55 protein-coding genes and 1 pseudogene (1 of these 56 only partly in view) are annotated in these 54,558 nt (G+C 72.2%); 34 read left to right on the plus strand and 22 right to left on the minus strand.

All coding sequences use genetic code 11. The annotated features are described in order from the left end of the window. The coding region (locus ACZ4WH_RS34260) for an oligopeptide/dipeptide ABC transporter ATP-binding protein (RefSeq protein WP_468188178.1) at positions 1-238 on the plus strand (238 nt) is incomplete at its 5' end. A 110-nt stretch (positions 239-348) separates the two neighbouring features. Here the strand turns inward: ACZ4WH_RS34260 and ACZ4WH_RS34265 are convergent. Further along, complete coding sequence (locus tag ACZ4WH_RS34265) at positions 349-2,481, minus strand: S9 family peptidase (RefSeq protein WP_468188180.1); 2,133 nt, start codon at positions 2,479-2,481, stop codon at positions 349-351. A 172-nt stretch (positions 2,482-2,653) separates the two neighbouring features. Here ACZ4WH_RS34265 and ACZ4WH_RS34270 point away from each other — a divergent pair, with 172 nt between their 5' ends. The 8 genes from ACZ4WH_RS34270 (at position 2,654) to ACZ4WH_RS34305 (ending at position 10,560) form a co-directional block, all read left to right on the plus strand. Beyond that, a complete protein-coding gene (locus ACZ4WH_RS34270; RefSeq protein WP_030649813.1) occupies positions 2,654-2,848 on the plus strand; it encodes a hypothetical protein in 195 nt (64 codons plus the stop codon). A gap of 48 nt (positions 2,849-2,896) precedes the next feature. Continuing rightward, entirely contained in the window at positions 2,897-3,757 is an 861-nt protein-coding gene (gene mshB, locus ACZ4WH_RS34275) for an N-acetyl-1-D-myo-inositol-2-amino-2-deoxy-alpha-D-glucopyranoside deacetylase (protein ID WP_468188182.1), read from the plus strand. Continuing rightward, positions 3,754-4,170, plus strand: coding sequence for a DUF6113 family protein (locus tag ACZ4WH_RS34280; RefSeq protein WP_468188184.1), 417 nt, complete (start codon positions 3,754-3,756; stop codon positions 4,168-4,170). The genes mshB and ACZ4WH_RS34280 overlap by 4 nt, the downstream gene beginning before the upstream one ends. Positions 4,171-4,363: 193 nt before the next feature. Further along, positions 4,364-6,943, plus strand: coding sequence for a hypothetical protein (locus ACZ4WH_RS34285; RefSeq protein WP_468188186.1), 2,580 nt, complete (start codon positions 4,364-4,366; stop codon positions 6,941-6,943). Positions 6,944-7,083: 140 nt separating this feature from the next. Continuing rightward, entirely contained in the window at positions 7,084-8,013 is a 930-nt protein-coding gene (locus tag ACZ4WH_RS34290) for an ABC transporter ATP-binding protein (RefSeq protein ID WP_468188188.1), read from the plus strand. Further along, positions 8,010-8,750, plus strand: coding sequence for an ABC transporter permease (locus ACZ4WH_RS34295; RefSeq protein ID WP_468188190.1), 741 nt, complete (start codon positions 8,010-8,012; stop codon positions 8,748-8,750). The genes ACZ4WH_RS34290 and ACZ4WH_RS34295 overlap by 4 nt, the downstream gene beginning before the upstream one ends. Positions 8,751-8,755: 5 nt before the next feature. Further along, the gene (locus ACZ4WH_RS34300; protein ID WP_468188192.1) at positions 8,756-9,949 is read left to right on the plus strand and encodes a sensor histidine kinase; all 1,194 of its coding nucleotides are present in this window, start codon (positions 8,756-8,758) and stop codon (positions 9,947-9,949) included. After that, positions 9,946-10,560 (plus strand): response regulator, encoded by a 615-nt coding sequence (locus ACZ4WH_RS34305; protein WP_468188194.1) that lies wholly within the window; start codon positions 9,946-9,948, stop codon positions 10,558-10,560. The genes ACZ4WH_RS34300 and ACZ4WH_RS34305 overlap by 4 nt, the downstream gene beginning before the upstream one ends. A 30-nt stretch (positions 10,561-10,590) precedes the next feature. On the opposite strand, the gene ACZ4WH_RS34310 is transcribed toward ACZ4WH_RS34305, so the two are convergent. Both ACZ4WH_RS34310 and ACZ4WH_RS34315 read right to left on the minus strand, forming a co-directional pair. Then, positions 10,591-11,457 (minus strand): transglutaminase family protein, encoded by an 867-nt coding sequence (locus ACZ4WH_RS34310; protein WP_468188196.1) that lies wholly within the window; start codon positions 11,455-11,457, stop codon positions 10,591-10,593. 1,220 nt (positions 11,458-12,677) lie between these two features. After that, a pseudogene (locus ACZ4WH_RS34315) lies at positions 12,678-13,673 on the minus strand (GNAT family N-acetyltransferase); the annotation flags it as partial. Between the two features lie 140 nt (positions 13,674-13,813). Here ACZ4WH_RS34315 and fdxA point away from each other — a divergent pair. Together fdxA and ACZ4WH_RS34325 are read left to right on the plus strand one after the other, a co-directional pair. Continuing rightward, complete coding sequence (gene fdxA, locus ACZ4WH_RS34320) at positions 13,814-14,134, plus strand: ferredoxin (RefSeq protein WP_014674796.1); 321 nt, start codon at positions 13,814-13,816, stop codon at positions 14,132-14,134. 126 nt (positions 14,135-14,260) lie between these two features. Beyond that, positions 14,261-15,358, plus strand: a complete 1,098-nt coding sequence (locus tag ACZ4WH_RS34325) for a bifunctional succinyldiaminopimelate transaminase/glutamate-prephenate aminotransferase (RefSeq protein ID WP_468188198.1) — start codon at positions 14,261-14,263, stop codon at positions 15,356-15,358. Between the two features lie 108 nt (positions 15,359-15,466). On the opposite strand, the gene ACZ4WH_RS34330 is transcribed toward ACZ4WH_RS34325, so the two are convergent. Then, positions 15,467-15,904: an ATP-binding protein gene (locus ACZ4WH_RS34330; protein ID WP_468188200.1), complete on the minus strand. Its 438-nt coding sequence runs from the start codon at positions 15,902-15,904 to the stop codon at positions 15,467-15,469. 286 nt (positions 15,905-16,190) lie between these two features. Further along, complete coding sequence (locus tag ACZ4WH_RS34335) at positions 16,191-17,213, minus strand: VldE C-terminal domain-containing protein (protein WP_468188202.1); 1,023 nt, start codon at positions 17,211-17,213, stop codon at positions 16,191-16,193. A 104-nt stretch (positions 17,214-17,317) separates the two neighbouring features. Here ACZ4WH_RS34335 and dapE point away from each other — a divergent pair, with 104 nt between their 5' ends. Both dapE and ACZ4WH_RS34345 read left to right on the plus strand, forming a co-directional pair. Continuing rightward, positions 17,318-18,397 carry a succinyl-diaminopimelate desuccinylase gene (gene dapE / locus ACZ4WH_RS34340; protein WP_468188204.1) on the plus strand — a complete coding sequence of 360 codons (1,080 nt, stop codon included), beginning with the start codon at positions 17,318-17,320 and terminating at the stop codon, positions 18,395-18,397. A 107-nt stretch (positions 18,398-18,504) separates the two neighbouring features. Then, positions 18,505-19,263, plus strand: a complete 759-nt coding sequence (locus tag ACZ4WH_RS34345; protein ID WP_468188206.1) for an LOG family protein — start codon at positions 18,505-18,507, stop codon at positions 19,261-19,263. Between the two features lie 54 nt (positions 19,264-19,317). Here ACZ4WH_RS34345 and folP read toward each other — a convergent pair whose 3' ends face one another. Beyond that, on the minus strand, positions 19,318-20,178 hold the full coding sequence (gene folP, locus ACZ4WH_RS34350; RefSeq protein ID WP_468188208.1) for a dihydropteroate synthase: 861 nt from the start codon (positions 20,176-20,178) through the stop codon (positions 19,318-19,320). 138 nt (positions 20,179-20,316) lie between these two features. Here folP and ACZ4WH_RS34355 point away from each other — a divergent pair, with 138 nt between their 5' ends. Next, complete coding sequence (locus ACZ4WH_RS34355; protein WP_468188210.1) at positions 20,317-20,682, plus strand: DivIVA domain-containing protein; 366 nt, start codon at positions 20,317-20,319, stop codon at positions 20,680-20,682. Continuing rightward, entirely contained in the window at positions 20,679-21,266 is a 588-nt protein-coding gene (locus ACZ4WH_RS34360; protein ID WP_468188211.1) for a DNA-3-methyladenine glycosylase I, read from the plus strand. The genes ACZ4WH_RS34355 and ACZ4WH_RS34360 overlap by 4 nt, the downstream gene beginning before the upstream one ends. Before the next feature lie 82 nt (positions 21,267-21,348). Here ACZ4WH_RS34360 and chcB read toward each other — a convergent pair whose 3' ends face one another. Then, positions 21,349-22,152: a 2-cyclohexenylcarbonyl CoA isomerase gene (gene chcB / locus ACZ4WH_RS34365; protein WP_468188213.1), complete on the minus strand. Its 804-nt coding sequence runs from the start codon at positions 22,150-22,152 to the stop codon at positions 21,349-21,351. A gap of 49 nt (positions 22,153-22,201) precedes the next feature. Here chcB and ACZ4WH_RS34370 point away from each other — a divergent pair, with 49 nt between their 5' ends. After that, on the plus strand, positions 22,202-22,381 hold the full coding sequence (locus tag ACZ4WH_RS34370; RefSeq protein WP_468188215.1) for a hypothetical protein: 180 nt from the start codon (positions 22,202-22,204) through the stop codon (positions 22,379-22,381). Between the two features lie 143 nt (positions 22,382-22,524). Continuing rightward, the gene (locus tag ACZ4WH_RS34375) at positions 22,525-22,692 is read left to right on the plus strand and encodes a DUF3117 domain-containing protein (protein WP_018544333.1); all 168 of its coding nucleotides are present in this window, start codon (positions 22,525-22,527) and stop codon (positions 22,690-22,692) included. 84 nt (positions 22,693-22,776) lie between these two features. On the opposite strand, the gene ACZ4WH_RS34380 is transcribed toward ACZ4WH_RS34375, so the two are convergent. Next, positions 22,777-23,475, minus strand: coding sequence for an O-methyltransferase (locus ACZ4WH_RS34380; protein ID WP_078611812.1), 699 nt, complete (start codon positions 23,473-23,475; stop codon positions 22,777-22,779). A 234-nt stretch (positions 23,476-23,709) separates the two neighbouring features. Between ACZ4WH_RS34380 and sigE the strand changes: the two genes are divergently transcribed. The 5 genes from sigE to ACZ4WH_RS34405 all read left to right on the plus strand — a co-directional run bounded on the left by sigE (position 23,710) and on the right by ACZ4WH_RS34405 (position 28,991). Further along, a complete protein-coding gene (gene sigE, locus ACZ4WH_RS34385) occupies positions 23,710-24,423 on the plus strand; it encodes an RNA polymerase sigma factor SigE (RefSeq protein WP_468188217.1) in 714 nt (237 codons plus the stop codon). Then, complete coding sequence (locus ACZ4WH_RS34390; protein ID WP_468188219.1) at positions 24,420-25,502, plus strand: zf-HC2 domain-containing protein; 1,083 nt, start codon at positions 24,420-24,422, stop codon at positions 25,500-25,502. Before sigE ends, ACZ4WH_RS34390 begins: the two co-directional genes overlap by 4 nt. Positions 25,503-25,634: 132 nt before the next feature. After that, positions 25,635-27,530, plus strand: coding sequence for a S1C family serine protease (locus tag ACZ4WH_RS34395; RefSeq protein ID WP_468188221.1), 1,896 nt, complete (start codon positions 25,635-25,637; stop codon positions 27,528-27,530). A gap of 84 nt (positions 27,531-27,614) precedes the next feature. After that, the gene (locus tag ACZ4WH_RS34400; RefSeq protein WP_468188223.1) at positions 27,615-28,076 is read left to right on the plus strand and encodes a sec-independent translocase; all 462 of its coding nucleotides are present in this window, start codon (positions 27,615-27,617) and stop codon (positions 28,074-28,076) included. A 249-nt stretch (positions 28,077-28,325) separates the two neighbouring features. Beyond that, positions 28,326-28,991, plus strand: a complete 666-nt coding sequence (locus ACZ4WH_RS34405) for a hypothetical protein (RefSeq protein WP_468188225.1) — start codon at positions 28,326-28,328, stop codon at positions 28,989-28,991. Between the two features lie 49 nt (positions 28,992-29,040). Here the strand turns inward: ACZ4WH_RS34405 and ACZ4WH_RS34410 are convergent, their stop codons facing one another. Next, on the minus strand, positions 29,041-31,710 hold the full coding sequence (locus ACZ4WH_RS34410) for a DUF6185 family protein (protein WP_468188227.1): 2,670 nt from the start codon (positions 31,708-31,710) through the stop codon (positions 29,041-29,043). A gap of 121 nt (positions 31,711-31,831) precedes the next feature. Here ACZ4WH_RS34410 and ACZ4WH_RS34415 point away from each other — a divergent pair, with 121 nt between their 5' ends. After that, positions 31,832-32,233 carry a hypothetical protein gene (locus ACZ4WH_RS34415; protein WP_468188229.1) on the plus strand — a complete coding sequence of 134 codons (402 nt, stop codon included), beginning with the start codon at positions 31,832-31,834 and terminating at the stop codon, positions 32,231-32,233. A gap of 62 nt (positions 32,234-32,295) precedes the next feature. Here ACZ4WH_RS34415 and ACZ4WH_RS34420 read toward each other — a convergent pair whose 3' ends face one another. Genes ACZ4WH_RS34420 through ACZ4WH_RS34430 form a run of 3 tightly spaced genes read right to left on the minus strand, consistent with a single transcriptional unit; the run spans position 32,296 to position 35,375 of the window. Continuing rightward, the gene (locus ACZ4WH_RS34420) at positions 32,296-33,429 is read right to left on the minus strand and encodes an Mrp/NBP35 family ATP-binding protein (RefSeq protein WP_468188231.1); all 1,134 of its coding nucleotides are present in this window, start codon (positions 33,427-33,429) and stop codon (positions 32,296-32,298) included. A 43-nt stretch (positions 33,430-33,472) separates the two neighbouring features. Beyond that, entirely contained in the window at positions 33,473-34,084 is a 612-nt protein-coding gene (locus tag ACZ4WH_RS34425; protein WP_468188233.1) for a DUF1003 domain-containing protein, read from the minus strand. Further along, on the minus strand, positions 34,074-35,375 hold the full coding sequence (locus ACZ4WH_RS34430) for a magnesium transporter MgtE N-terminal domain-containing protein (protein WP_468188235.1): 1,302 nt from the start codon (positions 35,373-35,375) through the stop codon (positions 34,074-34,076). Before ACZ4WH_RS34430 ends, ACZ4WH_RS34425 begins: the two co-directional genes overlap by 11 nt. 238 nt (positions 35,376-35,613) lie before the next feature. Between ACZ4WH_RS34430 and ACZ4WH_RS34435 the strand changes: the two genes are divergently transcribed. Next, a complete protein-coding gene (locus ACZ4WH_RS34435; RefSeq protein WP_468188270.1) occupies positions 35,614-36,348 on the plus strand; it encodes a hypothetical protein in 735 nt (244 codons plus the stop codon). A 162-nt stretch (positions 36,349-36,510) separates the two neighbouring features. Here ACZ4WH_RS34435 and ACZ4WH_RS34440 read toward each other — a convergent pair whose 3' ends face one another. Next, positions 36,511-37,041 carry a hypothetical protein gene (locus tag ACZ4WH_RS34440; RefSeq protein ID WP_468188237.1) on the minus strand — a complete coding sequence of 177 codons (531 nt, stop codon included), beginning with the start codon at positions 37,039-37,041 and terminating at the stop codon, positions 36,511-36,513. A 33-nt stretch (positions 37,042-37,074) separates the two neighbouring features. Next, entirely contained in the window at positions 37,075-38,199 is a 1,125-nt protein-coding gene (locus tag ACZ4WH_RS34445; protein WP_468188239.1) for a magnesium and cobalt transport protein CorA, read from the minus strand. A gap of 458 nt (positions 38,200-38,657) precedes the next feature. On the opposite strand from ACZ4WH_RS34445, the gene ACZ4WH_RS34450 reads away from it, so the two are divergent. Further along, positions 38,658-39,242, plus strand: coding sequence for a suppressor of fused domain protein (locus ACZ4WH_RS34450; protein ID WP_468188241.1), 585 nt, complete (start codon positions 38,658-38,660; stop codon positions 39,240-39,242). Between the two features lie 51 nt (positions 39,243-39,293). Here ACZ4WH_RS34450 and ACZ4WH_RS34455 read toward each other — a convergent pair whose 3' ends face one another. Further along, positions 39,294-40,517, minus strand: coding sequence for an MFS transporter (locus ACZ4WH_RS34455; protein ID WP_468188243.1), 1,224 nt, complete (start codon positions 40,515-40,517; stop codon positions 39,294-39,296). A 169-nt stretch (positions 40,518-40,686) separates the two neighbouring features. Between ACZ4WH_RS34455 and ACZ4WH_RS34460 the strand changes: the two genes are divergently transcribed. From ACZ4WH_RS34460 to ACZ4WH_RS34470, 3 genes are all read left to right on the plus strand, one after another. Continuing rightward, complete coding sequence (locus ACZ4WH_RS34460; RefSeq protein WP_468188245.1) at positions 40,687-41,328, plus strand: DUF6758 family protein; 642 nt, start codon at positions 40,687-40,689, stop codon at positions 41,326-41,328. 186 nt (positions 41,329-41,514) lie between these two features. After that, positions 41,515-42,372 (plus strand): PHP domain-containing protein, encoded by an 858-nt coding sequence (locus ACZ4WH_RS34465; protein WP_468188247.1) that lies wholly within the window; start codon positions 41,515-41,517, stop codon positions 42,370-42,372. A 97-nt stretch (positions 42,373-42,469) separates the two neighbouring features. Further along, a complete protein-coding gene (locus tag ACZ4WH_RS34470; protein ID WP_468188248.1) occupies positions 42,470-43,075 on the plus strand; it encodes a MarC family protein in 606 nt (201 codons plus the stop codon). A 56-nt stretch (positions 43,076-43,131) separates the two neighbouring features. Here ACZ4WH_RS34470 and ACZ4WH_RS34475 read toward each other — a convergent pair whose 3' ends face one another. After that, complete coding sequence (locus ACZ4WH_RS34475) at positions 43,132-43,284, minus strand: hypothetical protein (RefSeq protein ID WP_167345759.1); 153 nt, start codon at positions 43,282-43,284, stop codon at positions 43,132-43,134. Positions 43,285-43,503: 219 nt separating this feature from the next. On the opposite strand from ACZ4WH_RS34475, the gene ACZ4WH_RS34480 reads away from it, so the two are divergent. Beyond that, positions 43,504-44,409 (plus strand): NYN domain-containing protein, encoded by a 906-nt coding sequence (locus ACZ4WH_RS34480; protein ID WP_468188272.1) that lies wholly within the window; start codon positions 43,504-43,506, stop codon positions 44,407-44,409. On the opposite strand, the gene ACZ4WH_RS34485 is transcribed toward ACZ4WH_RS34480, so the two are convergent. Next, complete coding sequence (locus ACZ4WH_RS34485) at positions 44,406-45,308, minus strand: alpha/beta fold hydrolase (RefSeq protein ID WP_468188250.1); 903 nt, start codon at positions 45,306-45,308, stop codon at positions 44,406-44,408. The two genes, ACZ4WH_RS34480 and ACZ4WH_RS34485, sit on opposite strands and share 4 nt — an antisense overlap. Before the next feature lie 171 nt (positions 45,309-45,479). After that, positions 45,480-48,173 carry a DEAD/DEAH box helicase gene (locus ACZ4WH_RS34490; protein ID WP_468188274.1) on the minus strand — a complete coding sequence of 898 codons (2,694 nt, stop codon included), beginning with the start codon at positions 48,171-48,173 and terminating at the stop codon, positions 45,480-45,482. A 504-nt stretch (positions 48,174-48,677) separates the two neighbouring features. On the opposite strand from ACZ4WH_RS34490, the gene ACZ4WH_RS34495 reads away from it, so the two are divergent. Next, complete coding sequence (locus tag ACZ4WH_RS34495; protein ID WP_468188252.1) at positions 48,678-49,424, plus strand: ferritin-like fold-containing protein; 747 nt, start codon at positions 48,678-48,680, stop codon at positions 49,422-49,424. Between the two features lie 90 nt (positions 49,425-49,514). Here ACZ4WH_RS34495 and ACZ4WH_RS34500 read toward each other — a convergent pair whose 3' ends face one another. From ACZ4WH_RS34500 to ACZ4WH_RS34515, 4 genes are all read right to left on the minus strand, one after another. Continuing rightward, positions 49,515-49,784 carry a hypothetical protein gene (locus ACZ4WH_RS34500; protein ID WP_468188254.1) on the minus strand — a complete coding sequence of 90 codons (270 nt, stop codon included), beginning with the start codon at positions 49,782-49,784 and terminating at the stop codon, positions 49,515-49,517. A gap of 168 nt (positions 49,785-49,952) precedes the next feature. Next, a complete protein-coding gene (locus tag ACZ4WH_RS34505; RefSeq protein ID WP_030649699.1) occupies positions 49,953-50,180 on the minus strand; it encodes a DUF3107 domain-containing protein in 228 nt (75 codons plus the stop codon). A 134-nt stretch (positions 50,181-50,314) separates the two neighbouring features. Beyond that, positions 50,315-50,956 carry a TetR/AcrR family transcriptional regulator gene (locus tag ACZ4WH_RS34510; protein WP_468188256.1) on the minus strand — a complete coding sequence of 214 codons (642 nt, stop codon included), beginning with the start codon at positions 50,954-50,956 and terminating at the stop codon, positions 50,315-50,317. A gap of 245 nt (positions 50,957-51,201) precedes the next feature. Then, positions 51,202-51,435 (minus strand): hypothetical protein, encoded by a 234-nt coding sequence (locus ACZ4WH_RS34515; protein WP_468188258.1) that lies wholly within the window; start codon positions 51,433-51,435, stop codon positions 51,202-51,204. Between the two features lie 197 nt (positions 51,436-51,632). Between ACZ4WH_RS34515 and ACZ4WH_RS34520 the strand changes: the two genes are divergently transcribed. The 4 genes from ACZ4WH_RS34520 to ACZ4WH_RS34535 all read left to right on the plus strand — a co-directional run. After that, complete coding sequence (locus ACZ4WH_RS34520; RefSeq protein WP_468188260.1) at positions 51,633-52,631, plus strand: alpha/beta fold hydrolase; 999 nt, start codon at positions 51,633-51,635, stop codon at positions 52,629-52,631. A gap of 164 nt (positions 52,632-52,795) precedes the next feature. Further along, positions 52,796-54,034, plus strand: coding sequence for a DUF3152 domain-containing protein (locus ACZ4WH_RS34525; protein WP_468188276.1), 1,239 nt, complete (start codon positions 52,796-52,798; stop codon positions 54,032-54,034). Between the two features lie 56 nt (positions 54,035-54,090). Continuing rightward, positions 54,091-54,186 carry an Ms4533A family Cys-rich leader peptide gene (locus ACZ4WH_RS34530; protein WP_309550493.1) on the plus strand — a complete coding sequence of 32 codons (96 nt, stop codon included), beginning with the start codon at positions 54,091-54,093 and terminating at the stop codon, positions 54,184-54,186. Between the two features lie 189 nt (positions 54,187-54,375). Further along, a protein-coding gene (locus ACZ4WH_RS34535; RefSeq protein WP_468188262.1) for an ABC transporter substrate-binding protein crosses the window boundary here: on the plus strand, positions 54,376-54,558 show its 5' end (the start). It continues 1,536 nt past the right edge of the window; the window shows 183 of its 1,719 coding nt (coding positions 1-183); the start codon lies at positions 54,376-54,378; its stop codon lies beyond the right edge, outside the window.

Consider the following 54,558-nt stretch of genomic DNA (forward strand, 5'->3'; position numbering starts at 1 on the left):
CATCATCCTCACCGGCGACGTGCCGTCCCCGACGAACATCCCCTCCGGCTGCCGCTTCCGCACCCGCTGCTGGAAAGCACAGGACCGCTGCGCCCGGGAGGTCCCCGCCCTCGCCGTGCCCGCCGCCTTCCGTGACGCGCCCGGTCCCGCCGCGCACCCCTCGGCCTGTCACTTCGCGGAGGAGAAGCAAGTGGTGCCGCCGGAGGAGTCCCGGCTGAACGGCAACGGGCCGGGGTGACATGGTGCACCCCGGCCCGTTTACGGCACCCGCACGGCCGTACGCTCTTCAGGCTCCCGTGTCCGTATATCGGTGCCGCTTCCGTCAAGTTGCCTGCGTGTTAACGCGGTTCACGGGCGCCCGTCCGGCTGTGGGAGTGAGCGCCGGAGGAAGTCCAGCTGGAGCAGGAGCAGGTTCTCCGCGACCGTCTCCTGCGGGGTCATGTGGGTCACCCCGGACAGCGGCAGCACCTCGTGCGGGCGGCCGGCGGCCAGCAGGGCGGAGGAGAGGCGCAGGGAGTGCGCGACGACCACGTTGTCGTCCGCCAGCCCGTGGATGACCAGCATCGGGCGGTGCGGCTCGGCCGGGTCGACCAGGCCGGCGTCGTCGATCACCGAGTTGCGCCGGTAGACCTCCGGCTGCTCGTTCGGGTCGCCGAGATAGCGCTCCTGGTAGTGGCTGTCGTACAGCCGCAGGTCGGTGACCGGCGCGCCGACCACCGCCGCGTGGAAGACGTCCGGGCGGCGCAGCACCGCCAGCGCCGCCAGATAGCCGCCGAAGGACCAGCCCCGGATCGCCACCCGGCTGAGGTCCAGCGGGTACCGCTCGGCGAGCGCGTGCAGGGCGTCGACCTGGTCCTGGAGGACGACGGCCGCCACGTCGTCCCGGATCGACTTCTCCCAGGCCGGCGAGCGGCCCGGGGTGCCCCGGCCGTCGGCGACGACCACCGCGAAGCCCTGGTCGGCGAACCACTGGGAGGTCAGGTGGGCGTTCTGCGCGGCGACCACCCGCTGGCCGTGCGGACCGCCGTAGGGGTCGAGGAGAACCGGCAGGGGAGTGTCACCGGGGTAGTCCCGTGGCATAAGCACGGCGCACGGAATTCGGCGTGCGCCCCCCTGTGTGAGGGACACCCGGGGGGACAAACCGGGATCTTCCGCGTACGACCGGACAGTAGCCGTCGGTTTTCCGTCACACAGCACCTGGACCCGGGCGCCCGGCCGGTCCAGCGCGGCGGACACGAGGACGGTCACGCTCCCGGAGCGCACCGCCGAGTGCACACCGGGCTCCTGCGACAGGCGCTCCACGCCCAGTTCGTTCACCCGGTACACATGAACTTCGCCAATTTCCGGCGCCTCGGCCTCCGGGCCGGAAGAGGCGGAAACGAGTACGTCGTCCGCGCCCACGTCCAGAACCGCGCGCACATGCAACTGACCGCTGGTCAACGGCCGTTCGCCGACCGCCAGCACCCGTGCGCCCCCCTCGTCCGCGATCCGGACAAGCTGCCCGGACGGGCTCCAGCAGGGCACACCAGCGAACAGTTCCAGCCAAGTTGGATCTTCGTCGGCGTGCACCATCCGAGTCGCCCCGGAATCCGGGTCCACCGCCAGGTACAGCTGGCTGCGCTGATCCCGCGCCTGCACCAGCAGCAGCGGCGCACCCGCCTCTGACCAGTGCACACGCGCCAGATACGGATAGCGCGTCCGGTCCCAGACCACCTCCGTGCGCACCCCGTCCAGCCCGCACACGAACAGCCGGACCTCCGCGTTGGGGGTGCCCGCCGCCGGGTACCGGATGCCGAGCGGCTCACGTTCCGGACGGGCCGGATCCGAGATCCACCACCGCCGTACCGGCGTGTCGTCCACGCGCGCCACGAGCAGCCGGTCCGACCCCGGCGCCCACCAGAAACCCCGCGAACGCGCCATCTCCTCCGCCGCGATGAACTCCGCGAGGCCGTAGGAGACGTCCGCGGACTCCGCCTCGGCCAGCGCCCGGTCGCCGTCCCCCTCGGCGCCCACCACCCGCAGCGCGCCCCGCGCGACGTACGCGATGTGCCGGCCGTCGGGGGCCGGACGCGGGTCGATCACCGGCCCGGGGACGGGGAGTTCACGCGCCGTGCCGGCCCGCAGATCCGCCGTGAAAAGCCGCCCTGACAAGGCGAAAGACGCCAACTCCAGGGCACTGTCGGTGGCATAGCCGATGATGCCGGCGCCGCCCTCGCGGCTGCGCTCGCGGCGCGCCCGCTCCTCGGCCGACAGTTCCTCGGCGGCGCCCTGGAGGAGCGCGCGCGGATCGGCCGCCAGGCGCTCCGCACCCCCCGGAAGATCCAGTACCCACAGGGAGTTGGCCCGGTCGGTGCCCGAGCCGGAACGCAGGAACGCGACACGCGAACCGTCGGGTGCCACGGTGAACGCACGCGGCGCGCCGAGCGTGAACCGCTGGGTCCGGGCGTGCCGACGGGGGAAGGAGTCAGCCTCGGTCGTCATACCCCGACCATATTGGCCATGCGCCCCCTTGTGCGGCTGTGCGCCGACCGATGCGCGAGTACGGATAGTTATGATCACTACCGCAGAGTGGGTATGAACCTGCTGGTGTCTGCATGGATTTGCTCTACTGATCTAGAACCCGCGTCCCTGGGATCTTTGGAGGTGAGCCGCCGTGGCACTCTCGATTTCGGCGGTGGTGCTGCTGGCGATCATCGTCTTCCTGCTGATCAAGAAGTCAGGGCTGAAGGGCGGCCACGCCGTCGTCTGCATCCTGCTCGGCTTCTATCTCGCCTCCTCGACCGTCGCTCCCACGATCAGCGAGCTGACGACCAACGTCGCCAGCATGATCGGCAGCATCAAGTTCTGACGGCCGGCGTCGCGGGGACGGGCACGGGGACCTCGTAGGGTGGTGGCCATGACGGAACTGCCCTCCCGGCGTCTCCTCCTGGTGCACGCGCACCCGGACGACGAGTCGATCAACAACGGCGCGACCATGGCCAGGTACGCGGCCGAGGGCGCCCATGTGACCCTGGTCACCTGCACCCTGGGGGAGCGTGGCGAGGTCATCCCGCCGGAGCTGCGGCATCTGACGGGCGCCGCGCTGGGCGCGCACCGGCGCGGCGAGCTGGGCGCGGCCGTGTCCGCGCTCGGCGTCACGGACGCCCGGCTGCTCGGCGGCGCCGGGCGGTACGGCGACTCCGGGATGATGGGCCTCGCCGACAACGACGACCCGGGCTGCTTCTGGCAGGCCGACCTCGACGAGGCCGCCGGCCGGCTCGCCGAGGTGATCCTGGAGGTCCGCCCCCAGGTCCTCGTGACGTACGACGACCACGGCGGCTACGGCCACCCGGACCACATCCAGGCCCACCGCGTCGCCATGCGCGCGGCCGACCTCGCGGCCGAGCGCGGCCACCGGATCGCCAAGGTGTACTGGAACCGCGTCCCGCGCTCCGTCGCGGAAGCCGCCTTCGCCCGCCTCCAGGACGAGCTGTCCGCGCTGCCGTTCGACAAGAGCGCCGCCGTGGACGACGTACCCGGCGTGGTGGCCGACGAGCGGATCACCACCACGATCGACGGCACCGCGTACGCCGCCGCCAAGGCCGCCGCGATGCGCGCCCACGCCACCCAGATCGAGGTGGCCGAGCCGTACTTCGCGCTCTCCAACGAACTCGCCCAGCCGCTGTTCACCACCGAGTACTACGAGTTGGTGCGCGGGCCGGGCCAGCGCGGGGAGACCGACCTGTTCGCCGGCCTCGACCTCGGGGAGGCGTCATGAGCGACGGCGGAAACGGCTCCCTGCTCGCCCAGCCGCTGCGCCCGCCCTCCGCCGGACGGGCCGCCGCCCTCGTCGGCCTGTTCCTGCTCGGCGCGGTCACGGGCCTCGCCGGGGCCCTCCTCCAGGCCGCCTGGTTCCCCGGTGGGCTGCTGCTCGCCCTCGCGGGCGCCGCCGGGCTCTTCCTCGGCGGCGCGTACGCCACCGCGGGCCGGGGCGGGGCGGTCGCGCCGGCGGCGGGCTGGGTCGTCACCGTCATCCTGCTCACCACCACGCGCCCGGAGGGCGACTACCTCTTCGGCGCGGGCGGCAGTTCCTATCTCTACCTGCTCGGCGGCATGGCCCTCGCTGTGATCTGCGCCACCGTCGGCACAGGGCGGCAACCTCGCGGCGGCTCCGCCCGACTTGGCAAGTGACGTACCACTTCGCCGTGCCGCGCGCGTGCGAGTCCGGTGTGGGTTTCCTCGGCGGTCATGGGATACACGCCAGAAGTGGCCAGTATGGTGGTGCGCGCCGCCGAGCCTCCCCCAAGTTCTCGACTGCGCTCGAACAGGGGGTACCCCCAGCTGAGGTCGAAACGGGCGGCGGAGCCAACCGGGAGAACCTGCCTTGAGTCGTGAAACTGACACTCCGTCCTCCGGGCCCAACGGGCGCGGCGGAGCCGCATACCCCTCCGGCACGCCGCCGTACGGGACCCCCATGGCTTCCGACGACGGTACGGGCGTGGGCCGTTCGGGCACGCGGCCGGAGGAGAAGAAGACCGAGACCACGCTGACGACCCGGATCCGGATCAACATCCCCGGGTCCCGGCCCATCCCGCCGGTCGTCGTGCGCAAGCCCGTCGGGGACGGCGAGGGCGCCGGGGAGGAGGCGCCGGCCGCCGAGCCGCGGCCCGCGGCCGACCGGCCGTCCGCCGGTCCCACCGGCACCGCCGAGGCCCCGGCCGAGCCCTCCGCCCAGGCGGAGGAGAAGACCAGCGACTGGTTCGCGCCCCGCAAGTCCGGCGCCCCCAAGGGCGGTCCGGCGGGCGGCGGCACGAACGGCGCCGGGGTGTCCGGCGGTTCTGCCGCCACCGCCGCCGCCTCCGGCGTGTCGGGCGCCCGTTCGAGTGGTCCGGGAGCGTCCGGTGCGGCCGGTACCACCGGCGCGCGCTCCGGCGGCGGCCGTCCCGGCGGTGTGGTCGGCTCCATGAGCGTGCCGGGCGGCCCCCGCTCCGGCGGCACGAACGGCAAGGGCCTGCCCGGCGCCACCGGCGGCCCGGTCGCCCCAGGGCACGGCGGCGGCACCGGCGCCTTCGACGTGACCGAGGCCCTGACCGCGGGCCCCCTCGGCGGCGGCTCCCGCCCCGGCTCCGACGAGCCCCGCCGCGACGACCTGCCGTACTTCGCGGAGCACGGCGGCCAGGACGACTTCGGCACGGGCGCGACGGCGGGCGGCGGCCGGGACGGCTATGGTTCCGGTGCGGCGGGCGTCGGTGGCCAGGACGGCTTCGGCGCCGGTGCGGCCGGGGCGAACGGACATGACGGCTTCGGTGGCGGTGCGGCGGGTGCCGGCGGCCACGACGGCTACGGCGGTGCCGCGGGCGGTGCCCATGGACGCGGTGGCGCCGGCGGTCCCGGCGGTGCCAGCGGCTTCAACGGGCCCGGTGGGCACGGCGGCCCCGGCGGCCCGCAGGGCGGTCCGGCCGGCCCCACCAGCGGTCCGGTCACCGGCGACGGCACCCTCGTCCCGCCGGCCGCCGGCGGCGGCCTCGGCATGGGGCCGGGCGAGCCCTTCGACGGCCCCACGGGCGCCGGCTTCGGCGGCCAGGGCACGTCGCCCGGGCGCAGCGCCCTGGCCGACATCGCCGATCTCGACGCGCCCGGCGCTGCGGGCGGCCTCGGCGGCCCCGGCGGCTCTGCCGGTGCCGGCGGCTCTGCCGGTGCCGGCGGCTTCAACGGACCCGGCGGTCCCGGCGCCCCTGGGGGCAACCCCGGTGGCGGGCCGGCGGGCCGTGGTCCCGGTGGCGGGCTCAGCGACGACACCGCGATCCTCACCCCGCAGAAGCCGGCCCCCGAGCCCGGCACGCCCGGCTACCGCTCCCCGTCCGCCGACAACGTCTCCGGACACACGGTCACCAGCGGCATCCCGGTCGTCCCGAACGGGGGCAAGCCCCCGTTCGGCACCCACCCCGACGGCCCGGCGCCGGCCACGGCACCCAAGCCCGAGCAGGCCGCCGCGCCCAAGGCGGCGAGCAAGCCGAAGAAGAAGGGCCGCAGCAAGCTGATGCTGCTCGTCGTCGGCGTGTTCGTCGTGGCGGGCGGTGCCTACGGCGCCGGACTGCTGATGAACCGCACCGACGTGCCCAAGGGCACCACCGTGCTCGGTGTCGACATCGGCGGCGGCACCCGCGACGACGCCGTCAAGAAGCTGGACGACGCCTTCGGCAGCCGGGTGAACAAGCCGCTGAAGCTGGCCGTGGGCGGCAAGACGGTCACCCTCACGCCGGAGAACGCCGGTCTCCAGTTCGACTACCAGGACACGGTGAGCGAGGCCGCGAAGAGCGACTACAACCCGGTCCACGTCGTCGGCTCGCTCTTCGGGCAGAAGCGCGTGGTCCAGCCGGCGATGCCGGTGGACGAGGAGAAGCTCCAGGCCGCGCTCCAGCAGGCCGGCGGCGGTTCGGGCTCGGCCACGGACGGCACCATCAAGTTCGAGTCCGGCAAGGCCGTGGCCGTGTACGGCAAGGCGGGCAAGGCCATCGACGCGGGCCGCTCGACCACGGCGGTCGAACAGGCCTACCGCACGCTGGTGGAGAAGGGCAGCACGCCCCCGGTCACCGTGCCGACCACCATCAAGCAGCCGACCGTGTCGAACGCCGAGGTCGACCGGGTGATGAACGACTTCGCGAAGCCCGCGATGTCCGGCCTCGTCCACGTGCAGACCGACGCGGTGCACAGCATCCCGTTCGGCCCCGTGTCGCTGCCGAAGATCCTCAGCTTCAAGGCCGTGGACGGCAAGCTCGTGGACACGTACGACCTCAAGGCGCTCAAGGACGCCTACGGCAGCACCTTCGACGGCGTACAGATCCAGACCGCGACCGGGAAGCGTGGTGTCCTGCCGCAGGACGTGGTCGCCGCGCTGCGCAAGGCCCTGCGGGGCAAGACGGCGGCGGAGCGGATCGGGGTCATCGACACCGACCCGAGCTAGCCCGGCCGCTTCCAGGGGCGCTCCCGCCAAGGGGGCGCCCCTCGCCGTGTCCGTCACCCGATCCGCATGACATCTGTCATCCGGTACTCAGGACCCCCGGCACTGCCCCGCCCCAGGCCTTCGCCGCCAGCATGGACGGCATGACGACGACAGCGGCACCGGCCACCACCACCCCGGTGGTCGGGTTCGACCAGGTGACCAAGACGTACGGGAGCGTGCGGGCCGTCGACGGTCTCTCGCTCCGGCTGTACCCGGGCGAGACCGTCGCCCTCCTCGGCCCGAACGGGGCCGGCAAGTCCACCACCCTGGACCTGCTCCTCGGGCTCAAGCACGCCGACAGCGGCACGGTGAGCCTGTTCGGCACCAGCCCGCGCGAAGCGATCGTCGCCGGCCGGGTCGGGGCCATGTTGCAGAGCGGCGGCCTGATGGACGGGGTCACCGTCGCCGAGCTGGTGAAGCTGGCCTGCTCCCTGCACCCGCGGCCGTACCCGGTCTCCGACGTGCTGGCCCGCGCGGGCATCGCCCAGATCGCCGGCCGCAAGGTGGACAAGCTGTCCGGGGGCCAGGCCCAGCGGGTCCGGTTCGCCCTCGCCACCGCCGGCGACAGCGATCTGATCATCCTCGACGAGCCGACCACCGGCATGGACGTCGCCGCCCGCCAGGCCTTCTGGGCCACCATGCGCGAACAGGCCGACCAGGGCCGTACGGTCCTCTTCGCCACCCACTACCTGGAAGAGGCCGACGCCATCGCCGACCGGGTGCTGGTGCTGCACCGGGGCCGGCTCCTCGCCGACGGCACGGCCGCCGAGATCAAGGCCAGGGCGGGCGCGCGGCGGATCTCCTTCGACCTGGCCGGTGAGATCGACGAGAGCGCCCTGCGCGCGCTGCCCTGCCTCACCTCGCTCGACGTGTCCGGGCAGACCGTCCGCATCCAGTCCGCCGACGCCGACGCGACCGTGCACGCCCTGTACGGCCTCGGTCTCCACCCCCGCAATCTCGAAGTCGCCGGGCTCGGTCTGGAGCAGGCCTTCGTCGCCATCACGGAGGCCGAGGAGGCCAAGCAGTCGTGAACGCCCTCATCAAGCTCGAACTGGCCCGCGCGCTGCGCAACAGGAAGTTTCTGTTCTTCTCGGTGCTCTACCCCTCGATCATCTACCTGATCTTCTCCAGCAGCGCCGGCTCGGCCGACAGGGTCGACGGCAGCGGCCTGACCGTCGCCACCTACCTGATGGTCTCCATGGCCTCCTTCGGCGCCCTGACCGCCGTCCTGATGGGCAACAGCGAGCGCATCGCCAAGGAACGCGAGAGCGGCTGGGTACGGCAGCTGCGGCTGACCCCGCTGCCCGGGCGCGGCTACGTCCTCGCCAAGACCGCGAGCGCCGCCGTGGTGAGCCTGCCGGCCATCGTCGTCGTGTTCGCCGTCGCCGCCGGCATCAAGCACGTACGCCTGGACGTCTGGCAGTGGCTCGCGCTCACCGGGGTCATCTGGGCCGGCAGCCTCGTCTTCGCCGCGCTCGGCGTCGCCATCGGCTACCTCGCCTCCGGGGACGTGGTCCGCCCGATCACGATGATCGTCTACTTCGGTCTGTCGATCCTCGGCGGCCTGTGGATGCCGTCCACGACCTTCCCGCAGGCCCTCCAGGACATCGCCAAGTGGCTGCCCACGCACGCGTACGCTGCCCTCGGACGGGCGATCGAGCAGAGCCAGGCCCCGCACGCGGCGGACATCGCCGTCCTCGCCGTCTACTTCGTCCTCTTCGCGGGCGGCGCGGCCTGGCTGTACCGGAAGGACACGCTGAAGGCGTGAGCACGATGACGGAAGACCCCCTGACCCGCGAGAAGCGGCCGGAACACCAGGTGCGGCTGGGCCAGGGCCCCCGCACCCGGCGTGACGTGCTGGCCAAGGTGCTGTGGATCGGCGTGTGGCTGGTCTTCCTCAGCTCACCGGTCGACGACCTCGTCAGCGGCCACCACACCGCGCGCGCCACCCTCGCCGGCTCCCTCGGCCTGGCCGCGTTCGTCGGGGCCTATCTGGCGCTGGTCTTCCGCAACATGGGCCGGCCCTTCGCGCCCCGGACCGTCGTCGGCCTGATCGCGGTCCTGGCCGTCCTGGCCCCCGTCCTCGCCTCCACCCTCGGCAGCGCCTGGCTCGGCCTCTTCGTCTACCTCTCGGTGGCCTGCGGGGCCACCCTGCCGGTCCGGGTGTCGTACTGGGCGATCCCGGCGACGGCCGCGCTGATGTACCTCGTCGGGCTGCACTCGAACGAGAAGGAGGCCCGTGGCCTGCTGCTCCTCGTCGTGCTCATCGGATTCGCCATGGCCGGCGTCGGGCAACTGGTGCGCACCACCATCGAGTTGCGCAAGGCGCGGGCCACCGTCGCCCAGCTCGCCGCCAACGAGGAGCGGCTCCGCCTCGCCCGCGACCTGCACGACCTGCTCGGCCACTCGCTGTCGCTGATCACGCTGAAGAGCGAGCTGGCCGGCCGGATGCTGCCCGACCACCCCGACAAGGCGGCCCAGCAGGTCGCCGACATCGAACAGGTCAGCCGGCAGGCCCTGGTGGACGTCCGGGAGGCCGTCACCGGCTACCGGCGGCCCCGGCTCGCCGCCGAACTCGCCGGCGCGCAGGTCGCCCTGACGGCCGCCGGGGTCGTCGCCGAGGTGCCCGCCGAACCCGACCTCGCCGGCGTTCCCGAGGAGGCCGAGTCCGCGCTCGCCTGGGCGTTGCGCGAGGCGGTCACCAACGTGGTCCGGCACAGCGGCGCCGACCGCTGCGTCGTACAGCTGCTGCGCCGTCAGACCCTGGACGGGCCGGTGCTCGAACTCTCCGTCGAGGACGACGGGAGCGGGGGCTCCGGGAAGGGACCCGGCAACGGGCTCACCGGGCTGACCGAGCGCCTGGAGAAGGCCGGCGGCACCCTGGAGGCGGGGCGGGTCAAGCACGGGTTCCGGCTCGTCGCCCGTGTGCCTACGGCCGCCGGGGCGGACGTAGGATCCCGGGCATGACGAGCATGATCAAGGTCCTCCTCGCCGAGGACCAGTCGATGGTCCGCGAGGCGCTGGCCGCGCTGCTCGGCCTGGAGGACGACATCGAGGTCGTCGCCCAGGTCGCGCGCGGCGACGAGGTGCTCGCGGCCGTCGGCGCGCACGGCGTGGACGTGGCGCTGCTCGACATCGAGATGCCCGGCTGCACCGGCATCGAGGCCGCGGCCCGGGTGCACCAGGAGTATCCGCAGGTCAAGCTGGTCGTCCTCACCACGTTCGGGCGCCCCGGCTATCTGCGCGGTGCCATGGAGGCGGGCGCCGACGCCTTCCTCGTCAAGGACGCCCCGGCCGCGCAGCTCGCCGAGGCGATCCGCAAGGTGCTGGCCGGGGAGCGGGTCATCGACCCCACGCTGGCCGCCGCCGCGCTCGCCGAGGGCGCGAACCCGCTCACCGAGCGCGAACGCGAGGTGCTGCGCGCGGCGGCCGACGGCTCCACCAACGCCGAACTGGCCCGGGCCCTGCACCTCTCCCAGGGCACGGTCCGCAACTACCTGTCGACCGCGATCCAGAAGCTGGCCGTACGGAACAGGGCGGAGGCGGTACGGATCGCCCGGGACAAGGGGTGGCTGTGAGGGATGCGGGGGTGGCTGTGAGGGGCCGCCTCAGTTGAGCCTGGACCTCGCCGTGCGGGCCTCCTGCCGGACCTTCCGGGCCGCCGCCTCGTCCACCACCTCGATCAGGTCGGCGTAGTGCTGTAGCTCCTCGGCGCCCGCGACGAACTGCCCGCGCTGCACCAGCAGCTGCCCGCGCTCATAGCGCAGCCGCGCCGGATGCGAGGGGATGAGCAGCGCCAGCTCCACGGCCCGCAGGGCGACGTCCGACCGCTCCGGCCGGGCCGCCGCCCAGGCCCGTATGTTGTTCAGGATGCGCTGGACGACCTCCAGGGGCGGGGCCGGCTCCAGCATCGAGGCGTCCAGCGGTGTGCCCGTGGCGCCCACCACCAGCAGGTCGGCGTCCGTCCCGGTCAGCACCCGGCCGCCGTCGAACGGATCGGCCAGCACCTGCTCCGCCGCCGCCCCGAACCCCACCACGAAGTGCCCCGGCAGCGCGACCCCGTACACCGGGGCGCCCGCCCGGCGCGCGACCTCCAGCCACACCACCGACAGCAGGATCGGCAGCCCGCGCCGCCGCCGCAGCACCTCGTGCAGCAGGGAGGACTCCAGCCGCTGGTAGTCGCCCGGCGTCCCGTGGAACGCGTAGCGGGTGCCGAGCAGCCGTCGTACGGCCTCCGCCCACGCCTGAGGGTCGCCCGGCCGGTACGGCAGCTCGCCCGCCAGCCGGTCCAGCTCCGCCTGCGCGGCGTCGATGCCGGCCTCGTCCAGCGAGCCGTCCGTCTCCGCGCCGATCAGCAGACACAGCGCCGACAGATCCGGCCGCTCGGACCGGGCCTCCTCGGCGAACCGCCGCCGCAACTCGGCGGAGCGGTCCGGCGGGGGCGGATACGGGGGCGGCAGATACGGATGACTCATGGCAGCCTCATGCCCTTCCACGGCGAGTTCTACGGCCGCCCGAAGCGGGATACCTGCGGCGCTTGGAGCGACGGATACGCAGCCCTGGCGTGACCGACGGCCTCATACGAGCGGCTCGGCGCGCCGGCCGCCCGGCACCGGTCACCGACACCGTCCCACGCCTGGGTCCGGCTGCCGACCTTGTCGGCCGACTGGGAGTGGGCGCTGAGCGCGCGGTCTGCCTGAGCTGTGACGCCGGCTGCTTCGCCGACTCGGGCCAGGCCGCCGGGTGCGGCGCTGGTCCGGGCCCGGCGGCTGGGCCTGTCACCTGCCTGGGGCCGGGGCTGGGTGCGGGGTGTGGCGCCAGTCTGGGCTTTGGCGCTGGGTGGGCTGCCTGCTTGGGGCCGGCTGCCGGGCATCCGGGCGCTGGGTGTGGCGTCAGCCCGGGCTCGGGTGCATGGCGTGTCGGCTGCCTGGGGCTGGGCGCTGGGCGCGTCACTCGTCTGGACTCGGGCGCTGGGTGCGGTGTCGGCCGGGGCTTGGGCGCTGGGTGGGCTGTCTGCCTGGGGCGGGCTGCCGGGCGCGTCACTCGCCTCGATCCGGGTGCTGGGTGTGGCGTCAGCCTGGGCTCGGGTGCACGGCGTGTCGGCTGCCTGGGGCTGGGCGCTGGGCGCGTCACTCGCCTGGGCCAGGCCGTCGGGAGCGCTGTCCGCCGGGGTCTGGTCGCCGGGCGCGTCACTCGTCTGGACACGGGCGCTGGGTGCGGCGTCGGCCGGGGCTTGGGCGCTGGGTGGGCTGTCTGCCTGGGGCGGGCTGCCGGGCGCGTCACTCGCCTTGACCCGGGTGCTGGGTGTGGCGTCAGCCTGGGCTCGGGTGCATGGCGTGTCGGCTGCCTGGGGCTGGGCGCTGGGCGCGTCACTCGTCTGGGCCAGGCCGTCGGGAGCGCTGTCCGCCGGGGTCTGGTCGCCGGGCGCGTCACTCGTCTGGACACGGGCGCTGGGTGCGGCGTCGGCCGGGGCTTGGGCGCTGGGCGCGCTGTCTGCCTGGGGCGGGCCGGCGGGCGCGTCACTCGTGTGGGTCAGGCCGTCGGGAGCGCTTCCTGACTGGGGTCGGTCGTTGGGCTGGTCGGGCGCCTCGGAGTGCGTGTCGGGTGTGGCCTCCGGCAGGGGCCGGGTGTCGGTGGTGTTCTGCGATGAGGGGCGGTCGGCGGAGTCGGAGTCGGGCTCCTGGGCGCTCGGCTCTTCCGGTGCCCGGTAGTGGTGGTACGCGTGGTGGGGCGTGAAGCCCAGGGTGCGGTAGAGGGCTCGGGCGGGCTCGTTGTCCGTTTCCACCTGGAGCCAGGCCGCCGAGGCGCCCTCCTCCAGCGCGCGCCGGGCCAGCGCGGCCATGACCTCGACGGCCAGCCCCTGCCGCCGCCGGCCGGGGTCCACCTCGACGGCGGCGAACCCGGCCCACCGCCCGTCCACGACACACCGCCCGATCGCCGCCGGCGGCTCGCCGTCCCCGGCGCCGGGCACGGAGGCGAACCACACCGACGGCCCGGAGCCGAGCACCCGCAGGGCCACCTCGCTCACCCCCTTGCGCTGGTACCGCCCGAGCCACGCCTCGTCCGCCGCCCGGGACAGGACCACCCCCGCGCCCTCGGCCCGGTCCGCGACCGGCGCCAGGGCCCCGGTCCACAGCTCGGCGGTCACCTCCCGCACCCACCCGCGCCGCTCCAGCTCCGCGCACAGCAGCTCCTGCGTGCCCTCGGCGCCGGTCGCGGTCTGCACGTAGGCGGGCAGGCCACGCTCGCCGTACCAGCGTCGTACGGCCTCCAGGGCCGCGTCGAGCGGCACCCCGGGGTCACCGAGCGGCAGCACACTGTTGGCCCGCCGCGTGAACCCGTCGGCCGCCCGCAGTTCCCACTCGCCGAGCCGCTCACTCTCCACCGGCCGCCACGCCCGCGCGGCGATGCGCGCGAGTTCCGGGTACGTGGCGGCGGGCCCCCTGCGCCGCGCCGGGGCGGCCGGCACGACCTTGCCCGCCACCAGCGCGGATTCCGGAATTCCGACCCTTTCGCCGTCCCGGCGTGTGATCATGAGCACGCCACCGTCCCATGATGTGAGAACACCCACCGTGTCAGTGAACTTCTCCGGTCCGGCACCGGGTTCGCCCAACCGCCGTACAGAGACCCGTTTCCCCACGTCAGCAGGGGTGATTCGGACCTCCAGGCGTCCTTTCGCCGAGATTTCCACTGGTCGGTTCACCCCTCCTGTTCGGATCACGCTCCGAAACGGAGATACTAGGGGCGGGCATCGACGACGCCGCGCTCCCGCGCGCCAGGCGGCGGAGCCTGAGGAGGCCCGCCAGCGCCCTATCGAGGAGGAACGACAGCGTGACCTACGTCATCGCGCAGCCTTGTGTCGACGTCAAGGACAAGGCGTGCATCGAGGAGTGCCCGGTCGACTGCATCTACGAGGGCCAGCGGTCCTTGTACATCCACCCGGACGAATGCGTCGACTGTGGTGCCTGTGAGCCGGTCTGCCCGGTCGAGGCGATCTTCTACGAGGACGACGTCCCGGAGGAGTGGAAGGACTACTACAAGGCGAACGTCGAGTTCTTCGACGAGCTGGGCTCGCCCGGCGGCGCCAGCAAGCTGGGGCTGATCGAGCGCGACCACCCCTTCGTCGCCGCGCTGCCGCCGCAGGGCGAGTGACCGTCTAAGCGCCAAGCGGCCGCCCGCAAGCGCGCCGCCTCGGTCCCGTACGGCCCCGATCACCCTGATCACCGCCGTACGGGACCGAGGCGTTTGCCGCACCGTACGAAAGTGAGCCTGATTCCCGTGTCCGCAGTCTCCGACCGGCTACCCACCTTCCCCTGGGACAAGCTGGAGCCGTACAAGAAGACGGCCGCGGCCCACCCGGACGGCATCGTCGACCTCTCCGTCGGCACCCCGGTCGACCCGGTCCCCGAGCTGGTCCAGAAGGCCCTGATCGACGCGGCCGACTCCCCGGGTTACCCGACCGTCTGGGGCACCCCCGCCCTGCGGGACGCGATCACCGGCTGGCTGGAGCGCCGCCTGGGCGCCCGCGGCGTCACCCACCGGCACGTCCTGCCGGTCGTCGGCTCCAAGGAGCTGGTGGCCTGGCTGCCGACCCAGCTCGGCCTCGGCCCCGGCGACAAGGTCGCCTACCCGCGCCTGGCCTACCCCACCTACGAGGTGGGCGCCCGCCTGGCCCGCGCCGAGTACGAGGCCTACGACGACCCGCGCGACCTGGACCCGGCCAACCTGAAGCTCCTCTGGCTGAACTCCCCGTCCAACCCGACGGGCAAGGTCCTGTCCCGGCAGGAGCTGACGGACATCGTCGCCTGGGCCCGCGCCCACGACGTCCTCGTCTTCTCCGACGAGTGCTACCTGGAGCTGGGCTGGGAGGCCGACCCGGTCTCGGTCCTGCACCCGGACGTCAACGGCGGCTCCTACGACGGCATCGTCGCCGTCCACTCCCTCTCCAAGCGCTCCAACCTGGCGGGCTACCGCGCGGCCTTCGTCGCCGGCGACCCGGCCGTCCTGGGCCCCCTCCTGGAGATCCGCAAGCACGGCGGCATGATGACCTCCGCGCCGACGCAGGCGGCGGTCGTGGCCGCGCTCGGCGACGACGCCCACGTCCACGAGCAGCGCGAGCGCTATGCCGCCCGCCGCGAGGCGCTCCGGGCGGCCCTCCTCGCGGACGGCTTCCGCATCGAACACAGCGAGGCGAGCCTCTACCTCTGGGCCACCCGAGGCGAGTCCTGCTGGACCACGGTCGCCCACCTGGCCGACCGGGGCATCCTGGTGGCCCCGGGCGACTTCTACGGCGAGGCGGGCGAGAACCACGTACGCGTGGCTTTCACGGCGACGGACGAACGAGTACAGGCAGCGGTGACCCGCCTGACCGCATAGCCCGGCCCGCACCCGTTCCGCCGGCCGCTGCCGCCACCGCCGTGGACGCGAAAGCCGACGGGGCCCAGGAAGGAGACCTGGGCCCCGTCGGCGTTCAATGCCGACCGCTCAGCCGCCCAGCGGCAGACCCTTGGCCGGCAGGGAGGACGTCGGCAGGGAGGACGTCGGCAGGGACGAGGTCGGCAGCCCGCCCTTGGTGAGGGAGTCCGTCGGCAGCCCACCCTTCGTCGCGCCGGAGGCCGCGTCCCCCAGGACACCCCCCGCCGTCCCGGCCGCGTAGCCCGCGGCCTTCTGCGCCGCCGGCGCCGCCTTCTTCACGGCACCGCCGCCGGTCTTGACCGCGGCCGAGGTGACGCTCTGCGCGGCACCGTCGACGGTGTTGCCGACCTGCGCGCCGTCCAGGGCGGTCAGACCGCCAAGGTTCGGGGTGGCCGCCGGCAGATTCGTGGCCGCTCCGGCGGAGCCGGCCGCACCGACCCCGGCAGCCGCTCCCGCTGCGACGAGCAGCGCGGCACGGGCGATCCGGCGGGTCAGAGGGAGGGACATGATGCTCCATTCGACGGGAGAGAACGGTGTCAGTGTCCAAGCCCGTCTCCGGCTCGGACGCCGTGACTACCGCTTGAAGCCCGCGAAGGTTGCGGACGCCCCAGGTAAAGAATGGATAACGCGTCGCATTATCAGGTGTGGATAAAAACGGGCAAAGAGCGTCCGCGAGAAATCGTGCAGAATCCTTCCCGCCCTTGATTTCCAGGGGTTCCCGCGCCGGTCGCGCCACCCGCCCGGACCGCCGGACGGCCCGGCGCCGCACAACCCGCCCGGGTGATCGTCCGTACTACTGTCCGGCCACGATCCGCACCGAGCCCACGGACGTCTCCCCGGACGTCTTCCCGGACCTCCCCGCGGACCTCTCCGCGCCCCCGGCGCCGTCCGACCCGGCCGGCCGCCACTCGCCGCCGCTCCCCGCGGTCCACACCCGGCCCGCGTACGACACCCGTTCGATGTGCAGCGCCGAGGAGTTGGCGACCGCCCACTGCGCCAGCTGCCAGCCCCGCTCCCGCTCGCCGCGCCCGGTCGCGTCCGTCTTCGCGCCCTCCGGCACCGGAACCGTCACCGTCCGCCCGTGCGCGGTCGCGGTCACGCTCGGCGACGGGGACGGCGACGGCACGGGCGTCCCGCCCACCACCGCGCCGGTCTCCTGGAGCGCGTCCCGCCCGAAGTCCCGCACCAGCGCGGCCCGTACCGCGTCCGGACCGGTCGCCGAGGTGGTGCGCGCCGGGCGACCGTCGCAGGTCAGCGTGGCCGCCGCCCGCCCGGTCAGGGCCGCCGCCAGCAGCGTGGCGTCCGGCTCGTGCTTGGCGTACGCCTCCGGGTAGCCGCTGCGCTGCACCCGCTGCGCGGCCACCGTCAGCGGCAGGCCGGTGTAGTCCGGCACCCTGGCCAGATGGGCGTAGAAGATGCCCGCCGCGTAGGTCGGGTCCATGATCTGCCGCTCGGTGCCCCAGCCCTGCGAGGGCCGCTGCTGGAACAGGCCCAGCGAGTCCCGGTCGCCGTGCTCGATGTTCCGCAGCCCCGACTCCTGGAGGGCGGTCGCCAGCGCGATCGTCACGGCCCGCTCGGGCATCCCGCGCCCGGTGCCGACGGCGGCGATCGTCGCCGCGTTCGCCGCCTGCTCGGGCGTGAACTCGTACGACGGCCCGTCGCCCGAGGCCGAGACCACCTTGCAGCCGCGCGTGCCGCCTCCGGTGACGTACTGCACCACGAGGTACGCGGCGACACCGCACAGGACCAACAGGGCCGCGGAGAAACGGAAGAGGCGACCGCGGCGCTTGGGACGGGTGGGGGACGGCTCTGACACGCGTACAAGGTACTGGAGCCCCCCGGGACCCTCACGTGGGGTCGCGGGTCCGCGCCGGACTTCGCGCACCGGGCCCCGGCGGGCGGCGCGCTAGGGTCGTGGCCATGGCCGACACCTCGCTTGACCTCACGCTGGACGCCGCCGCGCTCACCGCGCAGCTCGTGGACTTCCCCTCCGAGAGCGGCACCGAGAAGCCGCTCGCGGACGCCATCGAGACCGCGCTGCGCGCCCTGCCGCACCTGACGGTGGACCGCTACGGCAACAACGTGATCGCGCGGACGGACCTGGGCCGCGCCGAGCGCGTCATCCTGGCCGGGCACATCGACACCGTGCCGATCGCGGACAACGTGCCCTCGCGGCTCGACGCGGACGGCGTGCTGTGGGGCTGCGGCACGTGCGACATGAAGTCGGGCGTGGCGGTGCAGCTGCGCATCGCCGCCACGGTCCCCGCGCCCAACCGCGACCTGACCTTCGTCTTCTACGACAACGAGGAGGTCGCCGCCGACCTCAACGGCCTGAAGCACGTCGCCGAGGCCCACCCGGAGTGGCTGACGGGCGACTTCGCGGTCCTGCTGGAGCCCTCCGACGGCGAGGTGGAGGGCGGCTGCCAGGGCACGCTGCGGGTGCTGCTGAGGACGAAGGGGGAGCGGGCCCACTCGGCGCGCGGCTGGATGGGCGCCAACGCCGTCCACGCGGCGGCCCCGATCCTGGCCCGCCTGGCCTCCTACGAGGCGCGCCGGCCGGTCATCGACGGGCTGGAGTACCGCGAGGGCCTGAACGCGGTGGGAATCAGCGGGGGAGTGGCCGGGAACGTCATCCCGGACGAGTGCGTGGTCACGGTCAACTTCCGGTACGCCCCCGACCGCACCGAGCAGGAGGCCATCGCGCACGTCCACGAGGTGTTCGCGGACTGCGGCGTCGAGGAGTTCGTGGTGGACGACCACAGCCCCGGCGCGCTGCCCGGCCTCTCCCAGCCGGCCGCCGCCGCCTTCATCGAGGCGGTGGGCGGCACCCCGCGGCCCAAGTACGGCTGGACGGACGTGTCCCGTTTCTCCGCGCTCGGCATCCCCGCGGTCAACTACGGCCCCGGCAACCCGCACCTGGCGCACAAGCGGGACGAGCGCGTGGAGACCGCGAAGATCCTGGCGGGCGAGGAGCGGCTGCGGGACTGGCTCACCGCGTAGGCCCGTGCGGGGCGCGCCGCTGCACGCCGGACACGCTCAGGTCCCCCCGCCGTAACCCGCGTAGATCTAGTCTGAGATCGAACTACCGGCAAGCGGAGGGAGCTCACATGCCTACCGGCAATCCCGAGGGGAAGAAGCAGCCGCCGGACGAGCAGCGGCTCGGACCGGTCCTCCGACGGCGGGGCCAGGTGACGGCCAGCACGACCGACCAGCGGCTGCTGGACGAGCGCGCCCCCACGGACTGGGTGCACACCGACCCCTGGCGGGTGCTGCGGATCCAGTCGGAGTTCATCGAGGGCTTCGGCACGCTCGCCGAACTCCCGCCCGCCATCAGCGTGTTCGGCTCGGCGCGGACCCCGGTGGACTCCGCGGAGTACGACGCGGGCGTGCGGCTCGGCCGGGGGCTGGTGGAGGCCGGCTGGGCGGTCATCACGGGCGGTGGCCCCGGGGCGATGGAGGCGGCCAACAAGGGGGCGTGCGAGGCGGGCGGCGTCTCGGTCGGCCTCGGAATCGAACTTCCCTTCGAGCAGGGGCTCAACCCCTACGTCGACATCGGTCTGAACTTCCGCTACTTCTTCGTCCGCAAGATGATGTTCGTGAAGTACGCGCAGGGGTTCGTGGTCCTTCCCGGCGGCCTCGGCACCCTCGACGAACTCTTCGAGGCCCTGACCCTGGTCCAGACCCAGAAGGTCACCCGCTTCCCGATCGTCCTGTTCGGCAGCGAGTACTGGGGCGGCCTGGTGGACTGGCTGAGGAACACCCTGGTGGTCCAGGGCAAGGCGTCGGAGAAGGACCTCCTCCTGTTCCACGTGACGGACGAGGTGGACGAGGCGGTGGCCCTGGTGTCCAAGGAGGCGGCCCGCTAGGCGCCCGCACGGGGGGCTGAGAGGAATGTCCGCCCACCTCAGCCCCCTGGTCGGTCAGGCCAGACCCCGGCGAGCCACGGCAGGGACCCGGTGGCCGGCGATGGACGCCACCATCTCCAGCACCTGACGGGTCTCGGCCACCTCGTGCACCCGGTACACCTGCGCCCCGAGCCACGCGGAAACGGCGGTCGTCGCCAGCGTGCCGATCAGCCGTTCCTTCACCGGCCGGTCCAGCGTCTCCCCGACGAAGTCCTTGTTGGACAGCGACACCAGCACCGGCCACCCCGTGGCCACCATCTCGTCCAGCCGCCGGGTCGCCTCCAGGCTGTGCCGCGTGTTCTTCCCGAAGTCGTGCCCGGGATCGATCAGCACCGACTCGCGCGGCACGCCGAGGGCGACCGCGCGCTCGGCCAGCCCCACGGTCACGTCCAGGATGTCGGCCATGACGTCGTCGTACGTCACCCGGTGCGGACGCGTCCGCGGCTGCACACCCCCGGCGTGCGTGCACACCAGCCCCACCCCGTACCGCGCCGCGACCTCCGCGAGCCCCGGGTCGACCCCGCCCCACGCGTCGTTCAGCAGGTCCGCGCCCGCCTCGCACACGGCCTCGCCGACCTCGGCCCGCCAGGTGTCCACGCTGATGATCACATCGGGGAACCGGCGCCGTACCTCCGCGACGAAACCGACCGTCCGGCGCGCCTCCTCCTCCGCCGTGACCTCTTCACCGGGCCCGGCCTTGACCCCGCCGATGTCGATGATCGCGGCGCCCTCGGCCACCGCCTGCTCCACACGCGCCAGGGCCGGCTCGTCGCGGAAGGTGGCTCCTCGGTCGTAGAAGGAATCCGGCGTCCGGTTCACGATCGCCATGATCACCGGCTCGTGCGGCCCGAATTCCCGCCTGCCCAGCCTGAGCATCCGCTGTGACCTCTCCTAGTACGTTCCGCAGTACGGCCGCCTGTGACCCTAACTGTCAGACTCGCATGGCACGATCGGACCCTGACAGATTCGGCTTCCGGCACAGCGTCCGGTAACGAGCGTGGGGACCCTAAGGCGATGGTGATGTTCTTGTTCCTGGTCGTCGCGCTGGCCGTCGTGGTCGCCGCGGTGACCCTGGCCGTGGTGGGCGGCGGGGAGAGTGCCCCGCTGCCCGAGGCGGCGCCGGAGCGGCTCCAGGACCCGCTGCCCGCGGACCGCCCGGTGAGCGGCGCGGACGTGGAGAGCCTGCGCTTCCCGCTCGCCCCGCGCGGCTACCGCATGGCCGACGTCGACGACGCGCTCGGCCGGCTCGCCGCGGAACTGGCGGAGCGGGACGCCCGGATCGCCGACCTGGAGTCGGCGCTGGCCGGTGCGAGAGCCGCCGCCGCGCACGTCCAGCACGCGCACCCGGACAAGAGCGAGGGCCCGGAGGAGCAGCGATGACCACCGGAGCAGCCATCCCCGGGCCGGACGGCGCCCTGCGCTGCCCGTGGGCCCTGTCCACCGTCGACTACGTGTCGTACCACGACGAGGAGTGGGGCCGCCCGGTCCACGGCGACGACGCCCTCTTCGAGCGGCTCAGCCTGGAGGCCTTCCAGTCGGGCCTGTCCTGGATCACGATCCTGCGCCGCCGCCCGGGTTTCCGCGCGGCCTTCGCCGGCTTCCGCATCGAGAAGGTCGCGGCCTTCACCGACACCGACCGCGACCGCCTGCTCACCGACCCGGGCATCATCCGCAACCGAGCGAAGATCGACGCCACCCTCGCCAACGCGCGCGTCCTCGCCGACTGGGCCGAGGGCGACCTGGACGAGCTGATCTGGTCCCACGCCCCCGACGCGGCCACCCGTCCGGCCCCCCGGACCCTGGCCGACGTCCCGGCGGTCACCCCGGAGTCCACGGCACTGTCGAAGGCGCTGAAGAAACGGGGCCTGAGATTCGTCGGCCCGACGACGGCGTACGCGCTGATGCAGGCGTGCGGCCTGGTCGACGACCACCTGGAGACGTGCGTGGCGAGAAGCGCCCCCTGAGGGGCGCGGGGCTGTGCCGATACGCGGCTCCGCCGCCTGCGCGCGAGGAACCCACCACAAGCCCGCGGCCCCCCACGGCGGGCTACCGCCCCAGGTACTTCGGCTTCTCCTTGTTCACGAACGCCTGCACGGCGATGGCGTGGTCCTCGGACTGCCCGGCCCGCGTCTGCAACTCGTCCTCCTTCTCCAGCGTCTCCTCGAGCGAGTGCGTCAGCCCGAAGGCCACCGCCTCCTTGATCGCCGCATACGCCACCGTCGGCCCCGAGGCCAGCGCCCGAGCGACCTTCTCGCCCTCGGCGCGCAGCCCGGCGGAGGGCACGACCCGGTTGGCGATCCCCAGCTCCAACGCGTCCTGCGCGCTGATGCTGCGCGGGAAGAGCAGCAGGTCGGCGGCGCGGCTCGGGCCGATCACCCGGGGCAGCGTCCAGGAGATCCCTGAGTCGGCGGTCAGGGCCACCCCGGCGAACGAGGTGTTGAAGGAGGCGCTGTCGGCCACCAGCCGGTAGTCCGCGGCGAGCGCGAAGCCGAACCCGGCCCCGGCCGCCACACCGTTCACCGCCGCGACCACCGGCTTCGGCGCCCCGGCCAGCGCCCGCACGATCGGGTTGTAGTGCTCCCTGACGGTGCTCATCGTCTGCCCGGACCCGGTCTCCCGGTCACTGGCCAGCAGCCCGATGTGCTCCTTGAGGTCCTGGCCCACGCAGAACGCCCGGTCCCCGGCGGCGGTCAGCAGGATCGCCCGTACGGCCGTGTCGCCGGCCGCCGATTCCGCCGCCTCCCGGAGGGCGACCTTGGTCGCGATGTTCAGCGCGTTCATCGCCTCGGGGCGGTTCAGCGTGATCGTCGCGAGTCCGTCGCTCACCTCGTAGAGCACGGTGTCGGCCATGGCGCATCCCCTCCGGTTCGCGGCTGGTGACGTACCGCTCAGTACGTCCATGTCTGAGGACAGCATGGCGGAGATCGCCGCCCAAGGGCCGGACCGGACGTGTGACCTGCGTCAAAGAAAACCGGAGCGGAAAAGGTCGGCGGATCTTCGTGCGGTGGCGCAGTATCGCAGCCACATCGCCGAATTGGGTGGTTTTGCTCGCGCGCGTTGCCCAAGCGATGCCGACTGATGTTGGTCATCGGGTCCTGCGATGCGGGATAATGGCTTGGAAGCAATGTGTTCGATGCCGGTGTCGCGTGTCCGTTTCGGATGGCGGGTGCCCCCGTGGGGCCGTCGGCAGACGATGAGCTGGTTTCAGGAAGGGGAACGAGCATGGCGGCCATGAAGCCGCGGACGGGTGATGGCCCGCTCGAGGTGACCAAGGAGGGGCGGGGCATCGTCATGCGCGTTCCGCTCGAAGGCGGCGGTCGACTCGTCGTCGAGCTGACCCCTGACGAGGCCGAGGCGCTCGGCGACGCCCTCAAGAAGGTCGTCGTCTGACGTCCCAGCGATCAGTCCTTCCGGCTGCCCCGGCATCGCAAGCGGTGCCGGGGCAGCCGCGTTCAGCCGCCCTCACCTGCGGGTTCAGCGCTTGACGGCGCACAGCAGGCCGTCGCCCACCGGCAGCAGCGAGGGGACCAGCTCCTGGCTCTCGCGCACGGTGCGCAGCAGCTCGCGCAGCCGCAGCACCTCGGTCGGCTGCGGCCCGGAATCGACCGTACGACCGTTGGCGAACACGCCCTCGAAGACCACCAGGCCGCCCGGCCGCAGCAGACGCAACGATTCAGCGAGGTAGTCCGGGTACTCCAGCCGGTCCCCGTCGCAGAAGACGAGGTCGTAGCCGGCGTCCGCCAGACGCGGCAGCACGTCCAGCGCGCGGCCGGGGATGAACCGGGCCCGGTTGCTGGCGAAGCCGCAGACGCGGAAGGCCTGCCGGGCGAACTGCTGGTGCTCCGGCTCCGGATCCACCGTGGTGAGCACCCCGTCCGGCCGCATCCCGTGCAGCAGATGAATGCCGGACACCCCGCAGCCCGTGCCGATCTCCGCGACCGCCTTCGCGTCCACGGAGGCGGCGAGCAGTCGCAGCGCGGCGCCCGTGCTGGGCGACACCGAGCGCAGCCCTGCCTCGCGGGCCCGGTCGCGGGCCCAGCGCAGCGCTTCGTCCTCGGCGACAAAGGCGTCGGCGAACGCCCAGCTCGTCTGCCGGTTGCCGGTAATGACCCTCTCCTGTCCCCGTGGTTGCCTGGGCGTGACTGTATCCGTTGGCGTCGGGAACCCGCAGATGGGACCGGGCGTTTATAGGGATGAGCCGGTGGCCGGGGACGCGACGGGGGGCGAGAGGTGGAGCAGGACGCCGAGCAACTGCTGACGCAGGCGCATGAGCCGTATCAGCGTGTATCAAATTCTCGTAAAACCGCTTATCCGGAGCTAACGGGCGAGGTGGCTATGGTAGGGGCTCCACTGGACACCACCAGAGCCGACAGGGGAGGTGCGGCTGCGCCCGGGGATCGGGGCGGAGTGCTGCGGCGCTTCCTCGGGTCGGCGGGCAGGCCGAAATCCGTGACCGACACCGCTGCCGACAGCCACGCCGCCGGTCTCGCCGCAGGCGAGACCCAGACCGCGACCTTCGCCACCGACGCGGACGGGCAGGCGTGGACTCCGCCCGCGTGGGAGGAGATCGTCAGCACGCACAGCGGCCGGGTCTACCGACTCGCCTACCGCCTGACGGGCAACCAGCACGACGCCGAGGACCTCACGCAGGAGGTCTTCGTCCGCGTCTTCCGTTCCCTGTCGACGTACTCGCCGGGCACCTTCGAGGGCTGGCTGCACCGCATCACCACGAACCTCTTCCTGGACATGGTCCGGCGCAAGCAGCGCATCCGCTTCGACGCCCTCGGCGAGGACGCGGCCGAGCGCCTGGCCAGCCGCGAGCCCACCCCGCAGCAGCTGTTCAACGACGCGCACTTCGACGCCGACGTCCAGCAGGCCCTCGACACCCTCGCGCCCGAGTTCCGCGCCGCCGTCGTCCTGTGCGACATCGAAGGACTGTCGTACGAGGAGATCGCCGCGACCCTCGGCGTGAAGCTCGGCACGGTCCGCTCCCGCATCCACCGCGGCCGGTCCCAGCTCCGCAAGGCCCTCGCGCACCGCTCCCCGGAGGCCCGCGCGGCCGAGCGGCGCTCCTTCCTGACCCGTGTCCCCGCTCTGGGGGGAGGGGGCGCGACCGCGTGAGTGGATCTCGGCCGAAACCTGTCGAGGAGGCGCGCCTCGCAGAGCAGCACCTGGGAGACCGGCTCTCCGCCCTCGTGGACGGAGAGCTGGGTCATGAGACGCGTGAGCGCGTCCTCGCGCACCTGGCCACCTGCGCCCGGTGCAAGGCGGAGGCGGACGCCCAGCGCGCGCTGAAGAACGTGTTCGCGGAGGCGGCCCCGCCCCCGCCCTCGGCGAGCTTCCTGGCCCGCCTCCAGGGGCTTCCCGGGGGAGGTGACCTGGACGGCGGCGGCACGCCGTCGCCCGGGGGCGGATTCCTCGGCGGCGGCCCCGCCATCGGACCGTCCGACGCCTCCGACGCCTCCGGGCCGTTCGGAGTGAGACGCGGCGAGCGCCTCCCCTTCGGGTACGTCCCGGCTCGCGCCCCCGGCTTTCTGCCGGCCCGCGCGGACCGCGCCGCCACGCCCGAGGACCGCGGCTTCCGCATCCATCCCGTCGGCCGCCCGGACGACGGCCGCTCGGCCTCACGCGGACTGCGGTTCGCGTTCGCGGCCGCCGGTGCGGTGTCGTTGGCCGCGGTCGCCCTAGGCGGCGTGACCACCACCCTCCCCGGCGACCTGACCACGGACGCCCGCGGCGGCTCGGGCACCGGCAGCAATGTGATCCCGGCCCGCTCGGCCGGCACCGGCGCGGGCTCAGGCGCGGCCACGCCGGACAGTCAGCGCCGCCGCCCGGTGGGGCCGCTGCTCGCCCAGGGCGGTGCGCTGCTCGCCCCGGCCCCGGCCGCGCCGACGACCCTGTCCGCACCGCTGCTGCCCGGAGTGCCGCCCCCCGCCGCCGGGCAGGACCGGACCGGGCCGGTGCGCGCCGTGGCCGCGCCCATGCTGGCCGGTGTCGCCGCCGTCTCCCCACTGATACGCCCGCTCGACGAGACCGTGGCCCTGCCGCTCGCCGACTGGCCCTCGACCTCCGGAGTCGTCGGCTCCGGCCTGCTGTCCGCCCCCGTCCCCGACACCACCCCCGCTCCCTCCACTCCCTCGACTCCCTCAGCCTCTCCGGCTTCTCCGGCCGCTCCCGCCGTGCCCCACCGGTCGCGCTGACCGGCCACTGCGCCCCGGCCCGCGAACCTGGTTGAATCCTGTGAGACCGCCCCCGCGGCGACGACCCGGGGGCGGTGGACGACGTTCCATGGCCGCGGCAGCCCGCGGTCGCGGCCCAGCCGTGGGGAGAGCATGAACGAGGGGAACCGTGTTCCGCCGGTGGACGGACCGAAGGGGGCGGCGGGGGTGACACCGGCCGACCGGATCGAGCCCGTCGAGGGCGCCGTACCGGAAGCCACCGGGGCCGACGGCGACTTCGAACTGGCCAAGCCGACGCGGCTGCCTGCCGACGCGGACGGAGGGGAGATCCTCGGGGCGGACGCGGGCGGACACACCGGTCGAGACGTCCGGGGAGGTGCCGGAGGAGGAGGTACCTCGGAAGACGCCGTGGCGTCGACCGGGGAGACCGCCTGGGCTGCGCCCGCCGAGCGGCCCAGGCCGCTGCACGACCCCGACCCGTACAGCACCCCGCCGTACGGCGAACCCGGCCCCTGGGCACCCGCGCCGCCGGTGCAGCATCCGGCGGCGACCCCGGCGCACGGGACGGCCGTAGCCGCGCCGACGGCTCCGCCGATGGCCGTGCCCACGGCGCCCATGCGGGCAGCCACGGCCCCCGGAACGGCGCCCGCGCCCTCCGCGCCCGGACGTTCCACATCCGCGCCCCACGTACCCGCTCCGGCACCGGCACCGCCGGCCGCGCCCGTACCGGCACCGGCACCCACCGCCCCCGCACCTCCCGGCACCGCCCTTGGCAGCGCCCCCGGCACCGCCCCCGCCCCCGTCGACCCCACCCCACAGGTCGCCGACCCCTGGAGCCGCTACGACCCCTGGGCCGCCGGTTCCGCCAAGGAGCAGGTGCTCGCCCCGGGGCCGTTGCAGCAGACCGGTGCCAAGGTGCTGACGGAGGAGCAGCGCACCAAGCGCGGGAGGCGGCTGCTGTTCGTGTGGACCCTGGTCGTCGCCCTGCTCTCCGCGGGCGTCGGCGGAGCCGCCGGCGCCTATGTCCAGCGCGAGGGCCTCGGCGACGACGTACGGCTGCCGCAGGCCGGGAGCGTGCCGGCGGGCCGGGCGCCGGACAGCGTGGCCGGGATCGCCGCCCGCGCCCTGCCCAGCGTGGTCACGCTGCACGTCCGAGGGGCCGACCAGGCGGGCACCGGCACCGGCTTCGTACTCGACACCGAGGGGCACATCCTCACCAACAACCACGTGGTCGAGCCCGCCGGGACGGGCGGCGAGATATCCGTGACGTTCAGCAGCGGCGACACCGTCAAGGCCAAGGTCGTCGGCCGGGACAGCGGCTACGACCTCGCCGTGGTCCAGGTGCGCGGCGTCCACGGACTCACCCCGCTGCCCCTCGGCGACTCCGACGACGTCAAGGTCGGCGACCCGGTCGTCGCCATCGGCGCCCCCTTCGACCTCGCCAACACGGTCACCTCCGGGATCATCAGCGCCAAGGAACGGCCCATCACGGCCGGCGGGGAGAAGAGCGACGGCAGCGATGTGTCGTACGTCGACGCGCTCCAGACCGACGCCCCCATCAACCCGGGCAACTCCGGCGGTCCCCTGCTCGACTCGCGGGCGCAGGTCATCGGCATCAACTCCGCCATCCGCTCCGCCGACGGCGGTTCCGACTCCGACGGGGGCCAGGCCGGCTCCATCGGCCTCGGCTTCGCCATACCCGTCAACCAGGCCAAGCGCGTCGCCGAGGAACTGATCAACGACGGCCGCGCCACGCACCCCGTGATCGGCGTCACCCTCGACATGGGGTACGCCGGCGACGGCGCCCGTATCGACAGCAAGAGCGCGAGCGGCGGTCCCGCCGTCACCCGGGGCGGCCCCGGCGAGCGGGCCGGGCTCAGGGCGGGCGACGTCATCACCGAGGCCGGCGGTGAGCGCGTCCACAACGGTGAGGAGCTGATCGTCAAGATCCGCGCGCACCGGCCGGGGGACCGGCTGCGGCTGACGGTCGACCGCGACGGCACCGAGCGGGAGGTGTCACTCGTGCTGGGCGCGTCGGAGCAGGACTGACAGAAGTCTCACCTCGGGACGGTACCGGTCGGACAGGAACGCCGGGTACCGTTGAGCGACCGAGGACATCGCAAGGAGCGTCAGGTGTTCAATGACATAGGACCACTGGAGCTGGTGACGATCATCGTGCTCGCCGTGCTCGTCTTCGGTCCGGACAAGCTCCCGAAGGTCATCCAGGACGTGATGCGCACGATCCGGAAGATCCGCGAGTTCTCGGAGAGCGCGAAGGAGGACATCCGTAACGAACTGGGTCCCGAGTTCAAGGACTTCGAGTTCGAGGATCTCAACCCCAAGACGTTCATCCGCAAGCAGCTGGACAACGACGAGCTGGGGCTGAAGGAGATCCGCAACGGGTTCGATCTGAAGAAGGAGATGGCGGAGGTCACGGACGCGGTCCACAGCCGCGACGTTTCGCCCTCCTCGTCCTCTTCGTCGTCCTCTTCCTCGTCGCCCTCGTCGTCCTCCGGTGGGCGCGTCGACATGACCAAGAAGCCCGAGACGCCCGGGGACGACGAGCGCCCGCCCTTCGACGCGGACGCCACGTAAGCGCCCCCGCCGGCGCTTCTTCATACCGACACGCGCACGCGGGCGTACGCCGCTCACGTGACGCGTTTCATAGCGGGCACCCGTCGCACACGGCCGAACAGGCCGTTCGTGCGACCCACGCATCCAGCGCCTGCCCTGCCGCCTTCAGCGGTGTGGATATGCTGCCGAGTTGTTGTGCGGACCGGCCGCGTACGCCCGAAGGGGGGCGGGCCACCCCGGTCCGACGAGAGCGAGGAGGCGTCCGGGCAGATGGAGACGACGAGTCGGGTGGGCGCGCAGGTGCCGGCCGCGGAGGGCGGACAGCAACTCCCCTCCGCCCGGCGTACGGTCGACGGTTACCTGAGGGCGCCCTTCCCGTGGTACGGGCTCGACGAGGCGTTCACGGGGCCGCGCTGGCTGATGCAGGTCGGCACGGCCGCCGACGGCGCCGTGGAGCACGGTTCGATCGGGCACGGCGACGAGCCCTCGGTGCGGAGCGAGACCGGCTCCGCCGGGGAGCCGCGGGAGAAGTTCGCGGTCGTCGTCACCGTCGCCGCGCAGCCGTCCCGGCGGAGCGCCGACGGCACGGGGCTGCTGGAGGCGACGTCGGTGTCCTCGGCGGCGTGGCTGGCCGGGGTGGGGCTGCTGTCGTTCACCTGGCCCGGGCAGATGGACCACAGCCTGCGGGACGACTGGCTGGACCAGCAGACGGAGACGGCGTGGGCCCTGGCCGACGACCTCGACGGCCCGGAGTGGTCCAAGCTGTCCCTTCCGGTGGACGGCGTGGCGGCCTCGTTCCACTACCGCGAGTCCGAGTACGGCTGGGTACTGGCCGGCACCACGGAGACGGGCGTCCACCTGGGCGCGTACGGACGGGGGATGAGCGCGTACGGCCTCGGGTTCGCGGTGATCAAGGACGTCGCCGCGTACGCGTGAGGAGCGGGGCCCGGATGTGGTGGCCGCCCGGGCCCGGCCGGCCGTCGGTTCAATGTGTCAGGTTGGTGAAGATCGTTACGATGGCCGCGACCTGAGCCACGAGCCAGGTGATCCCTACGGACAAGCCGCGCAGCTGGTAGACGGACAGCAGCAGGGCGAAACCGCTGGGCCAGTACTGCCGTTCCTCCCGGAACGTCGCCAGGTCCATCCAGATGCTGGTGAGTGTCAGGACGACGAGAAGGAGTGCGGCGTACAGGAGGAGTTGGCGCGCGTCTGTGTCCATGACGTGGATGAGCAAAGCGGCCAGCACCGCGGGAAAGCCGTAGGCGGCGGTGAGGAGCCAGGCCCGCACCTGGCTACGGCGTCCGGGCAGCAGACGCCACAGTGCCCCGAGCGTGAAACCGGCGACCGTCCATGCCATCTGGTAGAGGACCAGGTCCGCGACGAACTCCGGAAGGCCGATGGGGGAGGACAGGATCTGCTGCCGCCCATACGGATCCTGTGCCTCGTAGTAGAGAAGCAGCGCGGTGGCCGGCGCTCCGAACCAGAAGGCCAGCCGCCCCGCGCGAACCGCATTGGACCACCAGCGTCCCTCCGGTCCCCAGGCAAGGGCGATGTCCAGCACCGAAATGTGCTGCGGTGGGGCTCCTTCGCATGCGGTTACCAGCCACTGACGCAGTTGGCGCAGTTTTTCCTCCAACTGCTCGCAGGTCACCCCGTTGGCACGCCCGCGATCCAACAAGTGCATCTGATGGTTCAGATTACGGTACTGGTGGGCTTTCTCCAGCAATTTGCTCTGGTCCTGCTCGGTGCCTAGCCTCACTGCGCAGAAGCGCTTCCCCATCCGGTTCAGCACGGACCACCGACGCCCCAGGGCGAGAACGGCGTAGAGGGCGACGATGTTCAACCCCAGCCAGATGCCGTACAGGGCGCTGGCGCCTGCGAACTTGGCGGCCCGAATGCCGACGAAGAAGGCGAACAAGGAGACGGTCAGCAGGCGGTCCGGCTTGCTCGGCCCCAGGGAGAATCGCTCGTGCCTACGGCGGCCATGTGCTCGGGGCGGTCTGTTGCGAAAGCGCAGCAGGGACAGCAGGGCAACCCCTGTCAATACCCAACTGTAGGCGAAAATCCATCTCAGGTCGGTGTAGAAGAAATTCTCCAGCGTATTACTCAGGGATGCGTTGTAAGCAGAAGGGTCTTTTTGCTCGACGAGCCAGTTGACGCGCTCCCACCGTCGTTTGTTCATCCACCAGGCGCAGGTGAGCAGTGCCGAGGCGACGGCGAGCAGCAGGCTTCCGACGATGGCCACGCATGGGAGCGGGGCCTCGTCCCACTGCTTGGTCCAGCGCTCGCGGAGCAATCCTCCTTCGCGCGCGAAGCGCCAGCCCCAGGCAACCATGGCGGTCAACCACAGCCACACAGTCATCAGTCCCAGCAGGGAAAGCCCGGTGCGACTGAGGCCGGTCGTCATCCTCGGCCTCAGATTCTCCGGTAGCCCGAAGGCATTGTGGGCCAGGATCACCAGCAGGCCGATGCCCGCGGCCGCACACGCGGTCACCATGACAGCGCATGCCTGCCGGCGTCGGATGCCTCCGGGCCGGGCCGGTTCATCCGGTGCGGCGCCAGGTGAGGTGCGTGACGTGCTCAGGATCCAGGGGCGGGCGGCGAAGATCAGGATCAGGCCCGCAGGGATGCAGAGAAGGGCGTTCGACCGGGGGGAAAGATCCTGCTGCGGGAGGATCAGGAGAAGTGCCAAGGCGACCCCCGCGCTGAGCCCGGCCCACTCCAGCAGCATGCGCGTGGGGCTCACCTCGTGCTCGGCGTCGGCTTTCGCGACGTCCGCCGTCGATCGCTGAGCCGTCTCCCCCTCCGCGGGTTGCCGTGCCGTCTCGCGCGCAGCGGCTGTTTCGGCGCGCTTGGCACGAATTGCGGCCCAGGCGATCAGGGCCGAGGCGCAAACCCACCATGAGGCGATGCCCGCGGTGATCCAGAGTGACTGACTGAATCTCACCGGCACCCAGCGCTGCCAGGGCGGATCGACCTCCACCTGTACTTCTTCGGGCAGCTTGTTCCTCCACACCAGGCCGTTACCGGTGGAGGACGACGCCCGTTCCGCGAGGTCGTTGAAATTGAGGCCACCTAGATCGGCCTCGATCTCCTGCCACCGGATGGTCTGAAGCGTCGGCGGCCACAGATAGACCATCCATGTCCTCCCGGTGGGGATGATCTCCCAAGGGCCCACGAGGACGGGGTTTTCCGAGGTGATCCAGTTCTGTGCGGCGTAGTGCACCTTGACCGAGGTATCGGTGGCGGTCACCTCGGGGTCATGTGGGCGCCATTCGTTCCGTGCACCGGGGGCCTCGTCCCCGAGCAGCAGGCATCGCATCGCCTGGCGGTACTGCTGAGACTTCTCACCGAATGTCAGATGTCTGGCGAGTGGCCACTGTCTCGGCACCCACACCGTCATGTCGGAGGTGATCCAGGGAGTTGAGCGCTTGTGATGCTCCAACCGCAATGTGGCCTTGACCGTACTTCCCTTGAGGCCGTCCGACAGACAGTCAGTACCGGCATCCCGCTGTCGTGCCTGAGCCGGACCGCATCCCCATACACATGCCACCAGCACCAGGAGTGGCAGCAGCCGCCACCACCGAGTCATCGCCATAGGACCGACACCTCTCCACGTCCCCGGCGAATGTAGACAAAGCGTTGTACATGCCATGCTCGGACACACGGCGGATCGCTGACACGCACCTGCTTGGGGGTGCCAGCGGCATTTGCGGGGGCGGGTTCGGCGTCCGACAATGGGAGTTGGTGACCGTCAGTCGATTGACGGAGGACCCATGACCGACACCGAAACGGGCGTCCCGCGGAATCCGCTTCCCCCATTCGAGGAAGCCGAAGGACTGGGGCCCCAGGACGCCGAGTTCGTCCGGGATGTGGTGGCGGTGCTGGCCAAGCACGGGAATCTCAACCGTTTCGGCCTCTGCCTGTTGCACGACCACTTCCCGGTCCGCGCCGGCGAAGTGCTGGTGGAGACGAACGACCCCGTGGCTCGCACGCTGCACGCCCACGTCGAGAAGGCGGACAGGACCCAGCACGCCAAGGCATCGCAATGGCGGTTCGTGCCGCATGCAGGCCGCGAGCCGGGCGCGGGGCCCGAGGGCGGCTCCTGTCAGGAGATCATGCTGTGCACCACGCTCGATCTCTGCCCGGGGCGCGCGGACGACCGCGACGATCGTTGAGCGCGGCGGGTACGACGAAGGGGCGCCGTCCGTGAAGACGGCGCCCCTTCGTCGTGGCAGACCTAGAACTTGTTCTTCGGCGTGATCCCCAGCGACAACCCCGACAACCCCCGCTGCCGCCCCCCCAGCTTCCCGGCGATCGCGCGTAGCGCGGAGCCCGCCGGGGAGTCCGGGTCGGTCAGGACCACCGGCTTGCCCTCGTCGCCGCCCTCGCGGAGGCGGACGTCGATCGGGATGTTGCCGAGAACCGGGACCGTCGCACCCGTGGTGCGGGTGAGGCCGTCGGCGACCAGCTGGCCGCCGCCCGTGCCGAAGACGTCGACCATCTCGCCGCAGTGCGGGCAGGGCAGGCCGGACATGTTCTCGACCACGCCGACGATCTTCTGGTGGGTCTGTACGGCGATGGAACCGGCGCGCTCGGCCACCTCGGCCGCCGCCTGCTGCGGGGTCGTCACGACCAGGATCTCGGCGTTCGGGATCAGCTGGGCCACGGAGATCGCGATGTCACCGGTGCCGGGCGGGAGGTCCAGGAGCAGGACGTCCAGGTCGCCCCAGTAGACGTCGGCCAGGAACTGCTGGAGGGCGCGGTGCAGCATCGGGCCGCGCCAGACGACCGGTGCGTTGCCCGGGGTGAACATGCCGATGGAGATGACCTTCACGCCGTTCGCGGACGGCGGCATGATCATGTTCTCGACCTGGGTGGGCCGGCCGTCGGCGCCCAGCATGCGCGGCACGCTGTGGCCGTAGATGTCGGCGTCGACGACACCGACCTTCAGGCCGTCGGCGGCCATCGACGCCGCCAGGTTCACGGTCACCGAGGACTTGCCGACGCCGCCCTTGCCGGACGCGACCGCGTAGACCCGGGTGAGGTTGCCCGGCTTGGCGAAGGGGATCTCGCGCTCGGCCTGGCCGCCGCGCAGGGCCGTCGCCAGCTCCTTGCGCTGCTCGTCGCTCATCACGTCCAGGGTGACGTCGACGCGGGTCACGCCCTCGACCCGGGAGACCGCCTCCGTGACGCGCTGCGTGATGGTGTCGCGCATCGGGCAGCCGGACACCGTCAGATACACGGTGACCGCGACCGCTCCGTCCGCGCCGATCTCCACCGATTTGACCATCCCGAGTTCGGTGATCGGGCGGTTGATCTCGGGGTCGTTCACCGTCGCCAGTGCCTCGCGCACCGCGTCTTCCGTAGCCATAAGGACGATGGTACGGCGCGCCGAGGGGCGTCCGGGATGCCCCTCAGCGGTCTTCTGTGTCACGTCCCGGCGGGCGTTCCGCCCGTTCCGCCGGGAATACGACGTGACCTGGGTGTCCGTCGTGGCGGCGGCGCTCCTCCAGTTCCTTGACCACGTCCTGGAGCTCCGAGCGGATCCAGTCGCGGGTGGCCACCTCGCCCAGGCCCGTGCGCAGGGCGGCGATCTCCCGGGTCAGGTACTCGGTGTCGGCGATGGACCGCTCGTTCTGCTTGCGGTCCTGCTCCAGGTTGACGCGGTCGCGGTCGTCCTGCCTGTTCTGCGCGAGCAGGATCAGCGGGGCCGCGTAGGACGCCTGAAGGGACAGCATCAGGGTCAGGAAGATGAACGGGTACTCGTCGAAGCGCAGATGGCGGGGCGCGGCGACGTTCCACACCACCCACACGATGATGACGACCGTCATCCAGACGATGAAGCGCCCGGTGCCCAGGAACCGGGCGATCTTCTCCGACAGCCGGCCGAAGGCCTCCGGGTCCCACTCGGGCAGAATCCGGCGGCGCGGCGCGCGCGGCTGGTCCAGCCGGGCCCGGGGCCGGCCGGCGGCCGTGGCGCCCGCCGGATGGCGCTCGCGGGTCGCGGTCTCGCGCTCAGGAGCCATGCGTGGCCGCCCCCTCTCCTTGATCGAGCCCCTCTTCGAGGTGGAACTCCGTCTCCCGCCAGTCCTCGGGCAGCATGTGGTCCAGTACGTCGTCCACGGTCACCGCGCCGAGCAGCGACCCGGACTCGTCCACCACGGGCGCCGCCACCATGTCGTACGTGGCGAAGAACCCGGCGATGACGTGCAGGCCGGCGTCCGGGGACAGCGTTTGCAGATCGTCGTCCACGAGCGAGCTGACCAGGGTGTACGGCGGGTCGCGCAGCAGCCGCTGGAAGTGGACGGTGCCCAGGTACTTGCCGGTCGGGGTCTCGTCGGGCGGGCGGCAGACGTAGACCTGGGCGGCGAGGGCGGGGGACAGGTCCGGGTTGCGGACCCGGGCGAGCGCGTCGGCGACGGTGGCGTCGGGCCGCAGCACGATCGGTTCCGTCGTCATCAGACCGCCGGCCGTGTGCTCCTCGTACGACATCAGGCGGCGCATGTCGGCCGCGTCGGACGGCTGCATCAGGCTCAGCAGCCGCTCCTTGTCCTCCTCGGGCAGTTCCGAGAGCAGGTCGGCCGCGTCGTCCGGGTCCATCGCCTCCAGGACGTCCGCCGCGCGCTCCTCCTTCAGCTTGCCGAGGATCTCGATCTGGTCGTCCTCCGGCAGCTCTTCGAGCACGTCGGCGAGCCGGTCGTCGTCCAGGGCGGCGGCGACCTCGGCCCGCCGTTTCGGGGAGAGATGGTGCAGGACGTTGGCGAGGTCGGCGGGGCGCAGCTGCTCGAAGGTGGCGAGCAGGCTCTCGGCGCCCTGCCCGTGCTCCTCCAGGGAGAACCCGGTGACGGCCGACCACTCGGCGGTCAGCGTCTCGCCCTTCGCCCGCCGGAAGGCGCCGCCCTTGCGGCCCTTGCGCAGGAAGACGCGGTCGACCTCCCAGTCCCGGCGGGCGGGCAGCTGCTGCACGGAGACGTCGAGGACGGTGACCTCCTCGCCGGTCTCCACCAGCGTCACGCGCCGGTCCAGCAGCTCGCCGAAGACCAGCCGCTCGGTGGGCCGCTGCTCGAAGCGGCGGACGTTGACCACGCCGGTGGTGATGACCTGGCCGGACTCGATGCCGGTGACCCGGGTCATGGGCAGGAAGATACGGCGCCGGGTGGACAGCTCGACGACCAGCCCGAGGACGCGCGGGGGCCGTCGCCCGACGCGCAGCATGACGACCAGATCGCGTACGCGACCCACCTGGTCGCCGGTCGGATCGAAGACGGGAACCCCGGCGAGGTGCGAGACGAAGATCCGGGGGGCGCCGGCTGCCATGGCTCTGCTTCCTTTGCCTGGGAATCGCTGGGAATGTGCCTGGGAGTCGCTGAGGACTGCTGTGGGTGGAATTTGCTCGGATTTGCCCGCGCGGGTGCGCTTCAGGCTAGCCCGTACCGCTCGGATACGCCCTGGTGGGGGGTCCGGACGGACTGGCTCCGCCGGGCGGGCGGGGCACCGGTACGCTGCGGTACGCCGCTCAGGAACCGTCAGAAAGGCGACCTCACCTGTGACTGCGATGCCCCGGAGCCGTACCCGCCGGACCGCGTTGCTGACCGCGACCTGCGCACTGGCCGTGACGGGAGCGATGGCGCTGTCGGGGTGCGGCGGCGACGATCCGGACGCGGGCACCAACGGGGTGGGCAAGCTGCCCGCCGCGAAGATCCAGGCGAAGACGCGGGCGGCCGCCGAGGCGGCGTCGGCCGTGCGGCTGGCCGGGACGGTGGTCACCAGTGGCCGTACGTACCAGCTGGACATGCGGCTCAAGGACGCCGGCGGGACCGGGTCGGTGACCTCGCAGGGGGCGACCTTCAAGCTACTGCGGGTCGGCGAGGAGCTGTATCTCAAGGCCGACGCGGACTTCTGGAACCACGCCGACGGCAGCGACGGCGCCACGGGCAAGCTGGACGGCAAGTACGTGAAGGTGCCGCAGGCAGATCCCTCGTACAAGAAGTTCAGCGGTTTCACGGACAAGGACGTCCTCCTCGACGGTCTGCTGACGCTGCACGGCACGTTGGCGACGGACGGCCACCACACCGACGGGGCGGGTACCCGCACGATCCGCATCACCGGCGACAAGGGCTCCGGCGGCACGCTGGACGTGTCGCTCCAGGGCACGCCCTATCCCCTGCGCCTGGTCCGCGCCGGCGACGCGGGCACGCTCCGCTTCTCCGACTGGGGCAAGAACTTCACCGTCGAGGAACCGGCCAAGTCGGAAACGGTGGACTACGGCAGACAGCTGCCGACGTCGTAGGCGGCCGTCCGGCCGGGGTGGTCCGGCACCGCCGGACCCGCCGCGGGGGCTGAGCCGTTGCGGCGGGACTCTCCCGGCGGCTTCCGTTCCAGGCCGCTGTTCCCTTGCCCGCCGCTACGGCGATCAGCCACGACGGCGGTGATCGGCGGTGCCGGACCCCGCTCAGCCCCTCGGCGCTTGTTTCTTCTTCCCGCGCTTCATCAGGAGCTTCGGCAGGCCCGCCGGTACCGGTCCGCGGGTGGTCGCCACAGTCGCCACCGGGCGTTCCGCGAGGTTGTCGGCCGGCAGCGGTGCCACCGAGCCCGTCGGCACCAGGCGGAGCACCCGGCACTCGCGGGCCCAGCGGGCCGGCATCCGCTCGCCGTCGGGGGCGTTCAGTCGCTTGCCCTTGAGTTCGGCGACGGCCGCCTCCCACTCCGGCGAGCCGGACGGCAGCTCGGACACGGTCGCCGCGAACGTCACCAGCCGGCCGCCCTTGTCCTTGCTGCGCACGCTCACCTCGGCGGAGCCCCCGTCGGTCAGCCCCTCCAGGGGCTGCTCACCGGGCCCGTCACCGACCACGCACACCGAGCCCTCGTGCCACACATGCCACAGCGCACGCGCGGCCGGGGCCCCGGCGCCCCTGACCCAGATCAGGCCGGACTTCTTCGCGGCCTCCTCGATGAGGGCCCGGTCGAGCAGCTCGCTTGTCATGCGCCCCAGCCTAACCAGGCCGTGCCGGCCCGCTCACAACCAGCCGTTGCGCTTCAGCGTGCGGTGGATGCCCAGACACAGCGCGGCCGTGATGCCCATGATCACCGGGTAGCCGTACTTCCAGTGCAGCTCCGGCATGTACTGGAAGTTCATGCCGTACACCCCGCACACCATCGTCGGTACGGCGATGATGGCCGCCCATGCGGTGATCTTGCGCATGTCCTCGTTCTGCGCGACGGAGGCCTGCGCGAGGTTGGCCTGGAGGATGGAGTTGAGCAGTTCGTCGAAGCCGAGCACCTGCTCCTGGACCCGGGCGAGGTGGTCGGCGACGTCCCGGAAGTACTTCTGGATGTCCGGGTCGATCAGCCGCATCGGCCGCTCGCTCAGCAGCTGCATGGGCCGCAGCAGCGGCGCCACCGCCCGCTTGAACTCCAGTACCTCACGCTTGAGTTGGTAGATCCGAGCCGAGTCCACACCGCGCGAGACCCCGCCCCGGCGGCCGGGCGAGAAGACCTCGGTCTCCACCTCGTCGATGTCGTCCTGCACCGCGTCGGCGACCGCGATGTAGCCGTCCACGACATGGTCGGCGATGGCGTGCAGCACGGCCGAGGGGCCCTTGGCGAGCAGCTCCGGGTCGTCCTGGAGGCGGTGCCGCAGGGCGCGCAGCGAACCCTGGCCGCCGTGCCGGACGGTGATGAAGAAGTCCCGGCCGGTGAAGCACATCACCTCGCCGGTCTCCACGACCTCGCTGTTGGCGGTGAGCCGGTCGTGCTCGACGTAGTGGATGGTCTTGAAGACGGTGAACAGCGAGTCGTCGTACCGCTCCAGCTTGGGCCGCTGGTGCGCCTGGACCGCGTCCTCGACGGCCAGCGGGTGGAGTCCGAACTCGCTCGCGATACCGGCGAATTCGGCCTCGGTCGGCTCGTGCAGCCCGATCCAGACGAAGCCGCCGTCGCGGCGCACCAGCCGCATGGCCTCGTGCGGGCTGAGCGGCGCCGGGCTCTGCACACGGGCGCCGTCGCGGTAGACGGCGCAGTCGACGACGGCGGAGGGCGTGCCGGGGGCGCGCGTGGTGTCGTACGACGTGCTCGTGTCCTTGCGCAGCGAGACACGGGACGACGGGCGGACCACGGCGCGCAGGTCGCGGATCATCGACATGGGCAGGCTCCTTCGCGGGCGGGCAGCGAGGGCACGCGGCGACGGGTGGAACTACCCGGAATGGGGACGTCCTGTGTGCGTGTGTTTGGCACGTCCACAAAGCGGGGAGCACCGCACCGTCACGGTGGCGACTTCGCTGCTGACGCAGAACTGATTCAGGTCAGACAGATCAGGCAAAGCGAAACGAAGTGCTCTTCCGAACGACGAAGCGCAAGGGAAGGCGGCGGCCAGCCGGTAACTACATCAGCAGCCGGAAGAGCGAGTGGTACTGCACGGTCGACTTCGATCCATGACAGCCCCACCTCCTCCGGCCGGTCCCTCGTAAGGGAGTCTCATCGGCGTCGGGACCCGATAGCACGCTTCGGCGTGCTGGCCCCGAACCACCGGCTCAGAGTACCAGCCGCCCGTACTGTCAAGGCGCCGCTTTGCCCGCTGCTGACGAGTTCTATGCTCAGCGCATGGCTGATGTTCTTCCTCTGGTCGAGGCCCGGTTGACCACCGCGCTGGGCGAACCGGACGCCCGCGCCGCGGTCACCTTCCTCGGCGCGGACCGCGTCGAGGTGCTCCGCTTCCAGGAGGGGGACGTCGTCCGGTACGCCACCCTCGGCATGTCCCAGCACCCCATGACGGACCCCACGGCGACGCTCGCCGACCCGGTCAAGGGCCCCCGCGCCGAACTCGTCCTGTCCGTCCGCGCGGGCCTCGCCGACACCGACAAGGTGCTCCGCCCGCTCGCCGTGCTGGCCGCGACTCCGCAGGTCGAGGGCCTGGTGGTGACCCCGGGTGCCTCGCTCGACGTGGGCGAGCCGCTGTGGCCCGGCGCCCCCTTCACCTCGGTGCTGGTGGGCGAGCCCGGCGGGCTGGTGGAGGACCTGGAACTGGACGCCCCGATGGACCCCGTACGGTTCCTGCCGCTGCTGCCGATGACCCCGAACGAGGCCGCCTGGAAGCGGGTGCACGGCGCCCAGGCCCTCCAGGAGCGCTGGCTCGCGAACGGGACGGACCTGAGGGACCCCGCCCGCCGGTCCGTCCCGCTGGACTGACACCACGCCGGCCGCGAGTGACCGATGTCACCAACACAAGGCGGGATTCGGTCAGTTGGTGAAGACGCCGACGCCGTCCTCGGTGGCGTGCTTCGGCTCCAGCTCCTCCGCCTCGTGCACGAGGGCCCTGCGTCGTACGGCGACCACGAGCGCGCCCAGCACCGCCGTGACGGCCGCGACCACGAACGGGATGTGGATGTCGGTCCACTCCTCGATCTTCGGCGCGAAGTAGGGCGCCGCGGCGGCGGCGAACCACCGGACGAAGTTGTAGCCCGCGCTCGCCACCGGGCGCGGGGCGTCCGACACCCCGAGGGCCAGCTCGGTGTAGACGGTGTTGTTCACGCCGATGAAGGCACCGGACAGGATCGTGCAGACGACGGCCGTCGTGTGACTGCCGTAGCCGAGCACGAGCACATCCGCCGCGAGCAGCACCAGCGAGCCGCCGAGCACCTTCAGCGAGCCGAACCGGGCCTGCATGCGCGGGGCGACGATCACCGAGAAGACGGCGAGCAGCACACCCCAGGCGAAGAAGACCGCGCCCGAGCGGTACGGCGTCATGTTCAGCACGAACGGCGTGAAGGCCAGCACGGTGAAGAACGTGTAGTTGTAGAAGAACGCCGAGACCGCCGCCGAGGCCAGGCCGCCGTGGCCGAGCGCCTTGAGCGGGTCGAGGACGGAGGTCTTCCGGGCCGGCTTCGGCTGCTCCTTCAGGAACGCCGTGATGCACAGGAAGCCGATCGCCATCAGCGTGGCCGTGCCGAAGAAGGGGTAGCGCCAGCTGACGTTGCCGAGGACCGCGCCGAGCAGCGGGCCGCAGGCCATGCCGAGGCCGAGCGCGGACTCGTACAGCAGGATCGCCGCCGCGCTGCCGCCGGCCGCCGCGCCGACGATGACGGCGAGGGCGGTGGAGACGAAGAGCGCGTTGCCGAGCCCCCAGCCGGCCCGGAACCCGACGAGCTGACCGACCGAGCCGGAGGTGCCGGCCAGGCCCGCGAAGACGACCACGAAGGCGAGACCGAGCAGCAGGGTCTTGCGGCCGCCGATGCGGCTGGAGACGAAGCCGGTCAGCAGCATCGCGACGGCGGTGATCAGGAAGTACGAGGTGAAGAGCAGGGACACCTGGCTGGCGGTGGCGTGCAGGCCCTGCGCGATCGACGGCAGGATCGGGTCGACGAGGCCGATGCCCATGAAGGCGACGACGGATGCGCCGGCCGTGGCCCAGACCGCCTTGGGCTGTCGCAGGAGGCCGCCGGCTCCCGCGTCGAAGGGGTCCATGTGCTTCTCCCGTCCTCACGAGATAGTTGGGTTATGCACATAGTAAGTTAGCTCGGCTAATTAATGCAAGATGCATCCATCCTGGCCGGCGGGGCAGGGGGACGGCTCTTCCGTCCGGACGGGTGATCGTCCTTGACGTGGGCGGGCAGGGGTAGGACCGTGGAGCCCTATGAGGGGCGAACCCAGTTGCCCGAGGTGCGGTGGCCGGGTCAGGGCTCCCGGACTCTTCGCCGATGCGTGGCAGTGCGATGTGCACGGCACGGTGTATCCGTTGCAGCCCGTGATCCCGCCCAGCGTCGAGGCGCTCAACGTCGTGGTGCACCGCACGCAGGTGCCGGTGTGGATGCCGTGGCCGCTGCCGGTCGGCTGGCTGTTCACGGGTGTGACGTACGCCGGTGACGACCGCAGTGGCGGCCGGGCGACCGCGGTGGCCTGTTCGGGCCCCGGACCCCTCGGCGGCCCCGGTGAGCTGATCCTGATCGCCGAGGAGCTGGGCGTCGGCCTCGGCGCGCACTACGCCGGCATCGACGGCCCGGACCCGGGGTCGTACATGAACGTGGAGAAGCCGCCGGAGGCCAAGGTGCTGGCCGCGGGCCGCCCCACCCCGCTCTGGCACGTCTACCGCACCCCCGACGACCGTGCCGTCTTCGCCGGCGAGGCGCTCGGGATGTGGCTGTGGGCGGTGATGTGGCCCGAGCAGTCCGGTCTGCTCATGTACGACGAGCTGGTGCTGACCGACTTGCGGGACGCGGGCGCGGAGTTGGACCTGGTGCCCTGCGGAGCGTTGTCGCCGCGCTTGCTTCGGCCGTGACGCCCACTGGGGTGCCGGGTGCGCTCCGTGGGCGGCTGCGGGTGCGTTGTGGCTTGTCGCGCAGTTCCCCGCGCCCCTGGGGCGTTGCAGTAGGGGGCGCCAAGTGGTTTCGGGTGTGACAGGCGGGGTGGAAAACACCGCTATCCTTAGGTGTCCCCTTGCTTCCGTCGTCGCCCTGGAGTTGTCGTGCGCATTGATCTGCACTGTCACTCCACCGCTTCCGACGGTACGGACACACCCGCTGAGCTGGTGCGGAACGCTGCCGCTGCCGGGCTGGACGTCGTCGCGCTGACCGATCACGACACCACGCGGGGGTACGGCGAGGCCATCGGTGCGTTGCCCGAGGGGCTGACGCTGGTCACCGGGGCCGAGTTGTCCTGCCGGGTCGACGGCGTCTCGATGCACATGTTGGCCTACCTGTTCGACCCCGAGGAGCCGGCTCTGCTCGCGGAGCGTGAGCTGGTCCGGGACGACCGGGTGCCGCGGGCCAAGGGGATGGTCGCCAAGCTGAACGCGCTGGGCGTGCCGGTCACCTGGGAGCGGGTCGAGCGGATCGCCGCCGGTGGCTCGGTGGGGCGCCCGCATGTCGCCTCGGCGCTGGTCGAGCTGGGTGTCGTGCCGACGGTGAGCGACGCGTTCACCGAGGAGTGGCTGGCCGACGGCGGGCGCGCCTTCGTGGAGAAGCACGAGACCGACCCCTTCGAGGCGATCCGGCTGGTCAAGGCCGCGGGCGGGGTCTGCGTGTTCGCGCACCCGGCCGCCGCCAAGCGTGGTCGTACCGTGCCGGAGTTCCGGATCGCGGAGATGGCCGAGGCCGGTCTGGACGGCATCGAGGTCGACCACATGGACCACGACCCCGACGCCCGGGACCGCCTGCGGGGCCTCGCGAAGGAGCTGGGGCTGCTGGTCACCGGCTCCTCGGACTACCACGGCAGCCGCAAGACCGTGGCGCTGGGCGCCTACACCACCGACCCCGAGGTGTACGGGGAGATCACCCGGCGGGCGACGGGCGCGTTCCCCGTGCCGGGCACCGGCGGAGCCTGAGGCCCCGAGGGGCCGACCCGCCGTACCGCCTCACACCTGCGGTTTCGCACCGCCTCACGCCCGTGGTTCCTCTTCCTGCAAGGCCTGTACTTCCCCCATGTTCGACATCGCCGTCTTCGGCTCTCTGTTCCTGACCCTTTTTGTCATCATGGATCCCCCTGGGATCACCCCGATCTTCCTCGCCCTGACCGCCGGGCGGCCGGCCAAGGTGCAGCGGCGGATGGCCTTCCAGGCCGTCTGTGTGGCGGGCGGGGTCATCGCCGTCTTCGGCGTCCTGAGCCACCAGATCCTGAACTACCTGCACGTGTCCGTGCCCGCGCTGATGATCGCGGGCGGGCTGCTGCTCCTGCTGATCGCGCTGGACCTGCTCACCGGCAAGACCGACGAGCCGAAGCAGACCAAGGACGTGAACGTGGCGCTCGTACCGCTGGGCATGCCGCTGCTGGCGGGGCCCGGTGCGATCGTGTCCGTGATCCTGGCCGTGCAGAAGGCCGACAGCGTGACCACGCAGCTCTCGGTGTGGTCCGCGATCCTCGCGATCCACGTGGTGCTGTGGCTGGTGATGCGTTACTCGCTGCTGATCATCCGGGTCATCAAGGACGGCGGCGTCGTGCTGGTGACGCGGCTCGCGGGCATGATGCTCTCCGCGATCGCCGTCCAGCAGATCATCAATGGCGTCACTCAGGTGATCCGGGGGAGCTGAGCCCTCGTCGGCTCGGCTCCCCCGGAAAGCTTGAGTGGCGAATGCCCGCCTGCGGGCTACGAGGCCTGGGTCTCGGCCGGGCGGATCCACAGGCGCTGTCCGATGGCGGCGGCCTGCTGAACGATCCGGTTGACGGAGGCGGCGTCCACGACGGTGCTGTCCACGGCGGTGCCGTCGACCTCGTCGAGTCGCATGATTTCGAAGCGCATGGGCTTCTCCCTTCGTCTGGTCATCCTCCTGCGGAGAACTACTTGGTGTGACGTCTGGTGTATCCAGCGTCGTACGTAGTCAACGCTCCTCTTGTTACGAACATTCCCTACGCTAAGGAAATTTTTCGAACGGCTAATTACCGACCGGTAAGCGACCCGGCGGGAACGGGCGAGGGACCCACTGGGACCGGTTGTGTTCGCACTGTGACCACCGGGACAATGGAGACGATGAACGACGACCTGGCCGCCCTCGGCGCCCGCATCGACCGAACGAACGAGCTGCTGGAACGCATGCTCGCCGAGGTGGCCAAGACGCCCTCGACCCATGCGATCTTCGTCGACGCGGGCTACCTGTACGCGGCCGCCGGCCGGCTGGTCGCCGGGACCGAGGACCGCCGCGCCTTCGACCTGGACGCCGAGGGCCTGATCGACGCCCTCATCGACAAGGCGCGCACGATCTTCGCGGACAGCCGGCTGCTGCGCGTGTACTGGTACGACGGCGCCCGGCGCCGCATCCACACCGCCGAGCAGCAGGTCATCGCCGAACTGCCCGACGTCAAGGTCCGCCTCGGCAACCTGAACGCCAACAACCAGCAGAAGGGCGTCGACTCGCTGATCCGGACCGACCTGGAGTCACTGGCGCGGCACCGCGCGATCAGCGACGCGGCCCTCCTCGGCGGCGACGAGGACCTGGTCTCGGCGGTCGAGGCGGCCCAGGGCTACGGCGCCCGCGTCCACCTCTGGGGCGTCGAGGCGCCCGAAGGCCGCAACCAGGCCGAGCCGTTGCTCTGGGAGGTCGACAGCCAGCGCACCTTCGACCTGGAGTTCTTCAAGCCGTACGTCTCCCGGCGCACGGCCGCCGCGTTCGAGGCCGCCGGCGGAGCCCGCCCCACCCGCGAGGACGTGCGCTTCGTCGGCGCCCAGATCGCGGCGCGATGGCTCGCCTCCCGGGGCCGCGAAGCGCTGGTCGAACTGTTCCCCGGCCACCCGTATCTGCCCGGCTCCGTCGACCAGGACCTGCTGGTCGAGGCCGAGGAACTGCTCCAGTACTCCCTGCGCGGCCAGGCGGACCTGCGGCGGGCGCTCAGGGACGGGTTCTGGGAGCATCTACAGTCGCAGTACTAGGCCGTTCGTCCTACCGCCGGCTGCCCGGAGCGCGCGTCGTCCCAGAAACCGGCGAGCGCGCGGGCCGTCTCCAGGGGGCGATCGGTGTTGGGTGAGTGCTCGGCACCCTCGATGACCGTCCGGCGCGCCTTCAGCCGTACCGCCATGTCGTCGAGCAGCGGCAGCGGCCAGGTGTCGTCCCGTGAACCCGACAGCACGTGGAACGGCATTGGCAGGGTCGCCAGTTCGGCGACGCGGTCGGGTTCCGTGCACAACTGCCGTCCCGTGGCGAGGAGTTGGGCGGGCTTGGTGCCCAGCCAGCGGCGCCGCAGGTCGTGCCGGTCGTCCAGGCCCGCGTCGAGCGCCGGTGTCTCCGTCTCCTCCGGCGTCTCCATCGCCTGGATCGTCTCCCACACCTCCGCCATGCTCAGCACCGCGAGCGCGTCCCGGAGCAGCTTCACGCGCTCCTGCTGGGGCGTCGAGATCTGCGCCGGGCCCGAGGCCATGAGGGTGAACGACAGGAAGGGGGTGTGGTCGAGCAGTACGGCCGCGCGCGCGATCTGGCCGCCGAGGGAGTGCCCCAGCAGATGCACCGGGCCACCGATCGCCTCGGCCTGCGCGAGCACGTCCCGCGCCAACTCGTCCTGCGCGTAGGCGGACTCGTCCGTCGCCGGTCCGTCCGACTCGAACTGGCCCCGCCCGTCCACGGCGACGGTCCGGTATCCGCGCTCGGCGAGCGGCGCGTGCAGCGGATTGAAGTCCTCCTTGCTGCCGGTGAACCCCGGCAGCAGCAGCGCCACGCCCTTCGGCTCGACACCGACGGCCACGGGCGCGTCGACCACGGCGAATTCACCGCCAGCCGTCCGAAGCGGGTACGCGCGGGCGCCGGGTGGCGGGACGAAGGTGGGGGGCCTGCTCATGGGGAGAGGTTATCGGGAGGGAACGCAGGGGGCGGGTTCCGGGTGGGGGCGGGTCGATGGCGTGGGGCCGGGGTCAACTGCCCCTGAGAACGCCGATGGCCGGGTCCACTGTCGTGAACCCGGCCATCGGACCGGCACATACGCTGCCGCCACCGCTCACGCGGCGCGGGATCAGGCCTCGCCGGCCTCCACGGCGGCCGTGGCCTTACGGGTCCGGCGCGGCTTGGGCGTCGTCTCCGCGCTCTCACCGGCCGCCTCGGCAGCGGACGCCGCGGTCTTGCGGGTCCGGCGCCGCGGCTTGACCTCCGGCTCCTCGGTGGCCTGCGCCGGAATCTCCGGAGCAGCCGCCTCGGCGACGGCCTTGCGGGTCCGTCGCGCCTTCGGAGCGGCGACCGCTTCCCCGTCGACCGCGTCCACGACGGCGGTCGCCGCCTTCCGGGTGCGACGCGGCTTGACCTCGGCCTCGGCGGCTTCCGGCTCGGCTGCGGTGGCCTTGCGGGTGCGGCGGGGCTTGGCCTCGGTGCCTTCGGCGGTGTCCACGGCGGCCTCGGCGGCTGCGGCGGTCTTGCGCGTGCGGCGGGGCTTGGCCTCGGCCTCGGCCGTCTCAGGCTCGGCAGCGGTGGTCTTGCGGGTGCGGCGCGGCTTGGCCTCGGCCTCCGCTTCGGTGGCCTCCGGTGCCGTGGCGGCCGTCTTGCGGGTGCGGCGGGGCTTGGTCTCGGTGCCTTCGGCGGTGTCCACGGCGGCCTCGGCGGCTGCGGCGGTCTTCCGGGTCCGGCGCGGCTTGACCTCGGCCTCGGCCGTCTCCGGCTCGGCTGCGGTGGCCTTGCGGGTGCGGCGGGGCTTGGTCTCGGTGCCTTCGGCGGTGTCCACGGCGGCTTCGGCGGCTGCGGCGGTCTTCCGGGTCCGGCGCGGCTTGGCCTCGGCCTCGGCCGTCTCCGGCTCGGCTGCGGTGGCCTTGCGGGTGCGGCGGGGCTTGGTCTCGGTGCCTTCGGCGGTGTCCACGGCGGCCTCGGCGGCTGCGGCGGTCTTCCGGGTCCGGCGCGGCTTCGCCTCGGTGGCCTCGGCCGTGTCCAGGGTCGACTCCGCCGGGGTGGCGGGCTCGGCCGCTTTGCGGGTGCGGCGGCGCGGCTTGGTCTCCGCGGCCGGAGCGGCCTCGGGGGCGGGTTCCGCCACCGGGCTGTCCGCGATCACGGACTCGGTCACGGGTTCGGCCACCGGGGCCTGGCTCACGGTCTCCTCGGTCACCGGCTCGGAAACCGGGGACTCGGCCGGGGCCGGGGCCACGGCGGACTCGGCCGACCTGCGGGTGCGGCGGCGGCGCGGCTTCTCCGGGGTGTCGAGGGCAGCGGGGCCCTCGACCGTGGTCACCGTCTCGACGGCGGCCTCGGGGGTCGTCGTCGGCGTGGCGGCGGCCGTCACCGGCTCCGCCGTTGCTCCGCCGCGCGTGCGGCGACGGCGGCGCGGGGTGCGGGTCCCGGCCGGGGTCTCCTCCGTACCGGAGGTCTCCGGGGCCGGCGCGGCCGGGGAGGCGTCCAGCGGGGTGCCACCGCGCATGCGGCGACGGCGGCGCGGCGTGCGTGCCGGACGCTCACGCTCGGCCGGGGCCGACTCGGCACGGTCACCGCGGTCACCGCGGTCAGCGCGGCCACCACGGCCACGCGCGCCCCGCCCGCCGGTCTCGCCCAGGTCCTCCAGCTCCTCCGCGTCCAGCCCGGCACGGGTCCGCTCCGAGCGCGGCAGGGTGCCCTTGGTGCCCTCGGGGATGCCGAGGTCGGAGAACAGGTGCGGGGAGCTCGAGTACGTCTCCACCGGGTCGTTGAAGTCCAGCTCCAGCGCCTTGTTGATCAGCTGCCAGCGCGGGATGTCGTCCCAGTCGACGAAGGTGATCGCCGTACCCTTGGCGCCCGCGCGGCCGGTGCGGCCGACGCGGTGCAGGTACGTCTTCTCGTCCTCGGGGGACTGGTAGTTGATGACGTGGGTGACGCCCTCGACGTCGATGCCGCGCGCGGCGACGTCGGTGCAGACGAGGACGTCGACCTTGCCGTTGCGGAAGGCCCGCAGGGCCTGCTCGCGGGCGCCCTGGCCGAGGTCGCCGTGGACCGCGCCGGAGGCGAACCCGCGGCGCTGGAGCTGCTCGGCGATGTCGGCGGCCGTGCGCTTGGTGCGGCAGAAGATCATCGCCAGCCCGCGGCCCTCGGCCTGAAGGATGCGGGCGACCATCTCCGGCTTGTCCATGTTGTGCGCGCGGTAGACGAACTGCTTGATGTTCGCGACCGTCACGCCCTCGTCGTCCGGCGCGGTGGCGCGGATGTGCGTGGGCCGGGACATGTAGCGGCGGGCGAGACCGATGACCGCGCCCGGCATCGTGGCCGAGAACAGCATGGTCTGGCGCTTGGCCGGCAGCATGTTGATGATCTTCTCGACGTCGGGCAGGAAGCCCAGGTCGAGCATCTCGTCGGCCTCGTCGAGGACCAGGCACTTGACGTGCTTCAGGTCGAGCTTCTTCTGGCCCGCGAGGTCGAGGAGGCGGCCCGGGGTGCCGACGACCACGTCGACGCCCTTCTTGAGGGCCTCCACCTGCGGCTCGTAGGCCCGGCCGCCGTAGATCGCGAGGACGCGCACGTTACGGACCTTGCCGGCCGTCAGCAGGTCGTTGGTGACCTGGGTGCACAGCTCGCGCGTGGGGACGACCACAAGGGCCTGCGGGGCGTCGGTGAGGGCCTCGGGGGCGGCGCGTCCGGCCTCGACGTCGGCGGGCACGGTGACGCGCTCGAGGAGCGGGAGGCCGAAGCCCAGCGTCTTGCCGGTGCCGGTCTTGGCCTGGCCGATGACGTCCGTGCCGGAAAGGGCGACGGGGAGCGTCATCTCCTGGATGGGGAAGGGGGTGATGATGCCGACGGCCTCCAGGGCCTCGGCGGTCTCGGGGAGGATTCCGAGTTCTCGAAACGTCGTAGTCAGGGTGCTGCCTCTTCTGTGTGCGCGGTGCGAGGCGAGCGAGCGGGGGTCATGTCTGACCGTGCCGGGGACGTCGGCTGCCGTACGGACGAACCACTCGGGCAAGCCGTATGACACGGGACCTCTGCCGACGCTCTAGCGCTCGTACCGCTGAGGGTTCCCTCCTGCCGTCGTACGATCACTGCCGTACGGCCTTGGAGGGCTGTCGGGTCGGAGCCGATCGGGCCACCGACCGGGCATCCTCATGCGTGCGGCCTGTCGGGAAACGTCGAGCATCGTCGACGCACTCTGGCAGGCGCATTACCACCATACCCCGGAATCGCGCACATGCGATGGCCGATTTGGTCACGTAGTCGTGGTCACACTGCTTGACCAGGGCTTGAGCGGAGCGTCAAGCGAGCTATTGTGCGCCTCATGACTAGCGCTGACAAGCCTGAGAACGCGTCCGCCGAACCCGCCGAACCCACCGGTGTCGCCGCCCAGGACTGGGCGCAGGCGTCCGCCGACCCGCAGTACCGCGCCGCGGTCGTGGACCTGCTCGGCGCGCTCGCGTACGGGGAGCTGGCGGCGTTCGAGCGGCTCGCGGAGGACGCCAAGCTGGCGCCGACCCTCGCGGACAAGGCGGAGCTGGCGAAGATGGCCTCGGCCGAGTTCCACCACTTCGAACGGCTGCGGGACCGGCTGACCGAGATCGGCGAGGAGCCCACGACCGCGATGGACCCGTTCGTCGCCGCGCTCGACGGCTTCCACAAGCAGACCGCGCCCTCGGACTGGCTGGAGGGCCTGGTCAAGGCGTACGTCGGCGACTCGATCGCGAGCGACTTCTACCGGGAGGTCGCGGCCCGGCTCGACTCCGACACGCGTGAGCTGGTGCTCGCCGTCCTGGACGACACCGGGCACGCGGGGTTCGCGGTGGAGAAGGTGCGGGCCGCCATCGACGCCGACCCCCGCGTGGGCGGCCGGCTGGCGCTGTGGGCGCGGCGGCTGATGGGGGAGGCGCTGTCGCAGTCCCAGCGGGTGGTCGCCGACCGGGACGCGCTGTCCACGATGCTCGTGGGCGGGGTGGCCGACGGGTTCGATCTCGCCGAGGTCGGCAGGATGTTCTCGCGGATCACCGAGGCTCACACGAAGCGGATGGCTGCGCTGGGCTTGGCGGCGTAGCGCTGCGTGGGGGCGGGGCCTGTCGTCTCGCGGCCGCGGGTGCGTCGTGGTTGCTCGCGCAGTTCCCCGCGCCCCTTCGGGGCGCAGCCCTCACGCCGTCGCTGATCGGCGGCGGAGGCGGCCCGCGGGGCGGAGGAGCAGGGACAGGGACGCGACCGAGATGATCGCGGCGCCCAGGAGGCTGAGCAGGGCGGTGCCGGGGCCCAGGGCGGTGTGGGTGACGAAGTCGCCGAAGAGGGCTCCGGCGATGCCCGTGCAGTACACCAGCGGGCGGGCCGGCAGCCGGTGGGCGAGGCGGTGGGTCGCCGCCCACGCGAGGATCAGACCGAGCACGGCGGAGCCGAGTGCTTCGAGGATCATGTCGGGGGTCCCTCCCACGGCCGGTCTGGCTCGACGGTCGTAGCCCGTCATACCCGTGACCTGCGAATTGCAATCCTGCGCTGTGAAGGACCTGTGCTCCGTTCGTGTGCGCGTCACGCGGAAGGGCCCGGCGGCACACGGCCGCCGGGCCCTTCTCGCGACCACGGCCTAGAGCGCGCCGAAACCGACCTTGCGCACGGTCGGCTCGCCGATCTCCACGTACGCCAGACGGTCCGTCGGCACGAGGACCTTGCGGCCCTTCTCGTCCTGGAGGCTGAGCAGCCCCGTCTTGCCGGCCAGCGCCTCGGCCACCACGCGCTCGACCTCCTCGACGCTCTGACCGCTCTCCAGAACGATCTCGCGGGGCGCGTGCTGCACGCCGATCTTGACCTCCACGGCTATGTCCCTCCGACGGTCAGTGATGTGCGCGATCTTCCGCGCCCTACGCTGCACACATTAGCCCGGTGAGGGGACGTACACGCTGCGGGCCGGAACGCCAGGAGCGAACACCGCGCGGGAACAAACGGCCGTCAGTGGTGATCGCTGCCGTGCAGCGGGAAACCGGCGATGCCCCGCCAGGCCAGCGAGGTCAGCAGCTGCACCGCCTGGTCGCGCGGCACGCTGCGGTCGCTGTGCAGCCAGGAGCGGGCGACGACCTGGGCGAGTCCGCCGAGACCGGAGGCGAGCAGCATCGACTCCGCGCGCGAGAGGCCCGTGTCCTCGGCGATGACGTCGCAGATCGCCTCGGCGCACTCGTTGGTGACCTTGTCCACGCGCTCGCGCACCGCGGGCTCGTTCGTCAGGTCCGACTCGAAGACCAGCCGGAAGGCCCCGCCGTCGTCCTCGACGTAGGCGAAGTACGCGTCCATCGTCGCCCGGACGCGCTGCTTGTTGTCGGTCGTCGACGCCAGCGCGCCGCGCACCGCCTGGATCAGCGACTCGCAGTGCTGGTCCAGCAGGGCGAGGTAGAGATCGAGCTTGCCGGGGAAGTGCTGGTAGAGCACCGGCTTGCTCACTCCGGCCCGCTCGGCGATGTCGTCCATCGCCGCCGCGTGGTAGCCCTGCGCGACGAAAACCTCCTGAGCGGCGCCCAGCAACTGGTTCCGCCGGGCTCGGCGCGGCAGACGGGTGCCCCGTGGGCGTGCCGCCTCAGTTTGCTCGATGGCTGTCACGCCGCCTCCCAAAGTCGTCCACATGCGGTGTCGGCCGCGCGGCCATCGTACTTTTCGGTAACCGTGGTGTGCGCGGTGCGAGCGCAGAATTTCACGTACCGGACGGGTGCGAAAGCCGTACGGCCCGCCGGACGGGGCCGGGCGGGGCCCGCGCGGTCCTGCGAGGTCAGCGGTGAAAGTCCTTCGTCGGCGCGGTGGCGGCCGTCGTCACGGCGGTGGAGCGGTGGCGGCCGTCGGCGGCGCGGCTAGCGGTAGTCGTCCTCGTCGAGCGAGACCACGCGCGCCTGTTCGACGAGGTCGGCCTCGTTCCCCCGGGCCGGGTCCACGCCCGTCAGGGGGTCGTCACGGTCCGGTGCGATGTCCGCGTGCTGCTCGGCGGCGTCCACCTCGGGCGCCTCGACGTTCCTCTCCACTGCCGCATCGGCCTCCAGGTCCTCGATGTCCTCGATCGCGTCGGGCTCGGTGGGGTCATAGGCCATGGTGGGCTCCCTTCCTACGAACGTCCCCGGAAGCGGCAGGGGCCACACGCGGGTGCCCTCTGTACGAGCCTAGGAGACAGCTGATCCGGACGCCATGCCGTCAGGCCCGTTCGATGCCCGGTTCTCCGGATCCGGACGGTTCACTCTGTGACGGCGAACACATCATTCTCGGCGTGATCACCTCGTAACATTGCCGCATGTCTTCGACCGAGTCGCCCTCCCTGCCGGCCGCCAGTGTGCTCCCCAGGGTGGCGCCCGTCCGGGTCGGCGAGGGCGAGCGGGTGCGATCCGTGGGCCTGCCCGGCGTCACCCTGACGGTCCGTTCCCGGCCCCCCGCGCGCGAGGGCCTGCCGCCCGCGCTGTACGTCCACGGGCTCGGCGGTTCCTCGCAGAACTGGTCGTCGCTCATGGCCGAGCTGGACGGCATCGTCGACGGCGAGGCGGTCGACCTCCCGGGCTTCGGCGACTCCCCGCCCCCGGACGACGGCGACTACTCCGTCACCGGGCACGCGCGCGCGGTGATCCGTCATCTCGACGCGGCCGGCCGCGGCCCGGTCCACCTCTTCGGCAACTCGCTCGGCGGCGCGATCGCCACGCGCGTGGCCGCCGTACGCCCCGACCTGGTCCGCACGCTCACGCTCGTCTCGCCCGCCCTGCCCGAGCTGCGGGTGCAGCGCACCGCGGTGCCGACCGCGCTGCTCGGCGTACCCGGCATCGCCGCCCTCTTCACCCGGCTCACCAAGGAGTGGACGGCCGAACAGCGCGTACGCGGCGTCATGGCGCTCTGCTACGGCGACCCGGGGAAGGTCTCGCCGGAGGCGTTCCAGCACGCCGTGGAGGAACTGGAGCGGCGGCTGCGGCTGCCGTACTTCTGGGACGCGATGACGCGCTCCGCGCGCGGGATCGTCAACGCCTACACGCTCGGCGGGCAGCACGGACTGTGGCGCCAGGCCGAGCGGGTGCTGGCCCCCACGCTGCTGATCTACGGCGGCCGGGACCAGCTGGTCGGCTTCCGCATGGCCCGCAAGGCCGCCCGCGCCTTCCGCGACTCCCGGCTGCTGTCCCTGCCGGACGCCGGGCATGTGGCGATGATGGAGTACCCCGACGTGGTGGCCGGCGCGTTCCGGGAGCTGCTCGCGCAGACGGCCGGCTCCGGCGAGGACGCCCGCGCGGCCGTCACGGGCGCGAGGAGCTGAGGTCCGGGGTGGGACGCCACAGCCGCCGCGGACCGGCCCCGAAGGGCGATTCCGCGGACATAGCCGCACGGCGGGGGGAGCGGCGCGCGCGCTCCGAGGACGGGCGCGGTGCGCGCCCCGAGGGCGACAGGGGCGACAGAGACGACAGGGGCGGCGCGGCCCGGCTGCCGGGGGGTGGCCCCGTGGGTGCGCCTCGCCCGCCTGACGGCACTCCGGCGCGCGGTGTGCCGGGATTCCCGGACGGCACTCCGGTCCAGGGCATGCCGAGACTCCCCGGCGGGACCCCGACGCACGGCGTGCCGAGGTTCCCCGGAGCCCCGTCGGCGCGGGGCACGCGGGGTGGGCATCCCGAGCAGCGGGAAGCAGGCGGGGGCTGGGGGGAGTTCGCCGGGCGGTCGGGCGGCACCGGCGGGCCCGGTGTCGTGTTGCCCCGGCAGCGGCAGGCGGAGCCGGGCGCCCCGGGTCCGGGTGGGTCGCGGCGCCGCTCCGGGCCCCGGCAGGAGTACCTGGAAGCCTTCGACGGCTCCGGAGGCCGCACCCGGGACAGCGGGAACGCCGAGGCCTCCGGGCCCGGCGCCGGTGTGCCCGCGCAGCGGGGCGGCAACAAGGGGTGGGCCTTCACCGGCATCGCGGCGGCCGCCGTCACCACCGTGCTCGCGGTGGTCGTCGCCGGGCAGGTGACCAACGGGCAGGACGACGCCGACGCGCGGTCGCGGTCCGCCGCGGACCAGGCCGGGGAGGCGCGTCTTCCCGGTGACGTCCCGGGCGCGCCGACGCCCTCGGCCATACCGAGTCCGGTGACGCTGACGTACGACCAGAAGATGGGCAAGAAGTATCCGCTGAGCGCCACGCTGAAGGGCTCGGGGAAGTTCGACGCCGTGCCCGGGTTCGACAAGGCACCCGGCACCGGGCAGAAGTACCGGTACCGCGTCGATGTCGAGCAGGGGCTCGGCCTGGACGGCGCGCTGTTCGCCGAGGCCGTGCAGCAGACCCTGAACGACAAGCGCAGCTGGGCCCATGGCGGCGCCCGTACCTTCGAGCGGATCTCCTCCGGCAAGCCGGACTTCGTGATCACGCTGGCCAGCCCCGGCACCACGGCGAAGTGGTGCGCCAAGTCGGGCCTGGACACCACGGAGGACAACGTTTCCTGCGACTCGGCCGCGACCGAACGCGTGATGATCAATGCGTACCGGTGGGCTCAAGGAAGCAGGACATACGGTGACCGGATCCATGCGTACCGGCAAATGTTGATCAACCATGAAGTCGGCCACCGGCTCGGCCATGGACACGTCAGCTGCCAGAAGGACGGCGAGCTGGCGCCCGTCATGCAGCAGCAGACCAAGTTCCTGGACCATGACGGAATCCACTGCCGGCCCAACCCCTGGCCCTATCCCGGGAGTTGACAGGCTCCTCTTATGTCGCATTGACATGAGCCGTACGGTCGTACATATTTCTGCCCATGTGGTCTAGTCATGCCGTCTGTAGCAGCGCCGCCATCGAGCTGGCGCTCATCGGCGTGACCGCGCTCTGCGTGGCCGACATCCACTGTCGCTGACGCCGCCTCCCCGGCGTTCGCGTCGCGACCCTTTTCTCCCTTTCGTCCGTGACCGTGTCACGGACTTTTCGACGACCCGGCGCCGGGGCCGACGTCTGTTCGCAGGCGTCTCATTCCTCGTCCACATGTCTCACCAGTCGAGAAACCCTCGACCAATCCGCCACGTCACCCCGAGAGGTCGTCATTCCGATGCGTCAACCGTCCGTCATAGCGCGCCGCGTGGCAGCGGCATCCGTCAGCCTGGTCGTGGCAGCGGGCGCCGCCGCCTGCGGCCCGGAGGACAGCGATGCCAAGGGCTCCGGTGGCGACTCCACGCCCCACAAGGGCGGCACGCTCACGGTCCTGAACTCCCAGCCGCAGTCCGACTTCGAC

The organism is Streptomyces sp. NPDC029138 (assembly GCF_055564375.1).

Excerpts from the sequence above, each read along its gene's own strand:
- ACZ4WH_RS34265 (WP_468188180.1), bottom strand. The coding sequence starts at position 2,481 with ATGACGACCGAGGCTGACTCCTTCCCCCGTCGGCACGCCCGGACCCAG.
- ACZ4WH_RS34305 (WP_468188194.1), top strand. The coding sequence starts at position 9,946 with ATGACGAGCATGATCAAGGTCCTCCTCGCCGAGGACCAGTCGATGGTC.
- folP (WP_468188208.1), bottom strand. The coding sequence starts at position 20,178 with ATGCTCAGGCTGGGCAGGCGGGAATTCGGGCCGCACGAGCCGGTGATC.
- ACZ4WH_RS34430 (WP_468188235.1), bottom strand. The coding sequence starts at position 35,375 with ATGGCAGCCGGCGCCCCCCGGATCTTCGTCTCGCACCTCGCCGGGGTT.
- ACZ4WH_RS34455 (WP_468188243.1), bottom strand. The coding sequence starts at position 40,517 with ATGGACCCCTTCGACGCGGGAGCCGGCGGCCTCCTGCGACAGCCCAAG.
- ACZ4WH_RS34445 (WP_468188239.1), bottom strand. The coding sequence starts at position 38,199 with ATGTCGATGATCCGCGACCTGCGCGCCGTGGTCCGCCCGTCGTCCCGT.
- ACZ4WH_RS34460 (WP_468188245.1), top strand. The coding sequence starts at position 40,687 with ATGAGGGGCGAACCCAGTTGCCCGAGGTGCGGTGGCCGGGTCAGGGCT.
- ACZ4WH_RS34360 (WP_468188211.1), top strand. The coding sequence starts at position 20,679 with ATGACCACCGGAGCAGCCATCCCCGGGCCGGACGGCGCCCTGCGCTGC.
- ACZ4WH_RS34345 (WP_468188206.1), top strand. The coding sequence starts at position 18,505 with ATGCCTACCGGCAATCCCGAGGGGAAGAAGCAGCCGCCGGACGAGCAG.
- ACZ4WH_RS34435 (WP_468188270.1), top strand. The coding sequence starts at position 35,614 with ATGCCCCGGAGCCGTACCCGCCGGACCGCGTTGCTGACCGCGACCTGC.
- ACZ4WH_RS34300 (WP_468188192.1), top strand. The coding sequence starts at position 8,756 with ATGACGGAAGACCCCCTGACCCGCGAGAAGCGGCCGGAACACCAGGTG.
- ACZ4WH_RS34480 (WP_468188272.1), top strand. The coding sequence starts at position 43,504 with ATGGAGACGATGAACGACGACCTGGCCGCCCTCGGCGCCCGCATCGAC.
- chcB (WP_468188213.1), bottom strand. The coding sequence starts at position 22,152 with ATGGCCGACACCGTGCTCTACGAGGTGAGCGACGGACTCGCGACGATC.
- ACZ4WH_RS34310 (WP_468188196.1), bottom strand. The coding sequence starts at position 11,457 with ATGAGTCATCCGTATCTGCCGCCCCCGTATCCGCCCCCGCCGGACCGC.
- ACZ4WH_RS34440 (WP_468188237.1), bottom strand. The coding sequence starts at position 37,041 with ATGACAAGCGAGCTGCTCGACCGGGCCCTCATCGAGGAGGCCGCGAAG.
- ACZ4WH_RS34530 (WP_309550493.1), top strand. The coding sequence starts at position 54,091 with ATGTGGTCTAGTCATGCCGTCTGTAGCAGCGCCGCCATCGAGCTGGCG.
- ACZ4WH_RS34370 (WP_468188215.1), top strand. The coding sequence starts at position 22,202 with ATGTCTGAGGACAGCATGGCGGAGATCGCCGCCCAAGGGCCGGACCGG.
- ACZ4WH_RS34330 (WP_468188200.1), bottom strand. The coding sequence starts at position 15,904 with ATGTCCCTCCCTCTGACCCGCCGGATCGCCCGTGCCGCGCTGCTCGTC.
- ACZ4WH_RS34470 (WP_468188248.1), top strand. The coding sequence starts at position 42,470 with ATGTTCGACATCGCCGTCTTCGGCTCTCTGTTCCTGACCCTTTTTGTC.
- ACZ4WH_RS34355 (WP_468188210.1), top strand. The coding sequence starts at position 20,317 with ATGGTGATGTTCTTGTTCCTGGTCGTCGCGCTGGCCGTCGTGGTCGCC.
- dapE (WP_468188204.1), top strand. The coding sequence starts at position 17,318 with ATGGCCGACACCTCGCTTGACCTCACGCTGGACGCCGCCGCGCTCACC.
- ACZ4WH_RS34410 (WP_468188227.1), bottom strand. The coding sequence starts at position 31,710 with ATGGCATGTACAACGCTTTGTCTACATTCGCCGGGGACGTGGAGAGGT.
- ACZ4WH_RS34405 (WP_468188225.1), top strand. The coding sequence starts at position 28,326 with ATGGAGACGACGAGTCGGGTGGGCGCGCAGGTGCCGGCCGCGGAGGGC.
- ACZ4WH_RS34425 (WP_468188233.1), bottom strand. The coding sequence starts at position 34,084 with ATGGCTCCTGAGCGCGAGACCGCGACCCGCGAGCGCCATCCGGCGGGC.
- ACZ4WH_RS34490 (WP_468188274.1), bottom strand. The coding sequence starts at position 48,173 with ATGACGCTCCCCGTCGCCCTTTCCGGCACGGACGTCATCGGCCAGGCC.
- ACZ4WH_RS34515 (WP_468188258.1), bottom strand. The coding sequence starts at position 51,435 with ATGGCCTATGACCCCACCGAGCCCGACGCGATCGAGGACATCGAGGAC.
- ACZ4WH_RS34420 (WP_468188231.1), bottom strand. The coding sequence starts at position 33,429 with ATGGCTACGGAAGACGCGGTGCGCGAGGCACTGGCGACGGTGAACGAC.
- ACZ4WH_RS34500 (WP_468188254.1), bottom strand. The coding sequence starts at position 49,784 with ATGATCCTCGAAGCACTCGGCTCCGCCGTGCTCGGTCTGATCCTCGCG.
- ACZ4WH_RS34415 (WP_468188229.1), top strand. The coding sequence starts at position 31,832 with ATGACCGACACCGAAACGGGCGTCCCGCGGAATCCGCTTCCCCCATTC.
- ACZ4WH_RS34450 (WP_468188241.1), top strand. The coding sequence starts at position 38,658 with ATGGCTGATGTTCTTCCTCTGGTCGAGGCCCGGTTGACCACCGCGCTG.
- ACZ4WH_RS34375 (WP_018544333.1), top strand. The coding sequence starts at position 22,525 with ATGGCGGCCATGAAGCCGCGGACGGGTGATGGCCCGCTCGAGGTGACC.
- ACZ4WH_RS34475 (WP_167345759.1), bottom strand. The coding sequence starts at position 43,284 with ATGCGCTTCGAAATCATGCGACTCGACGAGGTCGACGGCACCGCCGTG.
- mshB (WP_468188182.1), top strand. The coding sequence starts at position 2,897 with ATGACGGAACTGCCCTCCCGGCGTCTCCTCCTGGTGCACGCGCACCCG.
- ACZ4WH_RS34520 (WP_468188260.1), top strand. The coding sequence starts at position 51,633 with ATGTCTTCGACCGAGTCGCCCTCCCTGCCGGCCGCCAGTGTGCTCCCC.
- ACZ4WH_RS34395 (WP_468188221.1), top strand. The coding sequence starts at position 25,635 with ATGAACGAGGGGAACCGTGTTCCGCCGGTGGACGGACCGAAGGGGGCG.
- ACZ4WH_RS34280 (WP_468188184.1), top strand. The coding sequence starts at position 3,754 with ATGAGCGACGGCGGAAACGGCTCCCTGCTCGCCCAGCCGCTGCGCCCG.
- ACZ4WH_RS34495 (WP_468188252.1), top strand. The coding sequence starts at position 48,678 with ATGACTAGCGCTGACAAGCCTGAGAACGCGTCCGCCGAACCCGCCGAA.
- ACZ4WH_RS34290 (WP_468188188.1), top strand. The coding sequence starts at position 7,084 with ATGACGACGACAGCGGCACCGGCCACCACCACCCCGGTGGTCGGGTTC.
- ACZ4WH_RS34485 (WP_468188250.1), bottom strand. The coding sequence starts at position 45,308 with ATGAGCAGGCCCCCCACCTTCGTCCCGCCACCCGGCGCCCGCGCGTAC.